Consider the following 47,335-nt stretch of genomic DNA (forward strand, 5'->3'; position numbering starts at 1 on the left):
AGCAAGTCGATCAGGTGGTAGCGCTGCCAGCACCTAACCCATTTCGTTGGCTCCTACTCTACTTTTGCAACAGCCACATTGCTTATAGCTGCCTTCTTGGAAAAATGAAGGTTTTGGGCTACCTACCCAGCTGGTTGATTACGTGGTACTTTGGCGGGGGACTAGGCTCCGGTTTAGGAGTTTACGAAACTCATCTACTTGGCGCGTTTCATAAACTTTGAATCATGGACAGGTTTCTTAAACGCGCGCTGCCCCATTGGAGCTAACTGGCCACCAAGTGCCGAGCTGATTTCTACCGTTCAGAGAAAGGAGGGTACTCGAACTACGCGAGTGGCCCGTTTTCGCTGACCCGGCCGACGCCCAAGCCCGTGTCGCCGAGTATTTTGACTACTATAATCACGACCGGCTACACTCCAGCATTGGGTATCAAAAGCCGTATCGCATTCACCAACAACTTCTTCCAACTGCTACCCTAAACTGTCCATCCTAATCGGACCACCTCCTTATTTCTTTTTGGTGGAGCCTTGGACAGCCGATTCGGTGGGCCGGCTGTTACAGGAGAGCACTTGCTTCTTTACACCTTTCTAATGCGTTGCTCTATGGACCTGCACTTCGTTCGCCGCGGCACCGGCCGTCCCCTGTTACTGGTTCACGGCATCGGCGGCAGCTGGCGGTCCTGGAACACGATTATCGACGCCCTGGCCGCCGAGCGGGACGTCATTGCCGTCGATTTGCCCGGCCACGGCGAAACGCCCCAGCTGGCCGGCTTGAACTCCATCGGCACATTTGCCGATGCCCTCACGGCCTTTCTTACGCAACATGACCTGCTCGGCATTGATGCCGTGGGCAGTTCGATGGGCGCGCGGCTGGTGCTGGAACTGGCGCGGCGCGGCGGCGTGCTCGGCGCGGTGGTGTCACTGGACCCGGGCGGGTTCTGGCAGGGCTGGCAGATTCCGGTCTTCTACCATTCGGTGGCGGTGTCGGTGAAGCTGGTGAAGGCCCTGCAGCCGGTGATGCCCGCGCTGGCCGGCTCGGCGGTGGGGCGCACGGTGCTGCTGCCACAGTTTTCGGCCCGGCCCTGGGCCGTGGATCCGCAGCTGGCCCGCGACGAGATGTACTCTTTCGCCCACTCGCCCGCCTTCGACGAGTTGCTCGACCAGTTGGCGCACGGCCAGGTGCAGCGGCCCGCGCCTGCGGGCAGCATCCCTGGGCCGCTGGTCATCGGCTGGGGCCGGCAGGACCGGGTATGCCTGCCGAGCCAGTCAAAGCTGGCGCTGGTGAAGTTCCCCGATGCGCGTCTGTACTGGTTTGCGCACTGCGGCCACTTTCCGCAGTGGGACCAGCCCGCCGAGGCTACGCGGCTGATTCTGGCCGTCACCAGCCGGCAGCCTTTCACCGATGAATCAATTGCTCGGGCGAAACCAGAGGAGGCCGCCCCGGCGTTGCCCAAAGCCGCCGTCGTGGGGGCCGCGCTGGCGCTGCTGGCCGGCGGCAGCTGGCTGCTCGCATCGCGGCAGAAAAGGGGGCGGTAGCACGACGAGGAACCGGCGCAGGCCCTTCGGCTACCCTCACATTTACGCATGAAGTGCCTGGCGGGGGGAACGGCCCGGTATGCCGAATGGTGCGGCGCTGGGATACTGGAGAGCTCCAGGAGCTATGGTTGACTACTGAATCCGGCGTCCGCATTCGGTCACGGGGGCCAAAGGAAGCCGAACGTAACCCGTCTGCCCTGCACCCACCAACCCAGAAACCCGACATGCTGGTATTACTGGCAAGCAGGCACTCTACTACGCCTGCAAAATGGCTTTCAGACAACCACTATAGTTCAGCCAAACGGTGATTTGAGTAAACTGAAGGCCTCATAACATTTAGTAAAGGGTCGTTTACTAAATGTTATACGCCCTATCCTGCGGGTCCTTTCTTTCCCCCACTGCCCCTCCCGCATGTCGGGCCCCCCTATCCGTTACGTTCCTTACTATAGAGTCTCGACCCTGAAGCAAGGCCAGTCCGGCCTGGGCCTGGAAGCCCAGCAAGCCGCCGTGCACGCCTTCGTCACGGAGCCTGCGCAGCTGCTGCCCGCCTACGTGGAAGTGGAGAGCGGCAAGAAGAACCAGCGCCCGCAGCTACTCGCCGCTATCACGGAGGCCCGCCGGGTAGGGGCCACGCTACTTATTGCCAAGCTTGACCGGCTCTCGCGCAACGCGGGGTTCATCTTCGCCCTGCGCGATTCGGGGGTGGAGTTTCAGTGCTGCGACATGTCCGACGCCAATACCTTGACCGTCGGACTGTTCGCCGTGCTGGCCCAGCACGAGCGCGAGACCATCAGCAAACGCACCAAAGACGCACTGCAAGCCAAGAAGGCCCGCGGCGCCGTGCTCGGCACGCCGGCCAACCTGACAATGGCCGTCATTGCGCACAGTCGCGCCATTCGCACGCAGAACGCGCAGCAGCACCAGGCTAACCGGCAGGCGGCGCGGCTGGCCTCGCTGTTCTCCGCGCAGGGACATACCTTGCAGCAGATCGCGCAGGAGCTCAACGAGGCGGGCTATCGTACGAGGAGGGGGAAATTGTTCTTTCCCATGTCCGTGCAGCGCCTGCTCAAGCGGACCAGTGGGGCGACGTAGGCTCCGTATCTTTGCCTGATGGGACACTACACCGATGCACCTGAAGACAACCTACTTGGGTTAACTAGTAAAGAGGCCCTCAACGAACAGGAAGCCCTCGGCATCACCCGCGTAGAGCGCTACTTACTGGAAGAGTTAGAGTATCCGGTGACTGTGTCGGTACATCTGCTACAGGATCTGCACCGTCAAGCGTTTGGGCATCTATATGAGTGGGCAGGGCACTGGCGCACGAGCGTTCCCAACGTTGGGGCCTATGTACCTCCAGAAGCGCACCGGGTACCGTTGCTACTCTACGAATTCATGGATGAATTGCAGCACCGACGCCAGCAATTGCCGGCAGTTCCTACCCAGGAGCAGGTCGCGCAAGTACTGGCGTATGCGCATCACCGGCTGGTGGCCATTCATCCCTTTACCAATGGCAACGGGCGTACGGCACGCCTGTTTACGAATATGCTAGCCTATGACTACGGCTACCAGGACGTAATACTGTACCAGCGCGAAGCGGGGCAGAGCCGCACCCAGTATTTAGACGCCATCCGACAAGCAGACGCTTATCATTGGGAGCCCTTGCAGGGCCTGATTAGCGCACAGTTGCGGCCGCTGGCGTAAGGGGCGTGGCTTTAGTTTGCTCGTAGAGGGCTTCCAAGCGCTCCAACGAAACGGTCTGATTCTCCAGCGCCATGGACGCATACACCGAGCGCACCACCATCGTCTTGACAAGGGCCGGATTCTGTAGCTGCGGATAACGGTCGCGTAGTTTCATAATCAAGGGGAGAAGCACTCGTCTTACTACTACGAAGATAAGCAGAAAGTTCAGGGACTTCGCCGCCCGTGTACTTGCTACCGCCAGCCAAGTCATGCCAATGCGCGCTTCTTTTAGTAAGCAAGTACAGCCCGTATCTTCCTGCCCTGCTTACTTCCCTTGGTCTCTACAACAACCCTATGTGTTTTCTTTTCGTCTTGCTCGTGACGCTTTACGGGGGCTGGTTCCCGCTTCCCATGCAGGCACAAGCCGTTCGCAACCAGACGCCACGCGTAACGAAACACCATCTGTTGGCAGGATCCAGCAAGCGTGTATTCTACCAACTACCCGCCGCAACGTCTGAGCCCCACGGGCTGCTAGTATTACTACCGGGTAGGGGAGAGAAGGCCCACACCGTCTTCCAAGCAACTCGCTTACCCAACGAAGCCGCCCGACGCGGCTTTCTGGTCGTCGTCATCGATTTGCACGAGCAAGTGTATCTAGGTCCGCTGGAAACGCGCGTTCTAGATGAGACGATCCGCACCGTCGTGCAGCAGCACCCCGCGCTGGCCCAGCGCCTCGTGGTAGGCGGCTTTTCCGCTGGCGGGCAACTGGCGTTTGCCTACGCCGAAACCGTGCTGCGCGACAGCACGCAGCGCCCGTGGCGCGTGCAAGCCCTGCTCGGCGTGGACCCTCCCCTGGACTTAGCCCGGCACTGGCAACGAGCGCAACGCCACGTCGAGCAGCGGGACTGCCCGACCCTGCTGCCGGGTGACCAACGCATTGTGGCGGAGCTCACCCAGACGTTTGGGGGTACACCGGTGCAGGTTCCGGCAGTCTACCAGGCCCGCTCGGCCTACACCCGCAGCGATTCGACGGGCGGCAACGCCTCCTACCTGCGGGCGCTGCCCGTGCGCTTGTACTGCGAGCCCGACCTGGCCTTCTGGCAGCATCACTACTGCGCCACGCTGCAAGCCTCGGATTTCAACGCGCCGGATGCCAAGTCTTTGATCCTGCGCTTGCAGAAGCTCGGCAACCGGCAGGCGCAGTATATCCAGACCACGGGTAAGGGCTATGTAGGCAAGCACCGCATGCCCCACGCCTGGAGCATTGTGGATGCTAGTGACTGCGCTCTGTGGCTGGAGCAGGTCATTACCCAGTAGTGGGTAGTAAGAAGGCGTTATAGTAGCAGCGAAGCAGGCAAGGTACCGCACAAGCGTGGCCTCAGTCCTTGCTTGCACCAGTCCGGCGAGTGTCAAATACCTCGGTACTGGACGCTGGCTATCAGCGGCGTAGTTCCTCCCAAAGCATCGAACCTATTCCGATGAGCAGCCAGAGATAGAGGAATAAATATGCCCAGCCGGATAGCGGACGGTAGCGCGTCATCGAAAGGTAGCGACGCAGCAACAGGTAATAGTGCATAATGCGTAAACAGCAACCGCTCGGCCACGTGGCTGGCGTTTGCTTGGCAGGGAGGGTTAGTGCGTGCGGTCTTCCCGCACGATCAGCACGTCCGCCATGGTGCGGTCCGGCAGCTTATAGCGCAGTAGCCCCTGCGTGGCGCGCAGTAGATTCTGGTAGGCTTCGTCCGCCGTGGTGCCGTGGGAGTTAATACCCGTAATCTCTAGAATGCGGCCCAGGTAACTGGTCTGGTCACGGACAATCTCGGCGGTCAAGGGAACACGTTGCATACAAGAAGGAGTAAAGAATAGTTGTATGGCTACAAAGCGTATGTAAAGTATACAACTTGTCGTGAGTAGTAACTGACAGCTAATCGGTTAGCAATATATGTACCAACATTAAACCTTTTATAGGTATACGGGATGCAACCCCTAACTCATTCCCAGTAGTGAACGGCGCTGCGTACAGCACTACTTGCCCATCTCGCTGTGCGACGCGGGCAAGTAATGCTTCTTTCTGGTAGTTTTGAGACGCTAACTTTCTAGCGTATATGCCGCACTCCATTCAACCCATCTACTTTGAGAATGCTGTCGGGCGCATCACCGAGCACGCAGCCGGCTATGCGCTAGTGCGCTACCACCCGGTCAAACGCGAGCCCGCGGAGTTGCGGGCCTTGCTTACGCACCTAGGCAACTTGCTGCTCCGCCGCAATTGGCAGCGCATCCTAGTGGATATGCAAGCCATGGAGCCGCTGTCCACCCCCGAAAAGATGCTGCTCATGGAAGAGTGGTATGGTGGCCACATCCCGCGGCCGGAGCGCCTCTGTACGGCCTACGTACTGGCCGAGAAAGCCTTGACGCGCCTGTCCATCTACGAATTGCAACAAGAGGCCCGCAAGCATCACTCCTCGAATGCGTTTACCAGTTTGGATGAAGCGCATGCCTATTTGCTCACGTATCGGTAGCTATATATGATACCTGCGCTATGCAGACGCCCCTGCTACAGAAGCGAGCTAGACAGTTAAAGCTTATGGGTAGGTACTAGCCGCTCGACGTAGTGCGCTAGGCTCGCGATGAAGGCATCGGTGTCAGGCGTGATGGGTCGCTGCTCCCACGGGAGATAGAGCGGTGGGCTGTTTCGCCCAGCAGGCCAGAGCGGGGACGCTAGTTGCTGTTCTACTTCCACCAATTGCTCGCTTAGCTCCACCCACTGGGGCGCCGGCTGACCATCGGCATACGGCAACAACAGACGCAGGTGCAAGAGTTGCATCACCACGCGGGCCAACTGTTGCAAGCGGTGCTGCTCTACATCGCTCCATTCGCACACGCGCCGATGTTAAAGCCAGCGTCCGTTTGCAGCGGCTGCGCGGCGTAGAAGCGCATCTGATACGCTTGCACCAGCGGCAGTTGAGTCAGCGTAGGGGCCTGCTGCTCTAAGTCCCGGTACACCGTTGGCTCAGATTGCAGAATGGCTCGGGCGCAGACGCTTTCCTGCCGGGCCACGCGCCGGGGCCGGGGCATGCCCGAGTCGGCCTTCACCCACAGCTGCTGCGCATCGACCAAGGCGATAAAGACAATGGGCGCCTCAAATAGAAGAGCCACTAGGCGCGCAAGCTCGTCGAAGACCGAGTCCGGCGTGGCCTTCAGCTGCTCATAGGGCTGACTGTTCAAGAGCATCGGCAGTGAATGGGGTGAACAGATTCACGAGATTGCCATCTGGGTCGCGGAAGAGCAGCGAGCGGTTGCCCCAAGGCATGGTAGTAGGCTGCTGTACCAGCGTGTCGCGCAACCAGTCAGCCAGCCGCTGGTAGACGGCGTCTACGTCGGCTACGCGAAACTCCAGGATGGCCGAGCGATTGGCGGCGGCCGTGGCTACCTGCTCCCCACCGAAGGGTGCCAGGGTGCTGGTATGGCCAATGGCCAGCGTGGCGCCTACCGTGCGCAGCTCGGCAAAAACAGGGACCGGGCGGCGAAAGGGTTGGTTAAACAAGTGCTCGTAAAAGCGCGTCAGGCGCTCCACATCGGCGGTGATGAGGCGGACGGAAGTGAAATGCATAGCGAGAGAAGTGTGTTCAGGTCGCAAAATTCTCCCCCGCCACTGACAACCCTATGGCAGTCGGTTTCGCCTGTCACCAACTTTTTCTGCAGGTGGTAGCTTCAGGCTTGCCAGGTAGTCGGTCAGCGACAACGGCGCGGGATTGGTGAAGGGCAGCCCCGTGGCCGTGAGGTGCTGCACCCGGGACACGCGAAACTCCCGGTAGGCCTGTCGCAGTTGGCACCACCCGACGAGCTGCCAGGCAAAATTGTAGAAGACCAGTCCAATCGGCTCGACGCGGCGGCGTGTCTCGTGGCCTGCTTTGTCGCGATAGGCCAGTTCGAGCACCTGCCGCTTGGCAATGGCCCCTTGCATGGGGGCCAGATACTGGGTATGCTGCTCCTGGTACTCGGGGATGGCTAGCTGCATGCCGTGGTCTAACTGCGCCAAGCAAGTCTGGTCGGGTGGGCGCAGCACGGCACGCACTTTCTGCAGGGCAGCGGTTACCAGCGGCTGGATGGAGCGGTCGGCTAGGGTGGCGCCCAGCGTTTCCAGCAGCAGTAGGGCACTGGCTTCTTCCGTCGAGAAGCTGACCGGCGGCAGAAAGTAGCCTGGCACGAGGAAATACCCTCGCCCCGCCTCGAAGCCAATGGGGATACCCTGCTCGTCTAGCGCCCGGATGTCGCGGTACACGGTGCGGACACTGATGCCAAACTGCGCGGCCATGCGCTCAGCGGGTACGTAGCGCTGGGCTTGCAGGAGGGTCACTAGGCCAAATAGGCGGTCGATACGGTTCATGGAGGAGCGGCTAACGGCTACTAAAGCGGTGACTGTAGGCAACGGTTTTCCCGAATCTGCTCGCCTTTAGTAGCGAATGATCTGGTTAACGTTTGTACCAAACTTTTAACCAAGGCCACCCCTCTCCTGCTCGCAAGACGTTGCTACTACCACGCACCGTGTACACCACTAAACCCGCCTCGTCAACCAGTACACAGCCCGCGACTTTATGCCCTTACAGTTCATGTCCTGGAATGAAGTGCTTTCAACGCGCTAGTATTTGCGGCTACAAGGTGTTGGTATACCATTAGGGAGACCACGCTTTTCTCCACCTGGTGACTGGCTCCCGCAGAGGGGAAACGTACACGCTGAATTACCAACCAACTAGCGGTAGCATAGTAGCGTTATCTCATTTCCCGCTGTTAAAGAACCAACAGGGATATCCGTAGACTTGCCTGATGCTTCAAGCAGTCACGCCCGTCGAGAGTTTATCCAATAGTCCATTGAGTACTCGGGCTTCCTCGACAGTAATGCTCTTGAGGAGGTCGTCCAGGGACGCCATTCTAGTATCAATCTCGCTGAGCACGGCCAAGCCCTGAGCGGAAATCACCACATCAACCAGGCGCTTGTCGGCGGTGCTTGGGGTTTTAGTTACCAAGGCTTTGGTTGCCAGCCGGTCCACCAGACGCGAGGTGTCACTCATCTTGGAGTCTATCATGCGCTCCCGGATTTCCTGCGTGCTGATAGCGTAACCATGCTGCCCGCGCAGGATGCGCAGGATGTTGAACTGGGGCTGGGTGATGCCAAAAGGCTCCAGCAAGGTATTTATTTCAAAGCGCAGCCAGCCCGAGACGCGCAGTAGGTTGGTTCGCAAGTGGTGCCAGTCGTTGAGGTAGGGTCCGTTCATGGGTGCAAATTTGGTTTTTTTAGCCAGCAGCTGCACCGCGGGCGGGCCGCAGCAAACCCAAACGGCCAGCATTATGCAAGTGCTCCCTTCTGCGGGCGGCTCGTTGGCTACTTCTTGCCGGCGGGGGCAGCTTCCTTGGCTTTGGGTTCGGCAGCCGTTTAGCTTCGGATCGGCTTCGGTCTGCTGGCGCAGGTCCACGGTCTGCGTTTTGGTCAGCCCGTGCATTAGGCCCAGCTGCGTGTGGGCCGACACGCAAATGAAAGAAGCGGACTATTGCTGTTGCAAACACTTATTTCGGCCTAACGCTGCAGCGAGGCGGGGCACCTGGCTGCAGCGTTGCGGTGTTGGCGGCAAACTAAGCTGGCAGGGCTTCTAGCTTCTGAGCGGCGGGGAAATCGACCGGAATGCGGGTGATGTTGTGCAGGTAGTTGGCGAAGGTTTTATCAGCCACCAGGGCTACTAGGTCCACCAGACCTTTTTCGTCGTAGCCTAGGGCGAAGAAGTCTTCGAGCAACTGGGCCTCGGGGCGGCCGTGATTTTTAGTGATGCTAGCAGCGAGGCGAGTGATGGTGCTCAGGCGAGTATCGGCGTGACTACCGGCGCGCAACTGCACGGTGTCGTCCTCCGAAAAGCCGTTCATTTTGCCGATGGCAGTGTGCGCGGCCTGGCAGTAGGAGCAGCCGTTAACTTCCGAAACGGCCAGGAACACGGCTTCGCGCTCTTTGGCTGTGAAGCTGCCTTTGGCCTGCGCGTTCTGGAAAGCCAGGTACGAAGTCAGCGCATTCTCGGAGTAACCGATGGTGGCGTAAAGGTTAGGCACCATGCCGAAAGCGCTCTGCATGTGGTCGAATACCCCTTGTACGGTGGGGGTTACTTGCTCGCGGGTTGGGACTTGGAAGGTACGCATGAGGGTGAGGGGTGAGGTAATTGATGAATGTGATGATGCAAAGATAGCGTACTCAATGTTATAAACTTCAATGTTGTAAACATTATTTTGAAAGGGGTGAAATACTTCTCCTTCTGCTCAACCTATCACTGGTAGAATTTCTTTATGCGTAGACCCAAAGCCGCCTAGTTCTGAGGGGTAACCCGACCGACTCTGCCCTGGTGCAGAAAAAGCGCCGACTCGAAGCCCAAGGCTTCTCCGTCACCATCGAAGAAGCCAAGCCTACGGACAATCCCTTACTTACCATCGGCGATCAGGTCTTCCGGCAGCGCCACAAAGGCCAGCGTCTGCCAGCGTTTGCCCTACGAGACGTCACGGGCCAGTGGGTGCGCTCCCAGGACCTAGTCGGCAAGCGCGTGCATCTGAACTTCTGGAGCACGACCTGCGCCCCCTGCATGCAGGAATTTACGGACCTGAACGCCTTACAACAGAAGTACCAAACCCAGGGCTGGGTATTTCTGGCGTTTGCTCCCGAGCAGGAAAAGCTCGTCAAACGCGTGCTCGCGCAGCATCCGCTGGGTTATACCGTTATGGCGGGCGCGAAGGACTACTACCAACAGTTGGGGATTGATGGCTACCCGAAAAACTTCTTTGTAGACTGGGACGGTACTATTGTGGAAGTGACCGATGGCACCGTGTCGATTCGCGATGCGACGGGCAAGCTGACGCCGGATAATGTTCGCTTTTATGATCGAATCATGGCCGCAATGCAGTAAAGATGCGAGGTGTTGATAGTTGCTTTATAGAATGAGCAAGCCCCTCACATGAGGGACTTGCTGTGTTAAGCATGCCTAGAAGTAAAGAGATTCTGCCTACTATTAAGCTGTACTTACTGCTTTCAATGGCCTTTTAAGATGCTTTTCACGCTTCGCCCCTGGACCCTAGCCGACCTGCCTCACCTGGTGCACCATGCCAATGACTGGGAAGTAGCCCGCTACCTGATTGACGCCTTCCCGCACCCCTACACCGAAGCGGACGGGCAGGCTTACCTGGCGTTTGCCACCAGTCCGGAGATGTCCCGCTGCATTTTCGCCATTGAGGTGGCAGGCCAAGCAGTGGGCAGCATTGCCTTGCACCCCCAAGCCGATATTCACCGCCGAAATGCCGAGCTGGGGTATTGGTTGGCGCGGCCCTTCTGGGGACAGGGCATCAGCACCCAGGCCGTCCGGCAAATGGTAGACTACGGCTTCGAAACCTTTGCCCTCACGCGCATCTTCGCGCGGCCTTTCGGCACCAACCACGCCTCGCACCGCGTGCTGGAGAAAGCCGGCTTTACGTTGGAAGCTCGATTCCCGCATACCTTATGCAAGAACGGCAAAGTACTGGACGAATGGGTGTATGGGGTACGGCGTACCGGGCATTCGGTACCGGCTTAGGCGTTTAGTCAGGCACCATCATGGTATCTGCCTTCGGCAGGAATTCGACAGCGTATTTTAATAGAAGTCTCTTGCAACTACAGCCCGTATAATAAGCTCCTGGCTATATGAAAAAGACGCTACTCTTGCTCTCGGCTACGGCCCTGCTTTCCTCGGCCACCTGCAGCCAAACGGATACGGATCCAGAACCCGCTGTGCAGCCTGCAGCTTGTTCCCTCGCACCAGAGGCCGGTATATGCAATGCCGCCTTCATACGCTACTACTTCGATCCGCGAGACAAGAAGTGTAAGCCTTTCACCTGGGGCGGCTGTGGAGAGGTGCCTTTCAATACGCTGAAAGAGTGCCAAGACTGCGGGTGCAAGTAGTACGGCGGGCAACGTGCCTGTTCTACGATCCGGATTGGGCACCCGACTACTCTCCGACTCCACTCATAGATCCACACAATCCAAGCGGTTGCTGTAGACGCTTCCCACCGGGAAACACCACTCATCAGATAGGGAGAATACGTTTTTTCTCTATTCGTGACTGGATTCCATAGACGGCGGGAAGTGCACCCGTACGGTAAAGCCGGTGGCTTAGTCCACAGTGGCCTGCGGCGGCGCCGACGGGGTGGGCACCATCACTTTGTCGACCACCCCTACTTAGGCGTCGGGCGTTACGCTCACGTCGCCTAAGTAGGGGTGGTTGAGGGCCACAATTAGGAAAACCATCAGCCCCACCATCATGGCCACCAAGCCCGTGAGCAAGGCGTGCAGGCGGTAGCTGACGACTACAAAGCCAAAAGAAAAGCCAATGGTAATCAAGCCCCCCAACAGGACGGCGGCCCACAGCACGCCCGGCACGCCGTTGCTCAGGCTTTCGATGCGCTGCCGCCGCAGCTCCACTAAGTGGTTGAACGCGTCGATAGCGGCGCTGTGCAGCACTTGTTCAGTAAGAGAATAGATCTGGGTGTGGAGCAAGCGCTGTTGAAAATCAGTGAATACCAGCCGCTCGGTATCATTGGCCATACCCCGCCGCTGCGCCGGCCACGATTGCTGCACGATGAACGTGGTGTAGCCGCGCAGCTCCCGCTGCAAGGGTCGACCTACACTGTCGGGGTAGCCGCTCAGGTCACGGTAGAGCACGGCCAGGGTAGCGGCTTCCTGCGAGGCAATGCCGGCCGCGGTGGAGTAGTTTTGCCAGGTAGCTACCGTGAGTAAACCCAGCGTGAGGCCGTAGAGCACCGTGACGCCCGAGAAAAACCAGCCCACGGTTCCGTTGTCGATAAGCGTCGTTAGTCGGCTGCGATGCAGGCGGCGGTGCGTCAGGCGCAACCCCAACAGAGACAACCCCACGGCTAGGCCCATGATGAGCACAGCCAGCAGCCAGGAGGGCATTTCGTACAGCCAAATCATATAGCGCAAGGTTGAGTCCACGGAGTACAGCGCGGCCTCCCAGGTAGAGCCAAGTTCCATGGTAGGAAAGAGTAGAGCCCACCCGAGTATCGCTCCGGGCCGGTTAGCGCTATTCTACTGTAGGTTGAACCGTTTGGTTGTGCGCTACCAATTTACCAAGGACACAATATCTTGGCGGTGATTTCTTCACCCAGTACTACACTATTGCAGCTGACAACTGGCTATGTCCGCACGATTCATACGCGAAGGCAACTAGCCTGCTCCAGTGCCTGCCATATCCATCCACTACTTGAATATGTCTCTTGTGGAAGTAAACCACCCATTAGGTAGGGAGAACACGCTTTTCTCTACCTTGTGCCCAGCTCCCGAAGACGGGAAGCGCGCAGGGCTATGTCACATCCCTTACGAGAACACCTGGAGCAAGTAGTCCCGCTCACAGACGAAGAGTTTGCGCTGGTGCTTTCCCAGTTCAGTTGTCGCCGCTTTCGCAAGCACCAGTTTCTACTTCGAGAAGGGGAACGCGCGCCGCATATCTACTTCGTGGTGCAGGGCCTGCTCAAACTCGTGCACACCGACCCGGCCGGCCGCGCGCACATTGTTTCGTTTGCCCTGGAAGACTGGTGGGAAGGCGACTTTGCGGCCTATCTAACGCAAACCCCGGCCACACTGTCCCTGCAATGCGTGGAGGCTACAACGGTTTGGTGTCTACCGCTGGCCGGCTACCAGCAGCTCTGCGCCCGCCTACCCTCAATCACCTATTTTTTCATGGTCAAGTTTGCCCGCGGCGGCCTGGCGGCCCAGCAGCGCATTCTCTCGCTGCTTGCCCTGCCGGCCAAGGAGCGGTATGAGCGGCTGCTGCACCAGTATCCCACCTTACCCCAGCGGGTTTCCAAAACGCAGTTGGCCGCCTACCTGGGCGTCTCGCGCGAAACCTTGAGCCGGCTGGCCGAGCAACGTCACCCCCGAAAATAGTGCGGTAGGTCACAGGTGGTGCGTAAAAATCGGGGGGACCTTTGCCCCATACTTTCACGCCTTCACCAATGGAAAAGCGAATAATCAATCCCTGGCAGTGGCAGCAGCAGAGCGCCTATCATCAGGCCATCGAAGTACGGCAACCGTCCGCCACCCTCTACTGCGCCGGTCAGGCCGCCATCGATGCCGACGGCGTCCCCAGCACGGGCGATATGCGGGCTCAGTTACAACAAGTACTGAGCAACGTGGAACAGGTCGTCACCGCTGCCGGTTACCAGTGCCGCGACATCGTACAGCTGCGCGTCTACACCACGGATACGGCGGCGCTGTTTGGCCCGGCAGGCTGCTTCGACGTGTTCACCGAGTGGGTCAGCCGCCACGCCATTCAGGCGGCGGCCACTATGGTAGAAGTTACTTTTCTAGCGTATGAAGGGCTAAAAGTAGAGGTGGAAGCCATTGCGGTGCGCTAATCAGCCGGCCTGTCAACTCCGCACATTGAAGCAAGTGGCCGCTCGGTTCAAGCGGACGAAACCGAAGAAGGTCCGGCCATGACTTGACACCCTGGCAGCACTTTCCTTATTGCGATCAACAGATAACGGCTACGCCTCCTAAACAGAAAAAGCCCCTCATACGAGGGGCTTTTTCTGTTTAATGGATGGTGTCCAGTAGCGGAACTTACATGGGCTGCATAAGCTACCCTAACGCACGCTTTACTGAAACGCGGCCCGCAACTGCGAAGCGGCGAGTTCCTGTGCCTGTTGTGCCTTGGGTACGACGGCATAGGTACCAAAAAACTCGTGCGTCGTGCCGGGGTAAAGCATGTAAGTCGTATTCACATTGGCCGCCGTGAGCTTGTCGGCGAGTTGCTTGCCCTCGGTTTGCAGTGGGTCGATCTCAGCCGCGATGATGGTCGCCGGTGGCATGCCCTGCAGATTCGCCACGTCGGTCAATGAAATCAGGCGGTTGTCGCCATCAGCTGGTGAGTTGAAGTAGTTGGTGGTGAAATACACAATGTTGGGCCGGTTCAGCGGCACGGCATCGGCGTACTGGTTGTAGGAGGCGGTCGTCAGGTCGTTGTTGGCCACCGGGTACACCAGCAGCTGGTGCACAGGCAGGGCTAGGTTGCGCTCCTTGGCCAGCAGGCACACGGCCGCGGCCATGTTGCCGCCGGCACTTTCGCCGGCGACGGCTACTTTAGCTGCGTTGCCGCCAATGCTGGCGGCGTTGTCTTTCACCCACTTATAGGCAGCATAAGCATCCTCGTGCGCAGCCGGGAATTTGGCTTCCGGCGACAAACGGTAATCCACCGATACCACAATAGCGTTGGTATTGGCGGCCAGGGCCTTCGCTGACGGCTCATACACGTCCAGCGATCCGATCACCCAGCCCCCGCCGTGGTAGTACATAATGACGGGTAGCGTACCGGTGGCGCCCGCTGGTTTATAGATGCGCACCAGCACACCATCCGGAGCCGAGCCCGTGGTGTACGCAGCCGGGAGGACTTTTTGCATAACCGTCACGTTGGGGGGCGTGGGCGACTGGTCGTTTTTCTTGAGCAAATCGTTCACGGCGTTGGTGACGCTAGGGGCCATGCGGGCCTGTCGGGGCGAGAGAGTCGGCAGCGGGGGCGTGCCGTAGCTGATAAACTGCTCGATCACAGCCAGCATCTGTGGGTCGATGGTCGGCGCGTAGGCCGGAGCGGAGCCCTGGGGTTGAATCAGGTCATCGGGGCTGACGTCGTTGTCGTCGTTGCAGGCCGTCAGTGAGAGTGCGGCGACGGCCAGCAGCAAGGCGGGGCGTGCAAGCCACCGCAGGGTAGGAGAGGAAGGAAGTACAGAGAGCATATGAGGAGAGAAAAGTAGTAGGGGGTAAACGAGAAAACCTATGGGGAGTTGTCTGCTGACTCACCCCTACCATTGTCGTATGCTGTACTTATTTGCAGAGCCAATCGAAACCAGCACCCCATGCCGTTTCGTACGAGCGATACACCCTCAACTATTTCCATGTCTCCTTCCTACGTTCGCTTCGCCGACGGCGTCGAAGAAATCCAGCCCAACGAAGAACAGCTCGCCACGGAAACCGTCGAGTCGATGGCGCGGGTAAACCGCCTGATGTTCGAGAAGCACCGCCACGCCATCCGCGATGCCCACGCCAAGAGCCACGGCATTTTGCGCGGCGAACTGCACATATACCCTAACCTGCCCGAGCACCTAGCCCAGGGCATGTTCAAGGAAGCGAACGTTTACCCCGTCATCATTCGGTTGTCCACGTCGCCGGGCGCCATCCAGCCTGACAGTCAGCCGGCCGTGAAAGGCTTTGCCCTGAAAATCATCGGAGTAGAAGGCAAGAAATTTCTACCCGAAGAGGCGGATGCCCTCACGCAGGATTTTTTGCTGGTCAATGACACCATCATTCCGACCGGTGACGTGAAAAGCTACCACGACATGCAACTGCGCATTGAGAAGCTGGCGCACGGCCCCGAGCTATTGCAAACCGCGATCAACAAGGTAGGCGTCTTAGCCGATAAGGCCTTAGAGGTTGTGCAGGACTTAGGCGGCCCGAAAAAAGAGGTCAACATGGTGGTGCAGGCGCACCCTAACCGGCATATCCTGGGCGAAACCTACACCACGCTCGGTGCCATCCGCTACGGCGACTACGTGGCCAAGATGGGCGTTGCCCCGCTCTCCGAGAACCTCAAGGCCTTAGCGGGCAAAGAAATGGATGTGAGCGAGCCCGGCGCCTACCGCGATATGGTGGTAGACTTTTTCCGCACTCAGGGCGCCGAGTACGAGTTGCGTGCGCAGCTCTGCACTGACCTGCAGGCCATGCCCGTGGAAGATGCTTCCATCGACTGGCCCCAGGACCAGAGCCCCTACCAGGCACTGGGCAAACTCGTGCTGCCGGCGCAGGATGCGTATAGCCCCGCCCGCCGCGTGTTTGCCGATGATGTGCTGTCGTTCAACCCCTTCCACTGCCTGCCCGAGCACCTGCCGCTGGGCTCCATCAACCGCGTCCGCATTAAAGCCTACGAAAGCTCCGCCGCCTACCGCCACCACCTGAACGCCCAGCCTCACCGCGAACCGCAGGATATTAATGAGCTGCCGGACTAAACAGCTAGACGAATCATCTAATGCTCTCTATCAGAAAGCCCCTCATACAAGGGATGGTCGTTAACCAGTAGTGGCAACCAGCAAGGCCGCGCGTTGCTAGCGCCGACCCATTCGAAACCATCTTCCAGTAGGTCTGCTGCCAGCAGCGAGGGATAAAGGTACTTGAAGCGATTGCAAGGCCGCTAGTACGCCGCCTGGAATGCGACGACCACACCCAAGCTGAAAACTGGTTCAAGGTTTTGGGAGCCTGTGGTCGCGCGTGCAAACGGACATGCTGCTAGACCGCTTCGCCTCCGCCACCAAGGCGTAAGCCGAAACTAGCCACCTATTCTGACTTCTACAACTACCTAGGCTATGAGTGCCCACATCGCTTTGCATAACAAACGCTCCTAAGCAACACCCCACGCTGTCTCACCTAACGCGACTACCTCAGTATAGAGAGAAGTATTTTATGCCTACTCTTCTATTATATTTTACGCGAACTGAAGCTTAGTTACGATAACGTTAACCAACGAGAGAATTTACTCAAAGTAAGCCCATGTTTTGAGCGACCCGGCAAGCTTCTATCGCACTGCTCACTTTTAGCTTTTGGAAGATGTTTTGTCGGTGCCGATGAACTGTATTAATACTCACAGACAACTTACTGGCTATTTCTTTGCTTCTGCTACCATGCTGAATCAATCCCAAAATCTCCTTCTCCCGCGAAGACAACTTATTGTCAAACTGCTGCTTGTCATAATCGATAACCTCAGCGGTCTTCGTGTTCACAATAACTCCTTGGGGAATGTCAAATTCTGGATGAGCATACAGCCTATCGTAAAGACAAAGCGCAAATCGTATGGCATCACCTTCAGGGCCTTTCAGGTAGAGAATACGGTGCCTTACGAAGACATAACTCCCCTCTTTGTTCTTGATTCCAAGCTTGCTTATAGCTTCGTAGTCAACGCGTTGTGTCACATCAATAGATTTCAACAACTGAAAGAACTGAAACTCCAGCCGGTATTTTCTTTGCAGGTCTTGGGGATGTATTCTGTTTAATAGCTCATCCTCCCATATCGACCTTATGGTTGTATTGTTTTCGTCCAGACCAAGCTGCTGCGCCACCCCACCTGGGTAGATGTAGCTTTGCCTGGTGTTGAAATCGGAAAGAACAGCTATACAATTTTCTATGGTGGCATACATTTGCGCAATGTGCTGGCAGGTTTCCAGTTGAACGCCTGCATCGTTCACCGCTTCGAAGCGCTGGGCAAGCAATTTTGTATCTAACAAACTTCGGCTGTTGTTCATCTAGGGGGGGTAGGGGAGTATCTGGGAAACGGAGGGCAAAAGGAAACGAATTTGTACGTTGCGCTGGTGGCTTTTAGGCCCCCGTTTGCCTTATGGTTGGTAGTTGCTACCCGTTGACTGTCTCATAAGGGCAAGGTATGACTCGCTGCTTTCCCGGCAACGCAAACGGCGCGTGTGGGTGCCTAAGCCAAGCAGTGACGTGGCTGCGGTGTCCTGTAGCTAACGCACGGGTTAGTAACGGCGTGGTCCACCGACGTGTTGGCTAGCCTGGCCGGCAGCTGACGGCGATAGGTAGCCAAGTGCTCCCCCTAGGTTAGCACCAGCAACCCCGTGCCGCGGCTAAAGGCTACCGCAGGCGCTTAGTGCCCCACCCGCACGCACCCGGATTGGCACCCTATCCTCGCAGGCGTCCCGTATGGGGCCAGCACTAGGTCGCTGTCGCGAAACGAGCGCGCCGCCCTAGCGGGGTCGCGGAACACGCCTTCGGGCGGACCCACGGCGCTCGGCGACGGGCCATTGAATAGGCATTCTCGCCCGTCCGCTGCATGGTTATTAAGTGCCATTTTGACCAGGCATTCCAGCCGCATACTCCCAAACCAGCCGTTCACACCCGCTGTAAAGTGGTTATTAATAACCATTGGCAGGGCCTTGTGCCGCTAATAGCTTTGCTGCTCTCTTGCGGGAAGCCGCTGGGCGAGCCCTGCGTGCAGCACTTGGCAGTGTGCTAGCCTAACGGGTGTCCTTTGGCCCCGGGCTTACGCCTGGGTAAGTACAGCCGCACTTCGTACGCCTAGCTCCCAAGCCAAGCGGCTGGGCGCCTTCACCACCTGCTTTCCCGCCATCCACCTCTTCACCGGATTTCACCAACCCCCTTTTTCTTGCCCTCATGAAAATTCCCCACTACCTACTACCGCTGGCCTTGCTCACCGCCTGCACGCCTGATTCGGCCACGACGGCGTCGGCTCCCAAAACCTCAACCACTGCGCCGACTACAGCGGCGAAGGACACGGCCCCCCTTGCCGTGCCAGGTGAGCCGTGCACTATGCAGCTCGGCAACCTCACGTTCACCCGCTCGCTGAACGGGGCGGCCCAGCACGCCACCGTTGATAAAGGCGTGCTCACGCTGCGCGCCGCGGCCAAAAGCGACAACTTCAACGACCCCGACGGTAAGCTCACCAACAACAGCGCCCCCGTGCTGCTGACCCAGGTGGACAATACCAAGCCCTTTACCCTCACGGCCCTAGTAACACCACAGTTTCTGGAAACCTACGACGCCGGCGTGCTCTACGTCTACCTGCGCCCGGACTGGTGGCAGAAGCTCTGCTTTGAGCGCGACGAGCGGGCTCGCACGCGCATCGTGAGCGTGCGCACCATCGGCACCTCCGACGACAACGACCACGACCTGATCACGGCTAAGCAGGTCTACCTGAAAATCTCGTCCGATGCCAAAACCATCGGCTTCTACCACTCGCTCGACGGCAAGCAGTGGGAGCTGGCCCGGCTGTACAAGAACGACTACCCGGCCACCATCTGGCTGGGCCTCAGCGCCCAGGCGCCGGTCGGCGACGGCATGAGCACCCGCTTCGAGCGCTGCACCCTTACCCAGACAAGCGTCGCCGACTTCCGCATGGGGCAATAGGAGCGGACGTGTGGGCGGGCGGCGGGGCCCTTACCTGCCCCGGCATCACCAGTGGTGACCGGACTGCGAGAAGCCATCTTATGTAGTTGAATAAAATGACGTAAAGCCGTCGCCTTATGGCTAACTCTTTTTTCTTCTTTTGTTCAATTACATAATCGTAATTATATCCCCCCTCTTGGAATAAGTGCGGGTTTTGGCCCGGCCGGCCGCTGCTTGGCTTCCGCCCCCGAAATAGGGGCCGCTGGGCCTACTGCCCGTCCCGCTATGGAAAGTACAATCAACTCCCTATACTCGACTCCACACTTCGCCCGAGCTAGCGTTGAAAATGGCTGGTTGCAACTCGTAGGCAGATAGGGAGAGCCCCCTTCAAGGAGTAGCGTACCTAGCACGAGTCCAGCCAGCACGAAATCGGGCGCTACTAGAAACGAATAAAAAGGTCAACTATACTAGTAGATTAGTCATTTGTTAACAGCATGTTAGGCTAATACATTAAAAGCTTGTTTCGGAAAGTAAACAGTAGTCTCCGGCGCTTAACAACCCTCATTTTTCCCATTTGATGAAAAGAGTATTGCCCTTTTTACTGCTGCTAAGCAGCACCGTTTCTTTTTCACAATCCGCCCAGCACGTCTCGCCCGCTGAATTTGTCCGACCAGCCACTTTACCTGCTCTTTTTCCTGCCCCGGTATCGATAAAGCTCGGGAAGGGCCTGATTACCCTATCTAAATCGGTTGTCCTCATTGCCGCACCCGGTACCGAGCCCGAGAGCGTCGCCCTTATCAGGAGCCTGTTAACGTCGGCTGGGGTAGCCACTATTACGACTGCCCGGCAGCTGCCAGCGGTCGTTGACCGTTCTTACCTCATCATCGGCCAAGGCGATGCCGGCGTGGTGCGCACCGCCCTCACCCGAAGTGCGGCCGTCGTCGACCGCCATGCTGAAGGCTACACCCTCGCCAGTGTTGCCCTAGGCAATGGGGCGCTTATCACCCTGGCTGGGCAGGATGCGGATGGCTTGCATCATGCCGCGCAAACTTTTCGGCAATTACTGCTAGGCCCTGGCTTGCCCGAGCTAGTCATTCAAGACCATCCCGCAATGCCTATTCGGGGCACCATTGAAGGCTTTTACGGAGTCCCCTGGTCCATGGCGAGTCGAGCCAAGCATCTGGAGTTCCTGGCCAGCGTCAAGGCCAACACGTATGTCTATAGCCCGAAGGATGACCCGTATGCGCGCGACCGCTGGCGCGAAGCGTATCCGCCAGAGAAGTTAAAGGAACTGGGTGAGTTGGTCACAATCGCCCGGCGCAACCACATTAATTTTGTGTACGCCCTCTCGCCAGGCCCTTCCATCTGCTTCTCCGAACCAGCAGATTTTCAGTTGTTAGAACGCAAATTCGCTGCACTACGCGCCCTCGGGGTGCACAGCTTCTACGTGGCGCTAGACGACATCGAGTATACGAAATGGAATTGCGAGCTGGACCAGCAGACCTTCGGGCCACCCAGTGCAGAAGCAGCGGGCGTCGCGCAGGCAACGTTGCTCAATGCTGTGCAGGCCAGCTTGGCGGCTCATGACCCGGCGGCGCGTCCCCTGATTATGGTACCGACCGAGTACTATGACGCGAAGGAGAGCGTGTACAAAGCCGCGCTCCGAAAAAATCTTGATTCGCGGATCGTGCTGCAATGGACGGGTACCGACGTAGTGCCCCCGGCCATTGCCCTTGCGGACGCGAAAGCGGCGACCAAGGCCTTTGGACGCAAGCCCTTGTTGTGGGACAATTACCCGGTGAATGATTACGCGCAGACCACTGGCCGCTTACTTCTGGCGCCCTACGCGCGACGCGAAGCGGGCCTGTCGACGGAGCTAACGGGTGTTTTAGCTAACCCGATGAACCAGGAAGCACCCAGCCGGGTCGCGGTCACCGGGGTGGCGGCCTTTGGGTGGAATGACCAGGCCTATGATGCGGAACGCACGTTAACGTACGCCGTGCGGGTGTTGGCCGGTGAAGACGAGCAGACGACCGCCGCGCTGCTGACTTTTCTGGACACCCAGCACATGGCGCCCACGTTTGGTAGCCAACCTTGGCAGCCGCAAGCCCCCCGGCTAAAGGGGCGGCTTGATGCCGTGCGCGAGGCCCTGGCGGTAGGCGACACCAAAACCCGGCAACTAGCCCTTGAAAAGTTGCTGCGGGAGGCGGCTGAGTTTGCCAGTGCCCCGGATATTATCCAAGCGGGAACGGTAGACCCTGCGTTCGCACAACAGGCACGCCCCTGGCTTGACGCCATGCGCTTGTGGGGCCGAGCGCTTCAACTGAGCGCGGCCGGGCTAGCAGCCGCGAACAGCGGGCGGCCGGCGGCAGCGCGGCGTTATTTCGCGACGGCCAAGCAGCTTGCGGCAGAGGCGACGGCCATCCAAACCATTCCGGGCGTTACCCGCTTCGATGGGCCAATCAAAATAGCCGACGGGGTGCTCGACCATTTTGTGGCGGATGCCCCGACCCTCATCGCACTTGGGGGAGCAGCGGAAAATGAACCGGCTGCCAAAAAGTAGGCGGTGGTAAAACAGGAGGTGATTCTTATCTTGGGTGTATGCTTCAAACAACGTCAACATGTGGTAAGTGTGGCAGTATCGCCTTGCGCAAAAATGGCAGCCGTAAGGGCCAGCCGAAATACCAGTGCATAGCCTGCCGCTATCAGGCTCTATTTGCACCGGCCGCCGCCAGCAAAGCCGCCCAGTATGCGCAAGTTGCTCAGTTACTGCTCGAGCGCGTCTCGCAACGCGCCATTGTGTAGCTGACCGGGGCCTCACGCCCCACCATTGTCAAGTTGGCAAAAAAAAGCGCAGGCTACCGTGCAGCTACGGCCCAAACCCAGCCGGCCACGGGTGCTCGAACTAGATGAGAGGTGGACGTTTGTGGGCCGCAAAAAGCGCAAAGTTTGGCTCTGGCTGGCCGTCGAGCGCTATAGCCGGCGCATCGTGGCCTGGGTGCTGGGCTGCCGCGGCGCAGCCACCTTGCGCCGCTTATGGCAAGCCTTGCCCGAACAGTACCGCACCGGCACATGGTACTTCACCGACGAGTAGGAGGCGTACGGCCACGTCTTGCCGCTAGGAGCGCATCAGCCCAGCCCCAACGGCAGTGGGCACACCAGCATTGTGGAGGCCATCAACTGTTCGCTGCGCCAGAAGTGCGCGGTCCTGGTGCGCAAAACCTGCTCATTCAGCCGCTCTTTGGCCATGCACTACATCCACATCCGCATTCAACTCGTCATTGACGAGCATAATCGCCGATTAGCTGCAACCTGATATCACCTCCTGTTTTACCATCGCCAAAAATAGGTATCTGGCCTAACAGCCTATTCGTCGGCGGGTGGCACCGGGACTAGCAGGAGCCGGCGGACGCCGGCCGCAGTGAATGCACAGCCGCGACGGGTGCGGTAGCCGGAAGCCGTCAGTTGGGCGGCAATGCGGCGATAATCCCACTGCTGACTCCGGTAGAGCAGGGCCAGCTCCGCCGCTTGCCGATTGGCCAGACTCGTGCGGGCATTGGCCTGCCGTTGCTGCTGGCCCTTGATCCGGGCCTCATCCGTCAGGTTCGCCGGCGTGCCCAGCTGATGCCCGCGCGCCTTCTTGGCCGCGAGCGCATCCTTGGTGCGCGTGGAAATCGCTTTGGCTTCTTTCTCGGCCACGGCCCCCAACACGTGCAGGGTGAACTCATCGGCAGCGGGCATGTCGACGGCCTTGAAGCGCACGTGACTTTCCATGAGCGCGGTGAGAAACGCCAGGTTGCGCGCGAGCCGGTCAAGCTTAGCCACCAGCAGCACGCCCCCCGCTTCGTTGGCCGCCTGCATGGCGGCGCGCAGTTGGGGCCGGGTGTTTTTGCGCCCGCTCTCCACTTCGATGTACTCGCCCACAATTTGCTCGCCGGGCGCGAGGAACGTGCGCACTGCCGCTTGCTGGGCTTCGAGTCCGAGGCCCGACTGGCCTTGGCGGGCGGTGCTGACCCGGTAGTACGCAATGTAGTCGGGCATGAGGAGGTCAATAGTATATAAAGAGTATAAAAGCGGGGGCGTAAAGGTACGAAATGGGGTTTGTATCATTACATAAACGACCGTTCATGTAATGATACAAGCGCGACTGTATAACTCCCTCGTCTGTCACCTTGACTGCTTTATCGTTTTTTTGCGAGAGCGTTTAAGTGATGATACAAAGAGTTCGTTATGTCCACCGGGCTCTCGTAGGCGGGAAGCGTACGAAAATACGTCCTACTTGTGTTCGATATAGCTAGACCACCTCATCTCAGGCTACGGCATTCCGTCGAGAGAATTTCTTGGATCGTTTGAAACAGGAGTTAAGTGGAGAGGTAGTGGTACTTTTCCTACTGACACCTTGCTTCTCTGTACAATAGTCAAACGTACAGTCTGGCCGAGTAAGGACCGCGCACTTTCGCTCATCCGGCCGACCAGCAACCCAATTCCCTCGATGCGTGCCTACTCGCAGCTAGAGCTGTTAGGCCGCGTGGGCTAGCCGGCTGTTGATAGAGCGGCTAAAAAGAAATGTGGATAGCTCCATAAGGGCATACCACCCACCTGGGACGGTTTTTTCCTACTAGCAGGCCCTACCCTCTACGGGCAGTAAGCTGCACGTTAGCAACGGTAAGGTCCATTCTGCGTGTAAGGAGGGTATCCACCTCCATCCTCGTGTTATGAAAAAAGATGCCCAGCTGAGCCGCCGGCAAGTGCTTAGTGGCCTGAGTGCCAGCCTCGCCATGGCCGCGGCCGGGCCCGTACTAGGCGCCGCCGCTAGCCACTCTACGGTACCCACCCCTCCCTTGTCAGACCCCACCACCGCCTATCCCAAGCCCCCCTATAAAAGCCAAAAGCAGCCCTGGCCGGGCTTAACCAGTCAGATGGACCCTGTGCCCGACCACGGCGAGAAAAGTTATAAAGGGTCAGGCCGTCTGAAAGGCCGCAAAGCTTTGATTACGGGCGGCGACTCCGGCATGGGCCGCGCCGCCGCCATTGCCTACGCCCGCGAAGGCGCCGACGTGGCCATCAATTACTTGCCCGCCGAGGAAGCCGACGCCAAAGAAGTACTTGCGCTCATCAAAGCCGCCGGCCAGAAAGGCGTGGCCCTGCCGGGTGACTTGCGCGACGAAGCATTCTGCCAAAAGCTGGTAGCTGACGCCGTCCGCCAGCTCGGCGGCCTCGACATCCTGGTCAGCAACGCGGCTCGGCAGCAGACGCATGAGTCCATTCTGGACCTGACCACGGAGCAGTTCGATTGGACGATGAAGACCAATATTTACGCGCCGTTTTGGCTGATTAAGGCGGCGCTACCCCACCTCAAGCCTGGTTCGACCATCATTGGCACCTCTTCTGTGCAGGCCACCGAGCCCTCGGCTAATCTCTACGACTACGCCCAGACCAAGGCGGCGACCACCAGCTTTGTGCGCTCATTGGCCAAACAGCTCGGGCCGAAGGGTATCCGCGTCAATGGTGTGGCCCCCGGCCCCATCTGGACGCCCCTGCAAGTGAGCGGCGGGGCCACCCAGGAAAGCCTAGTGAAATTTGGCGGCGACACGCCCCTGGGTCGCGCCGGCCAACCGGCCGAGCTGGCGGGAATCTATGTGCTGCTGGCTGACCCGCTGGCCAGCTACGCCAACGGCCAGATCTACGGCTCGGCCGGCGGCGACGGGTTGCCATAGCCACCATTAATGCAACGCTTGCTTGTTCGCTAGCAGCGGGGGCGTAAGACCGAACTAGAGAACGTGCTTAGCAGAGGCTCCAGCATTTGTTGGGGCCTTTTCTTTTGTAAGATTCTCTCCGGACCTTCAGAATCGGTTTATCACGAACCTGGCATGTTGACAGCCCAGCACGATTCGCTCAAGCGCAAGTCCTGATCCGGGTCGGCTAAGCTACGCAGCACACGGGTGGAATTTCTTTGGCAATCGGGTTCTTGGTTCGGAGGGACTGGTTCCGGTGGGAACACGCTTCGTCCCCATTTCCGGTTTTACGTAGCAGTAACTCTTGTCCTCTCTCATGCACACCGAAGCTTCTCTTGCCGGCTTACAGTACACCCTATATACGCCGGATACCCAACCCGTAACGGCCACGCTGCTGCTGCTGCATGGCATGGCGGAACACCACCAGCGCTATGCTGCCTTTGCCCAGTACTTAACCACGCACGGGGTGGCCGTGCTGGCCTATGACCAGCTCGGGCATGGCCGGACTGCCCCAACCAACGCAGAACGGGGCTTCTTTCAGCTCGACCACCCCGTTGAGCGCCTCATCCAAGACGCCCAGCACATGGCCGCTATGCTGGCCCGCTTGTTTCCCGCCGTGCCGCACTTCGTACTGGGCCACTCCATGGGCTCCTTCGTCGTCCGCTGTCTGCTCCAACAGGCGGGCAGTTGTTTTCAGGGAGCCATCCTAATGGGAACCGCGGCTGCGGTGCCGGGAGCTAGCCTGATGCGCGCGCTCCTGAGCGTGTTGAACCAGCTCGTTCCCCGGCACCGCTCGAAGCTGCTCAATGCTCTTTTTGGGTGGGTAAACAACCGCGCGTTTAAAGAACCAGCACCCAATGATTCGCTCAAGTGGCTGAGTGCCAACCAGCAGAATCAGGTAGCGTATCTACAAGACCCCTTGTGTGGCATACCGTTCACCAACAATGGCTTTTACACCTTGCTCTACTTGATGAAGCAAGCCACGGAAGGGCCGTGGACAAGCGGCATTCCCGCTGCGCTGCCCGTGTTACTCGTGAGTGGCGAAGACGACCCGGTCGGCCAGTTTGGTCAGGGCATTCGCCGCGTGGCGCAGCAGTTAAGGCAAGCTGGCTTTACGCAGGTACAGCAGGTACTCTACCCGGGCCTGCGGCACGAGATTCTGCAAGAAGCGAGCAAGCAACAGGTGTACGACGATGTAGCCACCTGGCTTAGTGCCCGGGTGGTGCAAGTACCTCCTAAGCATTGAGGGGGAGCGTACTAACAATTGGTGTCACCTACGTCCATAAGGTGGCCAAGCGCAGAAGCTGCCTGGCTGCATCTCCAGTAGAGCACTCCCGACGAACAGTCACGTCAGATTGTTTTTCTACTTTCAACGGAATTCTACAACAGCCTCCATACTTCCTGTAGCGTCTAATGACACGGCAGTGTGCTTATATAATTGTAATGTCGGGAAAAAGAAATATCATTGTTATTGGTGCCTCCGCAGGAGGGTTTGAGGCCATTAAACAACTTGTTGCCGCCTTACCGGCCGATCTGGATGCCGCTATTTTTGTCGTATGGCATATGTCTGCGGATGTAACGGGCATGTTGCCGCAGGTACTGAACCGGCAAAACACACTATTGGCCACCAACGCTATTGATAACGAGCCAATCAGTTGCAACCATATTTATGTGGCCCCACCCGATAAGCACTTATTGCTAGAGAAGGGTGTCGTACGGATCAGCAGAGGGCCGAAGGAAAACCGGTTTCGTCCCGCCGTTGACCCTTTATTTCGGTCAGCTGCCGAGAGCTATGGCGACCGGGTCATTGGCATCGTCTTATCCGGCGCCTTAGATGATGGCACGGCTGGCCTATGGACGATAAAAAGCCGAGGCGGCATCGCCATTGTGCAGGAGCCAGCTGAAGCAGCCGTGCCCTCCATGCCCGAAAGTGCCCTGGCTGCCGTAGAGGTAGATTATCGGGTGCCGATTGCCGAAATGGCCACGCTGCTGGTAAGGCTAACGGCTGAGACGGTAACCGAAGCTAGCGAAATTACGATGGAAGAGCAACGAAAAACGGCTATTGAGACGCGCATCGCCGCGCAAAACCCAGCGCTTCGGCAGGGTATCCTCACGTTGGGAACGCTAACCCCGTATGCTTGCCCCGACTGCCACGGGGTATTGGTGGCCATTACCGATGGCGACATTATTCGCTACCGGTGCCATACCGGGCACGCGCATTCGGCCGACAGCCTGCTCGCTACCATTACCGAACAGATTGAAGACACGTTGTGGAGTGCCATTCGGGGTGTAGAGGAAAGCATTCTGCTACTCAACAACCTGGGTGACCACTATGCCGACAAGAATCAGCCTAAGTTGGCGGCTATGTATTTTAAAAAGGCGCAGGAAGCCGAATGCCGAGCCGAAATAGTTCGCCAGACTGTTTTCAATCATGAGCAGCTAAGCACAGCCAGCATTAGTACGCAGGCTGAAGAGGACGAGGGGTAGCGCACTCCTGAGCAGCCTACTTCTTTCAAACCTGTTTCATAGGTTGAAGCCCCATTGGGGTTTGACGTAAATAAAAAAGCATAATGGAATCTACTGGTTTGATGGTCGAAAAGCCACATGGCTTTCTTATTGTGGGCCTAGGGGCCTCGGCCGGTGGCATTCAGGCGCTGCGAGAGTTCTTCCAGCGCGTGCCCGCAGATTCTGATATTGCATACGTCGTTATTCTGCACCTGTCACCCGACCACGACAGCCAGCTGGCGCAAGTGCTGCAAACGGCAGCCCACATTCCCGTGATGCGGGTGACGGAAAAGGTGCAAATAGAACCTAATCAGGTCTACGTGGTGTCCCCCAATCAGCATTTGCTGATGGAAGAAGACTTTCTGGTGCCTACCCTCAACTTGCACATAGCAGAGAGGCGGGCGCCCGTCGATATCTTTTTTCGCACTTTGGCTGATGCCCACCGGTCCCGGGCCGTGTGTGTAGTACTATCCGGCACGGGCGCTAACGGCTCGATGGGGTTGAAGCGAGTGAAAGAAATGGGCGGTATTGCGTATGCGCAGAATCCACGGGAAGCGGAATTCAATGAAATGCCCCGCAACGCCATAGCAACCGATCTGGTGGATGAGGTACTGCCGGTGGCAGAAATTCCCGGCCGAATACTAGCATACCGTAATAGTCTGGGCACGGTGGAAATTCCGGTGGAAGCCGAAAACCGGGCGGAACAGCAGCAGCAGGCACTGCGCGAAATATTTACGCACCTGCGCGTGCGCACCGGGCACGACTTCTCCAACTACAAGCAAGCCACACTGCTGCGCCGCATTGAACGCCGAATCAACGTGCGCAGCCTAACCGATCTGCCGAGCTACGCTACCTTTTTGAACCAAAACCCGGAGGAAAGTCAGGCACTACTCAAAGACCTGCTGATTTCAGTGACTAATTTCTTCCGGGATAGAAAGCCTTTCCAGGCCTTGGAGCACGACGTGTTGCCGGCTCTTTTTCATAATAAGAAATCGGATAGTGCCGTACGTATCTGGGTGGCGGGCTGCGCTACCGGGGAAGAGGCCTACTCCCTGGCGATGCTGGTGGCCGAAAGAACTGCGGGAGTATTGGACGCACCCCGTGTGCAAATATTCGCTACCGATATCGACGAAGCCGCCATTATGGCCGCCCGCGAGGGGCTCTACACACTCAATGATGCCGCCGATGTGTCGCCTGAGCGGCTGTTACGTTTCTTTACCAAAGAAGGCGACAGCTACCGCGTTCAGCGGGAACTGCGCGAAATGGTGCTGTTTGCCAATCACAACTTCTTGAAAGACCCGCCTTTTTCGCGTCTCGACCTGATAACCTGTCGCAATGTGTTGATCTACCTCAACACTACGGCCCAAGAGCGAGTCATGGAAACGTTTCATTTTGCGCTACGCCCGGGCGGCTTTTTATTTTTGGGCTCTTCTGAATCTGTGGAGGGGGCCAGCGACTTGTACGCCACCGTTAGCCGGGAGGACCATCTCTACCGGGCTCGGGAAGTAACCCTACCCCATTACCCGGTGCCCGAATCGGTGCCCAGCTTACAACCTACACAACCGGTCTCACTGACGCTGCACGAGACGGAAAGCCGGCAACTAAATCGCTTGTCATTGGGGGAGCTGCACCAGAAGCTGCTGGAGCAATATGCGCCGCCCTCGCTGGTCGTAAACGAGGAGTACGACATCTTGCACATGTCGGAGAAGGTAGGCGGCTTTCTGGAGTTCTCGGGCGGCGAGCCCACCAAGAACCTGCTCAAGCTCATTCGGCCCGAGCTGCGCTTAGAACTGCGCTCGGCACTCCACCAGGCCGTGCAACTGCAAACCGCTATTGAAGCGCGCAATATCCTATGGAATAAAAACGGGGAACGCCAGTCGCTGACCATCCGGGTCAAGCCGGTTACCAAAGAAGGCGACACGACGAAGGGCTTTATTCTGATCTTGTTTGAGTCCAACGAACAAGATCAGGAGGAGGAAAAAGTCGTGCTGACGTCGGATGCGCCCCTCGCCCGGCAATTAGAGGAAGAGCTACTCCAGGTGAAGGCCCAACTGCGCTATTCGGCCGAGCAATATGAGTACCAGGCCGAGGAGCTAAAGGCGTCGAATGAGGAATTTCAGGCCGTGAATGAAGAGTTGCGCTCGGCGGCCGAAGAGTTGGAAACCAGCAAGGAAGAGCTACAATCCATAAACGAAGAACTACGCACGGTCAACCAGGAGTTGAAAGTCAAGATCGAGGAAATCAGCGTGACCAGTAATAACCTGCAAAACCTGATCAACTCGGCCGGAGTAGCCACCATTTTCCTCGACCGTGCTTTCTGCATTCGGCTGTATACCCCGGCGGCCCAGCAGCTGTTCAATCTAATACCCTCGGACTATGGCCGCCCTATTTCGCATATTACTCATCGGCTGCAATACGACGACTTACTACTCGATGCCGAAGCCGTATTGCAAAAGCTCACGCCACTGGAGCGAGAGGTAGAAACCATCGACCACCGGTCTTTCCTGATGCGAGCCCTACCTTACCGCACGACTGAAGACCGGATTCAGGGCGTGGTCATCACGCTGTTCGATATCACCGATCGTAAGCGAGCCGAAGAAACCCTGCAAGCCAGCGAGCAGCGGTTGCAACGCATGGTGAACGTGCCCAGCGTAGGTATGCTGACGTTTGACTATACCAACACGGTGCTTCAGGTCAACGATGCCTTTCTGGAAATGGTGGGGTATACCCGCCCGGAGTTTGAGGCCCGCACCTTCACCTGGCTCGACTTCACTCCGGCAGAGCATATAGAAGCCAGCCAGCAAGTAATGGAGCAGTTGCGGCAGACAGGCCGTGGCGGCCCGTACGAGAAAGAGTATTTCCGCAAAGATGGCTCCCGCATCTGGCTGATGTTTGCGTCTGCCGACCTCGGCGACGGCACCATTGCCGAGTATGCCATCGACATGAGCGCCCGCAAGCAAGCCGAAGAAGCCGTGGCCACCGACCTGGCCGGCATGCAGCGGCTGCACGAGCTGCGCGCCAAGCTGGCCACCGAAACCAATCTGCAAGCGGCTATGGAAAAGCTGGTGGCGCTGTCCTGCGACTTCACCCACACCGACCGCGGCTGCGTGCAGTTGGTCGGCGAAGATGGCCAGCGGCTGGGAATGTATGCTTACCAAGGCTACACCGAAACCAGCCCTTTTATACAGCACTTCCTACATACCGACTCCGAAGCCGCCTGTGATGTGGTGCGTCGTGACCGTACCCGCCTGCTCATCGAAGATGTCGAAACCTTTGCCCCTTTACTGGGTACGCAAGACCGCGAAGTTACTTTAGCAGAAGGCGTTCGAGCTACGCAGTCTACTCCCCTTATCACACGTAGCAATGGCGTGATAGGTGTATTGAGCAATCAGTTTCGCCAGCCCCACCGCCCAACCGAGCACCAGTTGCAACTCCTTGATTTGCTCGCCTGGACCGCGGCCGATTTCATAGAGCGGCACCGAGCTATCCAGGCGCTGGAACAAGTATCCATTGGCCTGGAGCAGCAGGTGCAGGACCGCACTGCGCAGCTACACCACAGCACGGAAATCCTGCAACGCAACCTCACCATCTTGCAGCAGGCGGAGGAAGTAGCACAGATGGGCAGCTGGGAGTACGATATTGTCAGCGGCAACACAACCTGGAGTACCGGTATGTACCGGCTGTTTAGCTTGCCAGCCGACCGGCCGGTGAGCCCGGAAATTTACCTGGACTATGTAATAGAGGCGGATAAACCCCTTGCGCAGAAGCTAGTAAAACAGTTTCGTGAACGCCACGAACCGTTGGACGAAACGCTACGCCTGCAAGTAGACAACCAGGTCCATACCTTCCGGATTAAGTCGGTGGTGTTACGCACTGACCAAGGAGAACCACTGAAAATGCTCGGCCTCGATTTAGATGTTTCCGAAGTGAAACGCTTGGAAGAGGAAAATTTGCAGATGCGACTAGACCAGCAGAAAGCGTTGTTGCTGGGTATTTTGGATGCGCAAGAAGAAGAGCGCCGACGTATATCTGAGTCGTTACACAATGGAGTCGGTCAACTGCTGTTCGCCACAAAACTCAACTTCAACCGAATAGCTGCTCTGGTACCTCGAGATGTATTTAAGGAGGCAAATCAGCTACTGGATGAAGCTATTCAGGAAACCAGGAAGGTATCACATGAGTTGGTTCCTGTTATGCTAAGTGACTTTGGCTTAGCTAAATCCTTAGAGGACTTATGTCAGCAGTATAGTCGAACGGCCCTTCGAGTAAAGTGCGAAGTAATCGGGCTGGAAAACCGATTGGAAACCTATTTGGAAGTTGCAGTTTACCGCATCTGCCAGGAATTGCTGACGAATGTGATGAAACACGCAGCGGCAACCAAGGCTGATATATTGCTGGCACAGGAGGATAATGAGCTAACCTTAAAAGTGCGCGACAATGGTAAAGGCATCAGCCCGGAACCCAGCGAATCGGTAGGCATTGGGCTTCGTACTATTAAGGATCGGGTAAAACTGTTGAACGGCACCTTTTTTCTGCATATTCCTATTACTGGTGTAGGAACCCAAGCAACCATTCAGATTCCAACAAGCATGAAGTAAAGGGCAGGATTTGCGCTGGTTGGCACATGGCTATTTCAGCTAGCGTATTTCCATTTCAATTATGATGGCCCACTTATACTGGCTCGCGCTGCCGCATTAGTTTACTCCCAGGCGTGTGGACAGCCGCGCGGCTAACAAGCGCAACTGAGTAGGGCGGCATAAAGAGCGTAGTTGCGATTTTAATTGTGTTGTTACTCTTAGAGGGTAGACTTGCGTATACCGCATGATCTTGTCCACCTGCTAGGCAGCATTGATGCAACGGATTTTACTTCGCGCCAAGGAAAATGATGCGCCTGCGGATACATACTTCGTGCTCCTACTATGATTCGCCTTTTTATTGTTGACGACCACGCAGTGGTACGCCGCGGCCTGCGGGCAATGCTAGCGGTGGAGTCTGTGGTAGAGGTGGTAGGTGAAGCCGCCAATGGGCAAGAATTGCTCGCGCAGCTGCCTGATGTGCCAACGGATGTCGTGTTGATGGATTTGAATATGCCTGTCTTGGATGGGCTCGCTACCACCGTTGAACTGCAAAAACAGTATCCCCACCTGCGCATCCTGATACTTTCCATGATGACGCACGAACGTACGGTTGGCCAATTATTAGCAGCTGGTGCACACGGCTACGTGCTCAAAAACGCGGATCAGGCTGAAATTGTGACGGCAATTCAGGCGGTAGCAGCTGGTAAGCGCTTTCTATGCTCAGAGATTAGTTTAGCTATCCTCGACAAAGTGCTGAACAATGCGGATGAAAGCGTAGCAACCACGGGAAAAGATGCCTCTTACTTGACATCTCGTGAACGCGAAATTCTTCAGTTAGTGGCCGATGGACTGACTAATCAGCAGATTGCAGACACGATTTTTACGAGTAGGCGTACCGTTGAAACTCACCGCCAAAGCTTGCTCGAAAAAACCGGCGTCAAGAATACGCCGGCGCTAGTTAAGTATGCGATGGAGCAAGGATGGCTTCAGTAGTAGATCATGCGCCACTTGACCACCTTTCTCGGGTCGATGCTGTAGTGCGTGGCTAGGCTTGGTAGGCTTTTCTGACAGTGTTGGATAGTGCGCGCTTAGGCGGACACTGCCGTAGAGCACTGGTCCCGCAAGTGCACGCGAAAGTGCAGCCCGGAAACTATCCCATCACGCTCTGGGGCTATACCCAATTAAGTCCCCGTATTTATACGGGGACTTAATTGGGTATTCATCCTTGATGAATCGGGTATGTATGCGGAGAAAAGCTGGGGCAGAAAAGCAGTTCCTTTGTGTAAGTGCTTGAAAGCCTTGATTCCACAAAGCGGCGTTACTGAAATAGTATACTGGTTTTCAAGCTGTGTCTGCCGCGACATGTCGTTTCGGTGATTCCCCCCAAAACAACGTAGCCCAGCTGTTTCTGGCAAAAGCCGCCGAAACCGGCTTCCAAGCCCGCGTCGTGCACAAGTCTATCCTAAAAATAGGAAGCCGTGGGTGACGACTTGCATCTGCGCATAAAAAGTTGCCCTAAGCCGGCCCAACCAGCCGCGCCTGGTAGCAAAAGCCCTACCCCCGGACAGACGTTCCAGACCAGCGCAACTACTGGCGCATAACCGCACTTTTTCACCCTTACCTCTTCCTCCACAGTTATTTCATTCTCGACGATGAGCCAACTACTAATGACCGTCCTGGGCGACTACAATCAGCAACTGAGTGCCCTGTTGGCTCGTGCTGAGCAGCAGTGGCCCGCGCTGTGTGCGCACGAAAACGAACGGCTGAGCGAGCAGAAAATAGAGCAGCGGTGCCGAACCCTACTCCTGGCCATGACCTACCTGGACCAGTTGCAGCAGCTACTGAATCACCATCCGGAGTGGCAGGAACCTACTGCGTTCTGGCAAGACAACTTTCCGTTGCCGCCTGGTATCCGGCCCGCCCAATAAGCACGTGGCCCCCAAGACTCGTTTCCCTACCCTCTGTAACAGGTACTTAATCAACGTAGCCTCGCTGAGCTAGTTTCTCAGCGCTCCGATTTCGCGTGCGTATCCACGCAATGTCCTACTTGATTTTTCTATACCAGACGAGTTAGCACGACCATAAGCTCGTCCATTTGCTTGCGGCAGGTCGCGCAGGTATAGCATGTTACGCACCTGATACTGCGTTTTTCTTTTCCAAGCACCGCCCCTCCATGGCCCCCAAACTCCGCTTTACCAACGTCGCCCAGTCTGATTTTTTCGCCACGGTGCGGCAGCGTGTCGATGCCTATTTTAAGACCCAACACCTCTCGCGGCACGCCAACGGGGCCATGTGGCGCAAGACCATCACCCTGCTGCTCAGCTTTGTCACGTTGTACCTACTCGTACTAGTTGGGCCCTTCTCCCTCTTGATTCGCCTAGGTTTGGCAATGCTGCTGGGCGCCTGCTGCGCCTTCATCGGCTTCAATATCTGCCATGATGCCATTCATGGGGCGTTTTCTGCCAACAAGCGCGTCAACCACGCCTTCAGTTTGCTCTTTCATTTGATTGGGGCCAACCCCTACGTGTGGAGCCTGACGCACAACCTGGTGCACCACACTTACACCAACATTGTGGGGCATGACGAGGACCTGGAAGTTGCCCCAGGCCTGCTGCGCTTAAGCACCGAGGAGCCCGTGCGCCCCTGGCACCGCTACCAGCACTGGTACGCCTTCCCGCTCTACGGCTTGGCATCATTATCCTGGGTGCTGCGCAAGGACTACGTCAAGTTCTTTCAGCGCACCATCGGCCAGTATGCTCCCCCGGCACACCCACGTCGGGAATACTGGAATCTATTTGGTTACAAGGCGCTGTACTACCTACTGTTTCTGCTCGTGCCCTACCTAGTGCTGTCGCTGAAGTGGTGGCAGCTGGTGGTGGGATTTCTCGCGTTGCACTTGGTCATGGGTCTTGTGCTGGGGCTGGTGTTTCAACTGGCTCACGTGGTGGAGGGCACGGCCTTTCCCGTGCCGGATGAGCGGGGGGATGTGCAGGAGGCCTGGGCGGTCCACCAGTTGCGGACGACGGCAAACTTCGCCCCGCATAGCCAGTTGGCGAGCTGGCTATGCGGAGGGCTGAATCGGCAGATCGAGCACCACTTATTCCCGCGCGTGTGTCATATCCACTACCCCGCCCTGGCGCGCATCGTCCAGCAGACAGCACACGAGTTTGGCTTACCGTACCTGGAGAATGCGTCCTTCGGGGGCGCGCTACGCTCCCACTACCGCCTACTCTACCAGTTTGGCCGGCCTGCCTGAGTGAAGGGGGCACACGTGACGCACTACGGTTGAGCTGCTTTCACTACCCTTCAGCTGTATGTATGTAGCCTGGTGTACGTCCCCGCCACGGGTACTAGCCAGCGCAGCTGACGCTCAGCATGCGAGAAAGCCAAAGCATTTGTAGGGGCCACAGCTCCACGCAAGCTCGGATAAGCTAACAGCGGCTCATGTCGCCACATTACTTGCCCCTATCCACGCTTTATTCAGCTGACTATGTGGCTGAAGCACCTCCGTCCGCCATTACTACTCAGTAGAAATACGGAAGCTGCCCTTGGCTAGCGGCGAATACGCACCCAACCCGAATAAATACAGACGGCACCACCGTATAAATACTAGAAATTTGATAACCAGAAGATTAAACAGTGAAAAGGCTGCCATTGCCGCGGTGTGAGTCGTAAGATGGCTCATACTTTTTTTCACTTCTGCTTGCTGGTAGGCGCCGATAACCCCGCTACTGCAAGCAGCCGATTGGAGCTTTTAGCTTCTCATCCTCTTCTGCTATGACATCTACTACAAACAATACGCCCGGCTCGGGCCGTGAGCAAGCGGTGCCCTTCGCCACGCCACGCGTTCACGAACCAGTTCACCAGAATGCAGCGCCTATGCTGGCCGCCAGCAAACGTATTTCCTGGGGCGCCATCTTTGCGGGGGCGCTGGTGGCCATCGTTCTTCAACTGGCCCTGAGCCTGCTGGGCTTGGGCATCGGCCTGGGCACTATCGACCCGCTGACTGAGCAAAACCCGATGGCCGGCATCAGCACGGGAGCCGCTATTTGGTGGCTGGTTACAACGTTGGGCTCGCTCTACCTGGGCGCAACGGTGGCCAGCCGCTTGGCTGGCATCCCGCGCCGTACCGACGGGCTGCTCCACGGACTGCTCACGTGGTCGGTGGTGACACTCTTTACCTTTTATTTGCTGACAACTGCCGTGGGCCGCATTATCGGCGGCGTAACGGGCGTGGCCGGACGGGCCTTGTCGGGGGTAGGCTCGGGCATTGCCGCGGTGGCCCCCGGTGCGGGTGATGCCATTAAAAGCGAACTGAAAGAGCAGGGCATCGACCTAAGCGATGTCAAGAACCAGGCGCGTCTACTGTTGCGCCAGACCGGCAAAGCCGAGCTAGCGCCAGAGAACATCGAGCGGCAAGCCAGAGCGGCTGGTAACCAGGCACAAAACGAAGCCGGACAGGCCGCTGCCAATCCGCAGATGGCCGGTGACAGCTTCGACGATGTCATCGACAACCTAACCAGCAAAGCCGACAACATCGGCAACGCCGCCGACCGCGACGCCGCCGTGAACGTGGTGATGAAGCGCACCGGTAAGAGCCGCGCAGAATCGGAGCAGATTGTTGATAATTGGATTGCAACGGCTAAACAAGCCCAAGCTAAGTATGCTCAGCTAAAGGTGCAGGCTGAACAAAAAGCCCGCGAGGCCGGCGATGCCGCAGCCGAAGGTCTTTCCAAAGCCGCCCTGCTGGCTGCGTTGGGTCTAGGTCTGGGTGCTGCCGTATCGGCCTTTGGAGGCCGTCAGGCCACGCCCCCTGAAGAGGTGGTGCTACCTAATAACCAGCAGCCTGTTGCCTAGCCTACCCGCAAAAGAGCCTTCCTGGTAAGCGGGAAAGGCTCTTTTTGCTTCCGCGACCTACCCTGCGGTGCTGTACTGCTCCGTGTCGGTTGCGCGCTCCTACAATCGAGGTGCCGCAAGGCTTCTACCCCTACCCAGTCCACTAGGCTACCTACTCGTTGCGGTTAGGCAAGGAGCTAGCCTAGTGGCGCTTTCCCTTTCATCTACTCCCTTAGACGTATGAATCCTTTAGTTGACATTCGCCACCTCGATCAGAGTGTATGGCTCGACTTCATCAGCCGACAGGTACTCACCAACGGTGAGCTGAAACGCCGCATTGCGGAAGATGCGCTGCGCGGGGTCACTTCCAACCCGGCTATTTTTGAGAAGGCCATCGGCGGCTCAGCCGACTACGACGACACCATTCGCAAGCAGGCGCTCCAGGGCAAGTCAGCGGAGGAAATCTACCAAGGCCTAGCCGTGGCCGATGTGCAAGCGGCCTGCGACCTATTCCGCGAGCTGTTTGAAAGCCACGATAACAGCAGCGACGGCTACGTGAGCCTGGAAGTATCGCCAGAGCTGGCCGACGACACAGAAGGTACCCTGGCCGAAGCTCGCCAGCTCTGGCAGGCCGTGGACCGGCCCAACGTGATGATAAAAGTACCCGCTACGTCGGCCGGTATACCCGCTATTCGCACGCTTATCTCAGAAGGCCTCAACATCAACGTAACGCTGATTTTTGGCCTCGACCAATACCAGGCCGTAGCAGAGGCCTTTATTGCGGGGCTGGAAGACCGGGCCCAGGCGGGCTATTCGCTGACCAACAGCAACTCGGTCGCCAGCTTCTTCCTGAGTCGTATTGATGTGCTGATTGATCCGCTGCTGGAACAACTTGCTGCCGACGGCGGCGACCGTGGCTTGCTGGCTGGTTCACTGGTAGGCGAGGTTGCTATTGCCTGCGCCAAACAGGCCTACCAGCGCTACAAGGAGATTTTTGCGGGTCCGCGCTGGGAAGCGTTGGTTGCCAAAGAAGCCAACACGCAGCGCTTGCTGTGGGCGAGCACAGGCAATAAAAACCCGAAATACGACGACCTGAAGTACGTTGAAAACCTCATTGGCCCCAGAACGGTGAACACGGTTCCGGTGGAGACAATGGATATTTTCAAGCAAAAGGGTCGTCCGGCTGCCCGCCTGGAGGAAAACACGGACCACGCCCGCCAGGTGCTGGCTGACCTCCCCAAGCTCGACCTTGATCTCGACAAACTGACGCAGCAGCTGGAGAAGGAAGGGGTGCAAAAGTTCAAGGAGCCTTTTGCTAAGATGCTCGCCTCCGTGGAGCAGAAACGCCAGCAAGCGCTAGCCGCCGACTAAGACCGAGGGTAGGCCCCTTGGCTTGGGCTCCAGCCCCTACCAAAGGGCCTACCCATTAACCCAACACAAACACCTTCATTTTTCCTTTGCCATGCATTCACCATCCACACCTCCCCGTCTATCCGGCCCACCGTTGTCATCTGCCCATCCAACTTCACCGTCTGATGCAGCACCGGATCCGCTTAACGGAAGTTCGCTTGCCTACCTACTCGACCAGCTACCCAAGTCGGTGAAAGAAACGGCTCTTAAGGCAGTCAGCCGCTATCAGCAGTTCAGTACTATCCAGAAAGTGGCGGGTGGCGTGGTGCTGCTACTTGCTATACGCCGGCTCACGCGCGGTGATAAAAGCCCTAAAAAAGGGCCTAAGAAAGCTCAGAAGGCTGAAATCAGCACCCTGCACGAGTTGCTGCACTTTGTCAATGATCGGGTAGAAGGCTACAAAAAAGCCGTCGAAGAAAGCCAAGACCCGCAACGACGCGATTTCTACCAGGGCTTGGTAGGCCAGAGCGAGCAGTTTGCGCAAACCCTGAATGAGCACTTGCGCCACCTCGGCGGTGGGCGTGAAACCAGCACTACCCTGAAAGGCAAGCTCTACCGCCGCTTCATGTCTGCCGCTGCCGTTTTCACCGGCCACGACGAGCAGACGGTGCTAGCCAGCAACATTCACGGCGAGCAGTGGGCGCTGGCCGCCTACAAAGACGCACTGGACGATGAAACGCTACGCGGCCCTATCCGGCATGAGGTAGAGCGCCAGTATCATCAATCGCAGCGAACCTACCAGGAGCTGAAGCGCATGGCCACGTAGTGTCTGGCTTAGGCCACCCGTGCTGAAGTTCAGCTATACCTTATCAAATCCGCCGTATCCCGTTTAGTTGTTGTGAATCATGGAGAAATCACCCGCTGAGAATCCCGAAAAAGCCGGCGACGTAGAGGCCCAGAAGGCCGGTAATGCCCCCAAAAGCGGCGAGCGTTCGGACCAGGGGGAAGCGCCCGCCGTGGACCACTACGACACCGAAGGCAAGCCCGACGCTGACAAGCGCAAGATGACCGCGCCCGACACGCTGGGGGCCAAACACCAACACCCGATTCTAGCTCAGCCACCCGAAGGGTTCACGGGCCTCAAGCTAGGCAAGCCCGCCACGGTGGCGGCTGGTATCACGGCGGTGCTCAAGTCGGGAGCGTTTGCCTGGGGCGAGGATGGTATTGCGCGGGGCACGCACGCGCTGCTCAAGCTCAACCAGAAGGATGGCTTCGACTGCTCTAGCTGCGCCTGGCCCGACCCCGACGAGCACCGCTCGGTAGCCGAGTTCTGCGAGAATGGCGCCAAGGCCACGGCCTCCGATGCCGACGCACAACGCGTAGATCCGGCATTTTTTGCCCAGCACAGCTTGGTCCAACTGTCGCACATGACCGACCGCGACCTCAACAACGCCGGGCGCATCACGCACCCAATGGTTGTGCGGCCCGGCGGTACGCACTACGAGCCAATTAGTTGGCAAGAGGCGTTTGCGCTGGTGGGGCAGGAACTGAATGCCCTGGCTTCACCCGACGAGGCTATCTTTTATACCTCGGGGAAGGTGCCTAACGAGCCCGCCTTTTTATATCAGCTCTTTGTGCGGCAATTTGGCACCAACAACCTGCCAGATTGCTCCAACATGTGCCACGAGAGCAGCGGCTCGGCCCTGAGCCCTACCATTGGCCTGGGCAAAGGCTCGGTTACGCTCAACGACTTCTACGAAGCGGAGGTCATCGTTATCATTGGCCAAAACCCCGGCACCAACCACCCGCGCATGCTCACGGCTCTGCAAAAAGCCAAGCGCAACGGAGCTAAGATCATCAGCATCAACCCCTTGATTGAGGCGGGCTTGCAGCACTTCAAGAATCCGCAAGACTTCATGAATCCGCTGCGGGCGCTGGGCGCCCTACTCGGCGACGGCACCCAGATAACCGACCTCTACCTGCAAGTGCGCATCAACTCGGACCTGCTGGTGATGCGCGGCCTGATGAAGGGCCTGCTCGAAGCCGAGGCCCTGAACCCAGGCAAGGTGCTCGACCGGGCCTTCATTCAGGAATTTACTACTGGCTACGAGGAACTGATTGAAAACCTGAATAATACAAGCTGGGACGACATTGTGGAGGCCAGCGGGGTGAGCCGCGCCGACATCACCGAAGCGGCCAATCTGATTGCTCGTCACAAGAAAATTATTACCTGCTGGGCCATGGGCCTCACGCAGCAGAAAAACGGGGTTTACAGCATTCAAGAAATTGTAAATCTGCATTTTCTGAAAGGCGCAGTGGGGAAGGCGGGCGCCGGGCTGTGCCCGGTGCGGGGCCACTCCAACGTGCAGGGCGACCGTTCGATGGGTATCTGGGAACGGCCCGAGCAAAGTTTTCTGGACGACTTGGAAAAGGAATTCAACTTTCACCCGCCCCAGGAGCACGGCTACGACACGGTGGAGGCCGTGAAGGCCATGCACGACGGCAAGGTGCCGGTGTACGTTGCGCTGGGCGGCAACATGCTTTCAGCCTGCTCGGATACGGAGTTTGTGGCCGAGGCCATGCGCAAGCTGCGGCTTTCGGTGCACATCACCACGAAGCTCAACCGCGGCCACCTCGTCAACGGTGAAATGGCCCTGCTCCTACCCTGCCTGGCCCGCACCGATGTAGACCGGCAGCACGGCCAGCAGCAGTTCACCTCCTGCGAAAATTCCATGGGGGTCGTCAGCATGAGCAAGGGCGTGCTCACGCCTCTTCAGGGGGAAATGCTGAGCGAGGTAGCTATTGTGAGCGGCATGGCCCTCGCTACCCTGGGCAGCAAGAGCACCGTGGACTGGGTAGCCTGCACCGAGAACTACGATACCATCCGCGACCATATCGGACGCGTAATTCCCGGTTTCAATAAGTTCAACGAAAAGGTGCGCCGCCCCGGCGGTTTCTACCTACCCAACGGCCCCCGCGAGCGTAACTTCACTACGGCCAATGGCAAAGCCAACTTCACCTGCACGCCCTACGAGAAGCACGTGCTGGAGCCCGATCAGCTGGTGCTGACCACCATCCGCAGCCACGACCAATTCAATACCACCATCTACGACTACAACGACCGGTACCGCGGCGTACATAACGAGCGGCGCGTCATCTTCCTCAACCGCCAGGATATGGCCGAGCGGGACATTCGGGAGAAAGGAGTGGTGAATATTACCAGCCACTTTGAGGGCCAGCAGCGCCACGCGGAGAAGTTTATCGCCATTCCTTACAATATTCCGCAGGGCAACTGCGCGGCCTACTTTCCCGAGGCCAATGTGCTGGTGCCTATTGGCAGCGTGGCGTACAAGAGCAATACGCCTACCTCCAAGTACGTGGTGGTGACCGTAACGCCCGTCGAGGAGCCCGTTGGCACCCGCAAGGCCACTTCCGCGCAACGGGTGGCCGTACCGGGTTAGGCTGCCAAACCAACTACTTCAACAAGCGGTTTAAGTTAGCCTGATAAGGCTGTCCATGAGGCTGTTGCGGCGCAGGCAATGCTGCACATACAACAAAGTGGGACGCGCTGGCGGTAGGCAATAAATTGCTCGACCGCCAGCGCGTCCCACTTTGTTGTATGCAGTGTTGCTACTTGCTAACGCTCATGCACTCTTCAATCCACTGTAGTGAAGACTGAGTCCAGCTGTAGGGTATGCAGGCACCGCTGCAATGTGAGACTTGCATTGCATAGCCTAACGCTGGCCCCGCGCTGGCGGAGTATTAGCAGTTGCGATACCAGGAAGCAAACTCCCTGCGTACGTTGGCAGGGTAGGGCGCCACAGTCTACCAGTAACGGGGCGTGTGGGGGGACCAGGATACGTACCAAGTGGGCCGCATCGACAGCAGCCAGGTTCACAGGCAGCACATTAGCTGGCTGTAACAAGCGAGGATCTAACACAGGAATAGTGGTAAGGAGGAAAGGAAGGAGTGGTAGTAGTTCGTCAGCGCGGCAGGATGCGAATCCATTTGACTAGGAAAAGCCATCCGCGTGGTCAACACAGTTGACAGCACAAAGAACTAGCAAAACAAGCTCCTACACGCCCGCTGAAATACGCGTTTTGCCTGTGGTAAATGCGTTATTTTCACCACGTATATACGCAGGGCGTACCCTTATGCACTCGAATAAATACGGAATACGGTCTGTTTTCCTACCCCTATTGCTACCTATGCAGATGCATTGGCAATGCCCTACGAGTCCAGCAAGCCTTGCTCCATGGCGTACTTAATCAGGGCCGGCGTATTCTTGACGCCGGTTTTTTCCAGCAGACTCTGCCGGTGCGTTTCCACCGTGCGCCGGCTGGTGAAGAGCTGATCGGCAATTTGCTGGTTGGTCAGCCCATTGGCGACCAGTTGCAGAATCTCACGTTCACGGTGGGTGAGATGAATCGCATTTTCGGGGGAGGGAGCCGAACTTTCCGTTTCGCTGGTCAGTAGTTTTTCGAGCAAGGCTAGGCCGATATCCGAGCATAGAAAGCGCTTGCCCGCCGCCACGGCATGAATTGCCGTCACAATTTCGGCCTTATCCGCGTTTTTGAGCAAGTAGCCGTGCGCGCCGGCTTCTAATAGTTCCCCAATGGTGCGTTCGTGCGTCATCATCGACAGCATGAGGATGCGCAAGTCTGGGTGCTGTTTTTGCAATTCGTGTGTGGTAGCCAAGCCATCCAGTACGGGCATGTTCAGGTCTAGCAGGACAACGTCGGCCGGCGTGCCCGGTAGCTGCGCCAGCAACTCTTGTCCATTGGACGCTTCGCCCACTACTTCGAGCAAAGGCTCTGCTGTAAGCACGGTCCGCAGACCGTCGCGCACAATAGGGTGGTCATCCACCAAAAAAACACGAATCATGAAAAGGCAACTAGAGCAAGGGAAGTGCGCAGGCGGATATGGGTGCCCTACTCAGGAAAAAATCTGAGGGGCTGGCGTCGCCAAAAAGTCGACGGCCTCATGCAGCATACGTAAGCCCAAGCCCTTGGTAGTACTACCAGGTTTAAAGCCCCAGTCATTATCTTCGGCTCGTAGCATGATTTCAACCAGAAATGATTTCCAGCTCCAGCATGGTCTGACTGGCCTCTGCATGCTTGAGACTGTGGTGGGCCTACCCTCTTCCAAGCGTTGCGCGTTGCTGATGTTTAGATCTACCCCCAGCACCCACACTGGTTGCACTTGTTTAAAGTTTGGTACCAGAGTCGCATTTAGCAATTTCTTGCATCCCTGTTTACAAGCCTTTTACGAGCCTAGCACGGGGTACCTCTCGGAACCAGTCTATTGTATGATGCTACGCTACTGGGTTAGGTCCGAGAATTTAGGTGGTTTTTTTCAAGGAACCACAAGGCAAAGAGACATCTGTGCCTTATCCAAAAGCCTATTGCTCTAGGGCTAAGCATAAGCAAGGCTACCCGCTATCCGCAGCAGTTCCTAGCCGAAGTGCTTCTCCAGCAAGGCCGTGACCTTCTCTTTGGTCAGGGGCTTGTTCAGAAAGCCGGCGATGGGCAGCTGCTCGGCCCGGGTCTGGTCTAGGGGGTGCAGCGAGGTAGTGAGCATCACAATCACAATCGCTTGCTGCTGGGCCAGGGGCAGTTGGACGTAAGCTTCGAGAAAGCCCAGCCCATTGAGCACAGGCATGTTCATGTCGAGGAAAAGGAGTTGGGGGCACGCGGCGCTGTCGGGGCCCAGGCACGTCTGGCCCAGCGTGCGCAGAGCCTGTTCGCCGTTCTCGGCCGTGAGCACCTGCTGGGCGACCTCCATGCGGCGCAGCAGCGCTTGGTTAAGGAAATTGGTCGTGCTGTCGTCGTCCACGAGCAGGATACTGGCTAAGAGTGGCATGAGGCAGAGGGATTAGGTAGGGAAGGTGAGGGTAAAGGTGGTGCCAACGTCTACCTGGCTCGCTACCGCAATGGTGCCGCCGCCGTTCTCAACAAGGCGTTTGGTGATGTAGAGGCCCACGCCGGTGCCCTCGACGTGGGTGTGCAGGCGCTGAAACAAGCCGAACAGCTGGCGCTGCTGCACGGCACTCATACCCAGGCCGTTGTCCTGCACGGTCAGCACGACGCCCTGCGGGGTGCGCGCGGCGTGCACCCGTACCTGGGCGGGCCGGTCTAGGGCGCGGTACTTGATGGCATTGCTGAGTAGGTTGTAGACGGCCGAGCGCAGGTTGGCCGGCGAGAAGGAAGCGACCAGGTTGGTGGGCACCTCAACCGTGAGCTGGGCGCTGGCCGCCGCAATGGCGGGCGCCAAATCCAGGCGCACGCCTTCCACCACGGCGGCCAGGTGCACGGGCTCGGCGGGGCCGGCGTGGGCCAGCTGCAGCTTGGAAAGGTCCGTGAGCTGGCCAATGGTGACCTGAAAGCGCGTGGTCGTCTGCTCTAACAGGTCGAGCAGGTGGCTGATCATCTCGTCCTGCTGCACGGCGGGGGGTAGCGTGTCGCGCAGGGCCAGAGTAATGCTCTCGATGTTGGTAATCGGGGCTTTCAGGTCGTGCGAGGCCGTGTAGACGAACGTGTCCAGGTCCACGTTGGTGCGCGTGAGCTGGGTGTTGCTCTGGTACAGTTCCTCATTGGTGACCGTCAGTTCCTCATTGATGACGGCCAGCTCTTCGTTGAGCGTCTGCACCTGCTGCTGGGCGAGTACCTGCCTGGTTACTTCAAAGGCAAACACGAGTACGCCGTCTACCTGACCCTGTTCGGTGAAGCGGGCCTGCTGCACGTAATCAAAATAGCGGTCTTCCAACAGGCCATCCGCCGGGCGGATGAGTGGCACCAGCAGGCTGGTTTCCTGCTGGGTCCGGCCGGTTTCGTATACCCGGCGCAGCGTAGCCAGTAGTTCCTGGCCACGCAGCTCGGGCAGGGCATCCTGTATCGACCAGCCCAGTTGCGGCCGCCCAGCAAACATGGCCGCATAAAGCGGGTTGAAAAACTCGAACACCAACTCCGGGCCGCTGATAATGGCAACGGCGGCGGGGGCCTCCCACAGCAACCGTTCCAGCTGGCGACGCTGGTATTCCGTGGCGAGGCGGGCACTGACGGCCTCGGCGGTACGCTGCTGCACGCGGGCCTCCAGCGCCTGGTTGAGCTGCTCGACCTGCTGACGAGCCACCACCTGCTCGGTCACGTCCACGGCGATACAGAGCACGCTGGTTACCTGGCCGTCGGCCTCATACAGCGGCTGGTAGACGAAGTTGAAATACGTGGTGTGGAGCTGCCCTCCCCGCCGCAGCAGGGCGGGCGTTTCCCTGCCAATGAAGGGCTCCTGCGTACGCAGCACTTGCCGCAGCAACTCGTCGAAGCCCTGGCCCTGCAGCTCGGGCACGGCTTCCAGCAGCGGCCGGTTCACGACTTGCTCGGGGGTGGAGCCCCACAGCGTCGCTATCGCGGCGTTGGCCGAAGTGACGCACAACTCTTCACCCGCAAACAAGGCAATGGCCACCGGGGCCTGGGCGAACACCGCCTGGAGCTGGGCGCGCTCGTGCTCGGCGGCAGCCTGCGCGGCGGCCAGCTGCTGGGTGCGCTCCAGTACCCGCGCTTCGAGCTCCTGGTTGAGCTGCTCCACCTGCCGACGGGCCAGCACCTGCTCGGTCACCTCGGTGGCGACGTCAATCACGCCCAGCAGCTGGCCAGCCGTATCGTACAGAGGTTGGTACACGAAGTCGTAGTAGGTGGTTTGCAGCCGCCCGTGGCGGAGCATCGTCGCTGGCGTTTCCGTGCCGGTAAAGGGTACCTGCGTGCGCAGCACCTGGCGCATCTGCTCATCAAACCCCTGGCCCCGCAGCTCGGGTACGGCGTCCATGAACGGCAGGCCTAGCACCTGCGCGGGGGTGCGCCCCCACAGGGCGGCCATTTGCGCGTTGGTTTCCGTGATGCGCAGCTCCTCGCCCTGAAAGAACCCAATGGCGACGGGGGCCTGGGTCAGGACGGCCTGCAGCAGGTTACGCTCGCGCTCGGCCGTGGCCTGGGCTGCCTGCGCCTCCTGGGTGCGCGCCTGCACGCGCGCTTCCAGCTCGTGGTTGAGCTGCTCCACCTGCTGGCGGGCCAGCACCTGCTCGGTGACGTCAATGGCCGACGTCAGCACGCCCGTGCGCTGCCCCTGGCCGTCGTGGCTCGGCTGATACGTGATGTTGAAGTACCCCTGGTACGGCTGCCCGGCGCGGCGCAGGGAAACGAGCTGCTCCTGCAAGTAATAGGGTTCGCCCGTGCGCCAGACGGCGCCGAGTACTTCCTCGAACCCCTGACCGGCCAGCTCGGGCAGGGCCGTAAAGTGCGCTTGCCCCGCTACCTGCGCCAGCGGCCGGTCCCAGAGCTGGGCCATGCGCGCGTTGGCAAACTCGATGACGTGCGTGGGGCCTTGCAGCAGGCTGATGGCCACGGGCGCCTGCTCAAACACGCCGTACAGCGTCGCTTGCCGGGCTTCGGCTTCGGCCCGGGCGGCCTGCTCGCGGGCCTGGGTGGCGCGCAAGGCTTCCTCGGCGTGGCTGCGCTCCTCGTCCCGGGTGTCGGAGAAGAGGACCAGCAACCCGTCGCCCAGGCGCTGGGCCGTGACGCGGAAGTAGGCATCGAAGCCATCGGCCTGGTAGTAGAACTGGAACTGCTCCGCTTCCTGGCCCAGCCAGCTGCGGCGGTGAAAGTCCCAGGCCCCGTTGTCGGCGGTAGTGGGAAACTGCTGGCGGTAGGTGGTGCCGGGCTGGGCAGGCAGCCGGGTCATGCGCTGGGCGGCCGGATTGAGGTAAGCCAGCGTCAGGTCAGTGAGCGTGCCGTTGGCATCGACCACGGGCGTGTAGTAGATGACCCCCAGCGGCAGCAAGTCCAGCAGGGTGGGGAAGAGGGCGGGGTCTGCCGGCAGGCCTGCGGGCAGCGAAAACGGAGCATCTGCCATACAAGCCGGGGACCGATAAGCTACGAAGGTAGCGAGTAGGGTTCAGCTAATGGTCCACACGCAACTTCTTTTTTCGCGCCGGCGTCCTTATCCTTTTTCAACGTAGGATTCGGCTAGCAGCCCTCCTCGTACATGAACGAGGCTCTTGTAGGCACCGGTAGGAATGAGGTGGTCCGATTACGCTGGACAGTTTAGGGCGTTAGGTTGGAGGAGCTGTTGGTGAGTAAGATACGGTGTCTG

At 58.1% G+C, this 47,335-nt stretch carries 42 protein-coding genes and 1 pseudogene; 28 read left to right on the plus strand and 15 right to left on the minus strand.

The genetic code is table 11. The features are described from left to right. Window positions 1-340 precede the first annotated feature (340 nt). The 4 genes and pseudogenes from H8B15_RS21430 to H8B15_RS19690 all read left to right on the plus strand — a co-directional run. Window positions 341-490, plus strand: a pseudogene (locus H8B15_RS21430) (integrase core domain-containing protein); the annotation flags it as partial. 109 nt (window positions 491-599) lie between these two features. Next, the gene (locus tag H8B15_RS19680) at window positions 600-1,532 is read left to right on the plus strand and encodes an alpha/beta fold hydrolase (RefSeq protein ID WP_187321366.1); all 933 of its coding nucleotides are present in this window, start codon (window positions 600-602) and stop codon (window positions 1,530-1,532) included. A gap of 411 nt (window positions 1,533-1,943) precedes the next feature. Then, entirely contained in the window at window positions 1,944-2,624 is a 681-nt protein-coding gene (locus H8B15_RS19685; protein ID WP_187321367.1) for a recombinase family protein, read from the plus strand. An 18-nt stretch (window positions 2,625-2,642) separates the two neighbouring features. Beyond that, on the plus strand, window positions 2,643-3,233 hold the full coding sequence (locus H8B15_RS19690; protein ID WP_187321368.1) for a Fic/DOC family protein: 591 nt from the start codon (window positions 2,643-2,645) through the stop codon (window positions 3,231-3,233). Here H8B15_RS19690 and H8B15_RS19695 read toward each other — a convergent pair. Further along, window positions 3,205-3,387, minus strand: a complete 183-nt coding sequence (locus H8B15_RS19695; protein WP_187321369.1) for a hypothetical protein — start codon at window positions 3,385-3,387, stop codon at window positions 3,205-3,207. The genes H8B15_RS19690 and H8B15_RS19695 overlap by 29 nt on opposite strands. A 179-nt stretch (window positions 3,388-3,566) precedes the next feature. Here H8B15_RS19695 and H8B15_RS19700 point away from each other — a divergent pair, with 179 nt between their 5' ends. After that, window positions 3,567-4,529 (plus strand): alpha/beta hydrolase, encoded by a 963-nt coding sequence (locus tag H8B15_RS19700; protein ID WP_187321370.1) that lies wholly within the window; start codon window positions 3,567-3,569, stop codon window positions 4,527-4,529. Window positions 4,530-4,844: 315 nt separating this feature from the next. Here H8B15_RS19700 and H8B15_RS19705 read toward each other — a convergent pair whose 3' ends face one another. Then, entirely contained in the window at window positions 4,845-5,057 is a 213-nt protein-coding gene (locus H8B15_RS19705; RefSeq protein WP_187321371.1) for a hypothetical protein, read from the minus strand. 260 nt (window positions 5,058-5,317) lie between these two features. Here H8B15_RS19705 and H8B15_RS19710 point away from each other — a divergent pair, with 260 nt between their 5' ends. Then, the gene (locus tag H8B15_RS19710) at window positions 5,318-5,731 is read left to right on the plus strand and encodes a hypothetical protein (RefSeq protein ID WP_187321372.1); all 414 of its coding nucleotides are present in this window, start codon (window positions 5,318-5,320) and stop codon (window positions 5,729-5,731) included. 56 nt (window positions 5,732-5,787) lie between these two features. On the opposite strand, the gene H8B15_RS19715 is transcribed toward H8B15_RS19710, so the two are convergent. The 6 genes from H8B15_RS19715 to H8B15_RS19740 form a co-directional block, all read right to left on the minus strand. Beyond that, on the minus strand, window positions 5,788-6,093 hold the full coding sequence (locus H8B15_RS19715; RefSeq protein ID WP_187321373.1) for a hypothetical protein: 306 nt from the start codon (window positions 6,091-6,093) through the stop codon (window positions 5,788-5,790). Continuing rightward, window positions 6,072-6,443, minus strand: coding sequence for a hypothetical protein (locus H8B15_RS19720; protein WP_187321374.1), 372 nt, complete (start codon window positions 6,441-6,443; stop codon window positions 6,072-6,074). Before H8B15_RS19720 ends, H8B15_RS19715 begins: the two co-directional genes overlap by 22 nt. Next, window positions 6,418-6,822: a VOC family protein gene (locus H8B15_RS19725; RefSeq protein ID WP_187321375.1), complete on the minus strand. Its 405-nt coding sequence runs from the start codon at window positions 6,820-6,822 to the stop codon at window positions 6,418-6,420. The genes H8B15_RS19720 and H8B15_RS19725 overlap by 26 nt, the downstream gene beginning before the upstream one ends. Before the next feature lie 51 nt (window positions 6,823-6,873). Beyond that, on the minus strand, window positions 6,874-7,599 hold the full coding sequence (locus tag H8B15_RS19730; protein ID WP_187321376.1) for a helix-turn-helix transcriptional regulator: 726 nt from the start codon (window positions 7,597-7,599) through the stop codon (window positions 6,874-6,876). A 442-nt stretch (window positions 7,600-8,041) separates the two neighbouring features. Then, complete coding sequence (locus tag H8B15_RS21320; protein WP_187321377.1) at window positions 8,042-8,737, minus strand: MarR family transcriptional regulator; 696 nt, start codon at window positions 8,735-8,737, stop codon at window positions 8,042-8,044. Window positions 8,738-8,840: 103 nt separating this feature from the next. Then, window positions 8,841-9,392, minus strand: coding sequence for a carboxymuconolactone decarboxylase family protein (locus H8B15_RS19740; RefSeq protein WP_187321378.1), 552 nt, complete (start codon window positions 9,390-9,392; stop codon window positions 8,841-8,843). Between the two features lie 200 nt (window positions 9,393-9,592). Between H8B15_RS19740 and H8B15_RS19745 the strand changes: the two genes are divergently transcribed. The 3 genes from H8B15_RS19745 to H8B15_RS19755 all read left to right on the plus strand — a co-directional run bounded on the left by H8B15_RS19745 (window position 9,593) and on the right by H8B15_RS19755 (window position 11,172). Further along, window positions 9,593-10,147, plus strand: coding sequence for a redoxin domain-containing protein (locus H8B15_RS19745; RefSeq protein ID WP_187321379.1), 555 nt, complete (start codon window positions 9,593-9,595; stop codon window positions 10,145-10,147). Between the two features lie 138 nt (window positions 10,148-10,285). Beyond that, window positions 10,286-10,807 carry a GNAT family N-acetyltransferase gene (locus H8B15_RS19750; RefSeq protein WP_187321380.1) on the plus strand — a complete coding sequence of 174 codons (522 nt, stop codon included), beginning with the start codon at window positions 10,286-10,288 and terminating at the stop codon, window positions 10,805-10,807. Window positions 10,808-10,914: 107 nt separating this feature from the next. Then, entirely contained in the window at window positions 10,915-11,172 is a 258-nt protein-coding gene (locus H8B15_RS19755; protein ID WP_187321381.1) for a BPTI/Kunitz domain-containing protein, read from the plus strand. 276 nt (window positions 11,173-11,448) lie between these two features. Here H8B15_RS19755 and H8B15_RS19760 read toward each other — a convergent pair whose 3' ends face one another. Beyond that, complete coding sequence (locus tag H8B15_RS19760; RefSeq protein WP_187321382.1) at window positions 11,449-12,261, minus strand: bestrophin-like domain; 813 nt, start codon at window positions 12,259-12,261, stop codon at window positions 11,449-11,451. 330 nt (window positions 12,262-12,591) lie between these two features. Between H8B15_RS19760 and H8B15_RS19765 the strand changes: the two genes are divergently transcribed. Both H8B15_RS19765 and H8B15_RS19770 read left to right on the plus strand, forming a co-directional pair. Continuing rightward, a complete protein-coding gene (locus tag H8B15_RS19765; RefSeq protein WP_187321383.1) occupies window positions 12,592-13,173 on the plus strand; it encodes a Crp/Fnr family transcriptional regulator in 582 nt (193 codons plus the stop codon). Between the two features lie 68 nt (window positions 13,174-13,241). Continuing rightward, a complete protein-coding gene (locus H8B15_RS19770; RefSeq protein ID WP_187321384.1) occupies window positions 13,242-13,643 on the plus strand; it encodes a RidA family protein in 402 nt (133 codons plus the stop codon). A gap of 240 nt (window positions 13,644-13,883) precedes the next feature. Here H8B15_RS19770 and H8B15_RS19775 read toward each other — a convergent pair whose 3' ends face one another. Then, the gene (locus H8B15_RS19775; protein WP_187321385.1) at window positions 13,884-15,017 is read right to left on the minus strand and encodes an alpha/beta hydrolase; all 1,134 of its coding nucleotides are present in this window, start codon (window positions 15,015-15,017) and stop codon (window positions 13,884-13,886) included. Between the two features lie 159 nt (window positions 15,018-15,176). Here H8B15_RS19775 and H8B15_RS19780 point away from each other — a divergent pair, with 159 nt between their 5' ends. Then, window positions 15,177-16,283 (plus strand): catalase family protein, encoded by a 1,107-nt coding sequence (locus tag H8B15_RS19780; protein ID WP_187321386.1) that lies wholly within the window; start codon window positions 15,177-15,179, stop codon window positions 16,281-16,283. A 525-nt stretch (window positions 16,284-16,808) separates the two neighbouring features. Here the strand turns inward: H8B15_RS19780 and H8B15_RS19785 are convergent. After that, entirely contained in the window at window positions 16,809-17,570 is a 762-nt protein-coding gene (locus tag H8B15_RS19785) for a helix-turn-helix transcriptional regulator (RefSeq protein WP_187321387.1), read from the minus strand. 886 nt (window positions 17,571-18,456) lie between these two features. Between H8B15_RS19785 and H8B15_RS19790 the strand changes: the two genes are divergently transcribed. The 5 genes from H8B15_RS19790 to H8B15_RS19810 all read left to right on the plus strand — a co-directional run bounded on the left by H8B15_RS19790 (window position 18,457) and on the right by H8B15_RS19810 (window position 22,504). Further along, window positions 18,457-19,209 (plus strand): DUF1349 domain-containing protein, encoded by a 753-nt coding sequence (locus tag H8B15_RS19790; RefSeq protein WP_216859220.1) that lies wholly within the window; start codon window positions 18,457-18,459, stop codon window positions 19,207-19,209. Between the two features lie 556 nt (window positions 19,210-19,765). Next, complete coding sequence (locus tag H8B15_RS19795; protein ID WP_187321388.1) at window positions 19,766-21,751, plus strand: glycoside hydrolase family 84 protein; 1,986 nt, start codon at window positions 19,766-19,768, stop codon at window positions 21,749-21,751. 38 nt (window positions 21,752-21,789) lie between these two features. Further along, window positions 21,790-21,993: a transposase-like zinc-binding domain-containing protein gene (locus H8B15_RS19800; protein ID WP_187321389.1), complete on the plus strand. Its 204-nt coding sequence runs from the start codon at window positions 21,790-21,792 to the stop codon at window positions 21,991-21,993. A gap of 25 nt (window positions 21,994-22,018) precedes the next feature. Continuing rightward, window positions 22,019-22,282: an IS1 family transposase gene (locus H8B15_RS19805; protein ID WP_187321390.1), complete on the plus strand. Its 264-nt coding sequence runs from the start codon at window positions 22,019-22,021 to the stop codon at window positions 22,280-22,282. Between the two features lie 18 nt (window positions 22,283-22,300). Further along, window positions 22,301-22,504 carry an IS1 family transposase gene (locus tag H8B15_RS19810; RefSeq protein ID WP_187321391.1) on the plus strand — a complete coding sequence of 68 codons (204 nt, stop codon included), beginning with the start codon at window positions 22,301-22,303 and terminating at the stop codon, window positions 22,502-22,504. A 50-nt stretch (window positions 22,505-22,554) separates the two neighbouring features. Here H8B15_RS19810 and H8B15_RS19815 read toward each other — a convergent pair whose 3' ends face one another. Then, entirely contained in the window at window positions 22,555-23,298 is a 744-nt protein-coding gene (locus H8B15_RS19815) for a recombinase family protein (protein ID WP_246455755.1), read from the minus strand. A 605-nt stretch (window positions 23,299-23,903) separates the two neighbouring features. Here H8B15_RS19815 and H8B15_RS19820 point away from each other — a divergent pair. The 11 genes from H8B15_RS19820 (at window position 23,904) to H8B15_RS19870 (ending at window position 41,652) form a co-directional block, all read left to right on the plus strand. Beyond that, entirely contained in the window at window positions 23,904-24,905 is a 1,002-nt protein-coding gene (locus tag H8B15_RS19820) for an SDR family oxidoreductase (RefSeq protein ID WP_187321392.1), read from the plus strand. Window positions 24,906-25,239: 334 nt separating this feature from the next. Next, on the plus strand, window positions 25,240-26,169 hold the full coding sequence (locus H8B15_RS19825; RefSeq protein ID WP_187321393.1) for an alpha/beta fold hydrolase: 930 nt from the start codon (window positions 25,240-25,242) through the stop codon (window positions 26,167-26,169). Window positions 26,170-26,366: 197 nt separating this feature from the next. Beyond that, entirely contained in the window at window positions 26,367-27,410 is a 1,044-nt protein-coding gene (locus tag H8B15_RS19830; protein ID WP_187321394.1) for a chemotaxis protein CheB, read from the plus strand. 83 nt (window positions 27,411-27,493) lie between these two features. Further along, entirely contained in the window at window positions 27,494-32,026 is a 4,533-nt protein-coding gene (locus H8B15_RS19835) for a CheR family methyltransferase (protein WP_187321395.1), read from the plus strand. Window positions 32,027-32,347: 321 nt separating this feature from the next. Further along, window positions 32,348-32,998, plus strand: a complete 651-nt coding sequence (locus H8B15_RS19840; protein WP_187321396.1) for a response regulator — start codon at window positions 32,348-32,350, stop codon at window positions 32,996-32,998. A 659-nt stretch (window positions 32,999-33,657) separates the two neighbouring features. Then, the gene (locus H8B15_RS19845) at window positions 33,658-33,933 is read left to right on the plus strand and encodes a hypothetical protein (protein ID WP_187321397.1); all 276 of its coding nucleotides are present in this window, start codon (window positions 33,658-33,660) and stop codon (window positions 33,931-33,933) included. 245 nt (window positions 33,934-34,178) lie between these two features. Then, window positions 34,179-35,261, plus strand: a complete 1,083-nt coding sequence (locus tag H8B15_RS19850) for a fatty acid desaturase family protein (protein WP_187321398.1) — start codon at window positions 34,179-34,181, stop codon at window positions 35,259-35,261. Between the two features lie 521 nt (window positions 35,262-35,782). After that, complete coding sequence (locus H8B15_RS19855; protein WP_187321399.1) at window positions 35,783-36,862, plus strand: hypothetical protein; 1,080 nt, start codon at window positions 35,783-35,785, stop codon at window positions 36,860-36,862. A gap of 219 nt (window positions 36,863-37,081) precedes the next feature. After that, the gene (gene tal, locus H8B15_RS19860) at window positions 37,082-38,212 is read left to right on the plus strand and encodes a transaldolase (protein WP_187321400.1); all 1,131 of its coding nucleotides are present in this window, start codon (window positions 37,082-37,084) and stop codon (window positions 38,210-38,212) included. Window positions 38,213-38,303: 91 nt separating this feature from the next. Further along, window positions 38,304-39,017 (plus strand): ferritin-like domain-containing protein, encoded by a 714-nt coding sequence (locus H8B15_RS19865; protein WP_187321401.1) that lies wholly within the window; start codon window positions 38,304-38,306, stop codon window positions 39,015-39,017. A gap of 79 nt (window positions 39,018-39,096) precedes the next feature. Beyond that, the gene (locus H8B15_RS19870; RefSeq protein ID WP_187321402.1) at window positions 39,097-41,652 is read left to right on the plus strand and encodes an FdhF/YdeP family oxidoreductase; all 2,556 of its coding nucleotides are present in this window, start codon (window positions 39,097-39,099) and stop codon (window positions 41,650-41,652) included. A 769-nt stretch (window positions 41,653-42,421) separates the two neighbouring features. On the opposite strand, the gene H8B15_RS19875 is transcribed toward H8B15_RS19870, so the two are convergent. From H8B15_RS19875 to H8B15_RS19885, 3 genes are all read right to left on the minus strand, one after another. Then, window positions 42,422-43,075 (minus strand): response regulator, encoded by a 654-nt coding sequence (locus tag H8B15_RS19875; protein ID WP_187321403.1) that lies wholly within the window; start codon window positions 43,073-43,075, stop codon window positions 42,422-42,424. A gap of 570 nt (window positions 43,076-43,645) precedes the next feature. Then, complete coding sequence (locus H8B15_RS19880; protein ID WP_187321404.1) at window positions 43,646-44,053, minus strand: response regulator; 408 nt, start codon at window positions 44,051-44,053, stop codon at window positions 43,646-43,648. 12 nt (window positions 44,054-44,065) lie between these two features. Further along, window positions 44,066-47,095: a PAS domain-containing protein gene (locus tag H8B15_RS19885; RefSeq protein ID WP_187321405.1), complete on the minus strand. Its 3,030-nt coding sequence runs from the start codon at window positions 47,093-47,095 to the stop codon at window positions 44,066-44,068. Window positions 47,096-47,335 lie beyond the last annotated feature (240 nt).

Origin of the sequence: Hymenobacter citatus (assembly GCF_014333615.1) — a bacterium.
GTDB classification, from domain to species: Bacteria; Bacteroidota; Bacteroidia; order Cytophagales; family Hymenobacteraceae; genus Hymenobacter; species Hymenobacter citatus.

What these genes read in the sequence shown, in the direction of transcription:
- H8B15_RS19680 (WP_187321366.1), top strand. Translation starts at nt 600, where the DNA reads ATGGACCTGCACTTCGTTCGCCGCGGCACCGGCCGTCCCCTGTTACTG.
- H8B15_RS19685 (WP_187321367.1), top strand. Translation starts at nt 1,944, where the DNA reads ATGTCGGGCCCCCCTATCCGTTACGTTCCTTACTATAGAGTCTCGACC.
- H8B15_RS19690 (WP_187321368.1), top strand. Translation starts at nt 2,643, where the DNA reads ATGGGACACTACACCGATGCACCTGAAGACAACCTACTTGGGTTAACT.
- H8B15_RS19695 (WP_187321369.1), bottom strand. Translation starts at nt 3,387, where the DNA reads ATGAAACTACGCGACCGTTATCCGCAGCTACAGAATCCGGCCCTTGTC.
- H8B15_RS19700 (WP_187321370.1), top strand. Translation starts at nt 3,567, where the DNA reads ATGTGTTTTCTTTTCGTCTTGCTCGTGACGCTTTACGGGGGCTGGTTC.
- H8B15_RS19705 (WP_187321371.1), bottom strand. Translation starts at nt 5,057, where the DNA reads ATGCAACGTGTTCCCTTGACCGCCGAGATTGTCCGTGACCAGACCAGT.
- H8B15_RS19710 (WP_187321372.1), top strand. Translation starts at nt 5,318, where the DNA reads ATGCCGCACTCCATTCAACCCATCTACTTTGAGAATGCTGTCGGGCGC.
- H8B15_RS19720 (WP_187321374.1), bottom strand. Translation starts at nt 6,443, where the DNA reads ATGCTCTTGAACAGTCAGCCCTATGAGCAGCTGAAGGCCACGCCGGAC.
- H8B15_RS19725 (WP_187321375.1), bottom strand. Translation starts at nt 6,822, where the DNA reads ATGCATTTCACTTCCGTCCGCCTCATCACCGCCGATGTGGAGCGCCTG.
- H8B15_RS19730 (WP_187321376.1), bottom strand. Translation starts at nt 7,599, where the DNA reads ATGAACCGTATCGACCGCCTATTTGGCCTAGTGACCCTCCTGCAAGCC.
- H8B15_RS19740 (WP_187321378.1), bottom strand. Translation starts at nt 9,392, where the DNA reads ATGCGTACCTTCCAAGTCCCAACCCGCGAGCAAGTAACCCCCACCGTA.
- H8B15_RS19750 (WP_187321380.1), top strand. Translation starts at nt 10,286, where the DNA reads ATGCTTTTCACGCTTCGCCCCTGGACCCTAGCCGACCTGCCTCACCTG.
- H8B15_RS19755 (WP_187321381.1), top strand. Translation starts at nt 10,915, where the DNA reads ATGAAAAAGACGCTACTCTTGCTCTCGGCTACGGCCCTGCTTTCCTCG.
- H8B15_RS19760 (WP_187321382.1), bottom strand. Translation starts at nt 12,261, where the DNA reads ATGGAACTTGGCTCTACCTGGGAGGCCGCGCTGTACTCCGTGGACTCA.
- H8B15_RS19765 (WP_187321383.1), top strand. Translation starts at nt 12,592, where the DNA reads ATGTCACATCCCTTACGAGAACACCTGGAGCAAGTAGTCCCGCTCACA.
- H8B15_RS19770 (WP_187321384.1), top strand. Translation starts at nt 13,242, where the DNA reads ATGGAAAAGCGAATAATCAATCCCTGGCAGTGGCAGCAGCAGAGCGCC.
- H8B15_RS19775 (WP_187321385.1), bottom strand. Translation starts at nt 15,017, where the DNA reads ATGCTCTCTGTACTTCCTTCCTCTCCTACCCTGCGGTGGCTTGCACGC.
- H8B15_RS19780 (WP_187321386.1), top strand. Translation starts at nt 15,177, where the DNA reads ATGTCTCCTTCCTACGTTCGCTTCGCCGACGGCGTCGAAGAAATCCAG.
- H8B15_RS19785 (WP_187321387.1), bottom strand. Translation starts at nt 17,570, where the DNA reads ATGAACAACAGCCGAAGTTTGTTAGATACAAAATTGCTTGCCCAGCGC.
- H8B15_RS19790 (WP_216859220.1), top strand. Translation starts at nt 18,457, where the DNA reads ATGAAAATTCCCCACTACCTACTACCGCTGGCCTTGCTCACCGCCTGC.
- H8B15_RS19795 (WP_187321388.1), top strand. Translation starts at nt 19,766, where the DNA reads ATGAAAAGAGTATTGCCCTTTTTACTGCTGCTAAGCAGCACCGTTTCT.
- H8B15_RS19800 (WP_187321389.1), top strand. Translation starts at nt 21,790, where the DNA reads ATGCTTCAAACAACGTCAACATGTGGTAAGTGTGGCAGTATCGCCTTG.
- H8B15_RS19815 (WP_246455755.1), bottom strand. Translation starts at nt 23,298, where the DNA reads ATGATACAAACCCCATTTCGTACCTTTACGCCCCCGCTTTTATACTCT.
- H8B15_RS19820 (WP_187321392.1), top strand. Translation starts at nt 23,904, where the DNA reads ATGAAAAAAGATGCCCAGCTGAGCCGCCGGCAAGTGCTTAGTGGCCTG.
- H8B15_RS19825 (WP_187321393.1), top strand. Translation starts at nt 25,240, where the DNA reads ATGCACACCGAAGCTTCTCTTGCCGGCTTACAGTACACCCTATATACG.
- H8B15_RS19830 (WP_187321394.1), top strand. Translation starts at nt 26,367, where the DNA reads ATGTCGGGAAAAAGAAATATCATTGTTATTGGTGCCTCCGCAGGAGGG.
- H8B15_RS19835 (WP_187321395.1), top strand. Translation starts at nt 27,494, where the DNA reads ATGGAATCTACTGGTTTGATGGTCGAAAAGCCACATGGCTTTCTTATT.
- H8B15_RS19840 (WP_187321396.1), top strand. Translation starts at nt 32,348, where the DNA reads ATGATTCGCCTTTTTATTGTTGACGACCACGCAGTGGTACGCCGCGGC.
- H8B15_RS19845 (WP_187321397.1), top strand. Translation starts at nt 33,658, where the DNA reads ATGAGCCAACTACTAATGACCGTCCTGGGCGACTACAATCAGCAACTG.
- H8B15_RS19850 (WP_187321398.1), top strand. Translation starts at nt 34,179, where the DNA reads ATGGCCCCCAAACTCCGCTTTACCAACGTCGCCCAGTCTGATTTTTTC.
- H8B15_RS19855 (WP_187321399.1), top strand. Translation starts at nt 35,783, where the DNA reads ATGACATCTACTACAAACAATACGCCCGGCTCGGGCCGTGAGCAAGCG.
- tal (WP_187321400.1), top strand. Translation starts at nt 37,082, where the DNA reads ATGAATCCTTTAGTTGACATTCGCCACCTCGATCAGAGTGTATGGCTC.
- H8B15_RS19865 (WP_187321401.1), top strand. Translation starts at nt 38,304, where the DNA reads ATGCATTCACCATCCACACCTCCCCGTCTATCCGGCCCACCGTTGTCA.
- H8B15_RS19870 (WP_187321402.1), top strand. Translation starts at nt 39,097, where the DNA reads ATGGAGAAATCACCCGCTGAGAATCCCGAAAAAGCCGGCGACGTAGAG.
- H8B15_RS19875 (WP_187321403.1), bottom strand. Translation starts at nt 43,075, where the DNA reads ATGATTCGTGTTTTTTTGGTGGATGACCACCCTATTGTGCGCGACGGT.
- H8B15_RS19880 (WP_187321404.1), bottom strand. Translation starts at nt 44,053, where the DNA reads ATGCCACTCTTAGCCAGTATCCTGCTCGTGGACGACGACAGCACGACC.
- H8B15_RS19885 (WP_187321405.1), bottom strand. Translation starts at nt 47,095, where the DNA reads ATGGCAGATGCTCCGTTTTCGCTGCCCGCAGGCCTGCCGGCAGACCCC.